Source organism: Streptomyces sp. NPDC086766 (genome assembly GCF_044746005.1).
Classification (GTDB): domain Bacteria; phylum Actinomycetota; class Actinomycetes; order Streptomycetales; family Streptomycetaceae; genus Streptomyces.
In genome coordinates, this window is record NZ_JBIVBI010000020.1 from 1 (window position 1) to 57671 (window position 57671).

A 57671-nucleotide genomic window follows, 5' to 3' on the forward strand; every position below is an offset into this window, starting at 1 on the left:
CGAACGCAAGGCCGAACACTTCCTGGCCTTCACCGCCATCGCCTGCAGCCTCATCTGTTACCGCAGGCTCACCAAATGAGACGACGTCTAAGGGAGCACCCAGGTGACCACCCCTAGCCATCGGCCGTCGCAACGCCCAGCAGGCGCCAAGATGTGGATGCGCGTCTACACCGTCACCCGCAACGGCACCATGACCCCTTCGCGTGCCACCGTGACCGTCCCCCACGGATACGAGCCCGCAGGCGAGTTACTCAGCCCCCGGCTGCCGCCCTGCGCCTGCCCCCTCCACCGCCCGACAGGCCCCGCACAGTGAACGGCAGCCCGGATACGGCTGCCAGCGCGCAGGCGGTGGACGTCGACGGGATGCGGGACAGCATCCGCCGGCTTCTCGGGCCCCATGCCGGGATCCCGGAGACGCAGGAGTTGGCTGTGCTAACCGGCGTGCTGCGCGGCCACATCGAATCGATCACGCCGAGGATCGAGCAGGCTGCCCTGAAACTGCCCGCCGACGACGTGCCCCGGTACTGCGCACTCGCCTGCGTCGGCGAAGCCCGCAGGAAACTCACCACCACCGCCAGCCCCGGCCCGTCCGCAGCGGTGGCCTACGCCCGGAGGCTGGCCCGCTCACTCGCCGCCCTGTGCGACCACTGGGAGACCCTCGCGGGAGTGGTCATGTGCCTGGCCTGCGACCAACCCATCCGCGACAGCGAGGCATCGATGCCGTATGACCACATCAGCCCCTCCGGCGGCACAGCCCTCTCCGGAACCCTCCACACCCGCTGCGCCCACACCATCCGCCGCCACTGACCAGTCGGGCAGAACACCGGGGGGTGCCGTGGTGGCCCTTCGACTCAGGGCCGCAAGCCCCGACCCGCCGTCGCCCCGGCCGCAACGCACCGCCCCCGGCGGCCCCGGGGCGCTGCCTGGCGCTGCCCGGCTGGGACCTGGTCAGGGCTCGCTAGCTGCCCGCCCCAGGCCCCCACCCTGGACAGGTCGAACCTGAGGCGGGCACCCCACCCCCTCTCCATCCACTCCCCCAACCTGACGGGACCCCATCCGATGACCACCGTCCCCACCCGCGCCACGAGTGCCACGAGTGCCACCGCGCGGCTGGTGCCCTACATCACCAGCCGCGAAGGCGAACAGGCCGACCTGCTCGTATCCCTGCGTGGCAGTCTCGGCCCGGAAGGGCAGCTGAGGCTGGGCTACTGGGACGAAGTGCCCAGGGACCGTGACCTGCGCGGGGTGCTGTGGGGACGGTGCTCCCAGCAGATCGGCGTCGACGGGTGGCCTACCGGGCCGCCGCGGTGGCGGATGGTGCACCCCTCCCGCCAGCGCGAATGCATGGAGCAGCTTCGTTGCCAGGTCTGCGCACGGCCGGCCCGCACCCGCCACGGAGTCCTCTTCCTCGCCGGTCCGAATGAAGTGCACTCGGCGGATGCGGTGGTACGCACCGCGCAGCCACCCGTCTGCCCCGCCCATGCCCGGACGGCCGCCGAGCAGTGCCCCCACCTCGCCGGCCGGCCGACCGTGTTCCTCGCGCAGAGCGCACCGCTGTTCGGGGTGATCGGTACGCCGTATCAGTGGGGCGAGAGCGGACTGTGCGCACTCCCAGTCTCCGACGACGCACTGCCTTACGGGCACCCCGGACTGCGCTGGTTCCTCGCATCCCAGATGATCCGCCGCCTCCGCGCCTACAGCGTCCTCACCCTCGACGACCTCCCCAGCCCGTAGACCCGCCGGCGGCCGGCCACCCCCAGGCCGCCCGCACCTCCCCGCGATGCGTCCCCCGGCGTACGGGGAGGAGCGGGCCCCCCGGTGCCGGGCCACCACCCCACCCCACCCCCACCCGGCCCGGCACCGGGACCAGGCCTCCCCACAACCGGCCTTCCGGTACGGGCCCGTTCCCCCTGAACCGCCCACCACACCGGCGCCGACGGCCCAGCCGAGGCCCTTGCCGCGGCGGGCCGCAATTTGAGCCTGCCTGGTCGCCGGGAGCGGGTTTAAGCCCCGGCGACCAGGCAGCACCAACTCCCCGGCCCAGGCACGACCGGAGCGCGATCGGGCAGCGCGGCTTCCGGCCGCCCCTCACCCCGCCTCCGGCCCCGGGCCTCACCTGCTTCCAGAAGAAGGGGAGGCGACGTGCACCAGCTCGTTGCGGCACCGTTTGGAGGGCGTTTGGGCCCGTCCTGCGGTCGGGCAGCGCCTAAAAGCCAGAGCCGCCCATCCCATGGGCAACGGGGCTCCTCAACAGCGTTCCCGGGCGTACGCAGCGGCTGCTGTGGCGCATGTGGCGGAAGAACGGACGCCGGTCAGCGCGAGCGTCGGGGAGCAGGTACCGTCTGTGTCCAGATGCAGGGGACGAGGGGGATACGTGGCATCCCATGTGGTGTCGTATGAGCTCGATGCGGACACGGTAGTCCAGTTCGAGATTGAGCCGACGGACGAATGGCGGCAGGTCAGTACTGACCAGGTAGTGAGCAGGGTTGATGAGGCTGCGCGACCGGCGGTGGAGGCGGCACAGAGGGTGTTGGCGCAGATCGCTTCGCTGCGGCCGGCCGAGGTGGAAGTGACGTTCGGTATCAAGGTCAACGGCACGGCTAACTGGCTGGTGGCCAAGGCTGCGTCGGAGGCGAACTTCGGTGTGAAGCTCATCTGGCGTCCGGGCGCGGGTCGGGACGGGGACGAGGGCGATACGTCGGCATGACGGAGCGGCACCGGCCGGGTGAGCGCCCACTGTCGGATACGTGGGTGACGGCCATTCACCAGGCTGCGGATGCCGCGCGGCCATTGGGTTCGGGGGTTCTCATCGATGCCCGCCGAGTGCTGACTTGCGCTCATGTAGTCCATTCCAGCGGGCAGGTGCGGGGTGATCTCTGGATAGCCTTTCCTAAGGCTGAGGAGCTGATGCACCTGCGGCTGCGGGTCGAGCAGGTCGTGGCGCCTCCGGTTGCGCTACAAGAAGTCCAGGACGTGGCGGTCTTGGTTTTGGAGGAGGAGGTCGCGCTGGAGTATGCGGCGCGGCTACGGCGTCCGGCTGCAGGTGACCTGGTTGACAGCTCGTGGTGGTCGTTCGGCTTTCCTGATGGGGTGTTGGGTAACTCGGCGGCCGGGAGTGTGGGTGAGGCGCTCGGTTATGGGTGGGTGCGGCTGGATACCGAGTCGCGCTATCCGGTTCAACCTGGCTACAGCGGTGCGGCGCTGTGGTCGGCCGATTACGAGGCCGTGGTGGGCTTGGTGGGACAGGCCCGCAGTGGTTCGGGGGATGCCCGGGCGTTGACGCTGAGGGCGATTGACTCGGTGCTGCCGCACGAGAAACTCCGCCTGTTGACCGACTGGTCGGTGGAGGCGGCCGGGGATGCGGCATTGTCCTCGTGGGGGTGGACGCTTGCGGGGGATGCGGAGTCGGGGCGGCATTGGCGCCCGCGTGCGCGGGGGGTGAGTACGGATGCCGAGCGCGGATTCCGCTTTCGTGGCCGCAGCGCCGCGCTCAGCGCGGTGGTCGACTGGATGACCGCACAGGTACCGGACCGACGCCAAGTTCTGCTCGTGACGGGATCTCCCGGGGTGGGCAAGTCCGCAGTGTTGGGCCGCGTGGTGACTACCGCTGATGCGCAGATCGCCGCAGCGTTGCCTGCGGAGGATAGAGCGGTGCGGGCGCCGGTGGGGTCGGTGGCTTGCGCCGTCCACGCCCGCGACAAGACGGCGGTGGAAGTGGCACGTGAGATCGCCACTGCTGCCTCTGCCCCGTTGCCTGAAGTGGCCAAGGGGTTGCCGGACCTGCTGCGTGAGACGTTGGCAGCGGATGCGCGAGGCAGCTTTTGCGTGGTCATCGACGCCTTGGATGAGGCGACCGCACCGGAGCAGGCACGCCAGATCCTGCAAATGGCGATAGCCCTGGCGGAGACGTGCGCGGACTTGGACGTGCGGGTGGTGGTGGGCAGTCGCCGCGTCGACGATGCCGGGGATCTTCTGGCGCCCTTCGAGAGCGCCCTGCACGTCATTGATCTCGACCGGCCGGAGTTCTTTGCCCAGGAGGACCTCGTTGCCTACGCACTGGCGACTTTGCAGCTGGTCGGTGACGAGCGGGCCGACAGCCCCTACAACGACGCGCAGATCGCCACGACCGTGGCGGAGCGCATCGCTGGCATGGCCCAGGGCAACTTCCTCATTGCTGGTCTGGTCGCCCGCTCCCACGGCATGCATGACCGTGACGCCGTTGCGGTGGAGCAGCTGCGATACACCGCCACCGTGGAGGCGGCACTGCGGGACTATCTCTCCCGCCTACCCAGCCTCCAAGGGGTGTCGGCCGAAGATTTGCTGACCGCTTTAGCGTATGCGGAGTCCCCCGGGCTCACCCTCGTGTTGTGGCGGTGGGTGGTACACGCCATGACCGGGCGATGGGTGGATGAGCACCAGCTGTATGGCTTCGCGCGGTCGGCGGCTGCCAACTTCTTGGTCGAATCGAGCGGAGCAACGTCCCTGGCAGGCAGTTTCCGCCTGTTCCATCAGGCCTTGAACGAGGCCCTCCTCAGCCATCGAGCCACGTCAGCGACGTCGGTGCACGATGAGCGGGTCATTGCGCGCGCGTTGATGCGTGCGGCCGGCTCCCAGTGGGCTACTGCACCGAGCTACCTGCTGCGCTCGCTGCCGGGCCATGCGGCGCGCGGCGGCATCATCGACGAACTCCTCAACGACGATGCCTATCCCCTCCACGCCGATTTACGTCGGTTGGTGCCGGCTGCGAAGGCATCCCTGTCGACTACGGGGCGGGCTCGGGCTCGACTGTTGCGCAAGACGCCGCAGGCACTGGAGGCAGGCCCCAGGGAGCGGATCGCGTTGTTCACCGTCACTGAAGCACGGGAGCAGCTGGGACGGTCCTACAGGGACCGGCACGGCCCTGCTCCGTATCGAGCGGTGTGGGCGGTCGGTGCGCCGCATGCGGAGGACATCGTGCTGGAAGGACACACGGCCTGGATCAATGCGCTGTGTCCGGTTCCGGTGGGTGATCGGACGCTGCTAGCCAGCGCCAGCAACGACCACACCATCCGCCTATGGGACGTCGATACCGGAGAGCCCCTGCGCGTACTGGCCGGCCACACCGGGCCCGTCCGGGCGCTGGCCTGCCTCACCGATAGCGACCAAACGCTCCTGGCCAGCGCCGACACCGACCACACCATCCGCCTATGGGACGTCACTACCGGGCACAGTATGCGCGCCTTTGGTGTGCATGCCGCTTATATCAACGCCCTATGTCCGGTTCCGGTGGGTGATCGGACGCTGCTAGCCAGCGCCAGCAACGACCACACCATCCGTCTATGGGACGTCGACGCCGGAGAGCCCCTGCATGTACTGACGGGACATACTGGGCCCGTCCGGGCGCTGGCCTGCCTCACCGATAGCGACCAAACGCTCCTGGCCAGCGCCGGCACCGACCGCACCATCCGCCTGTGGGACCCCGCTTCCGGGCGCGGTGTGCAGATCCTTGACACAGGCACCGCTTGGATTAACGCCCTGTGCCCCGTGGCTGTGGGCCAGCAGACGCTGCTGGCTACTGCGGGCAATGACCAAGTGATCCGCCTGTGGGACCCGCAGAAGGGCTCCATCGTGCACACGATCGCGCAGCACACGGACTGGGTGCGTGCGCTGACCTCGTTTCCTGTGGGTGGGCGCACTCTGGTGGCCAGCGGCGGTCACGACACTGCGGTGCGCTTGTGGGACAGCCGCAGCTGCCAGATTGTGCACGGATTCGACGGCCACACCGACTGGGTCACCAGCATATGCGTGCTTGCAGGGGCGGAACACACCCTGCTGGCCAGCGCGGGCAACGACAGCGCAATCCGCCTGTGGGATGCCCAAGCCGGCCCCCCAATGCCCGCCGTCGACCAGGTGGGAGCGGTCACCGCCGTATGCGCCATCCCCAACGACGCCCATCCCTTGCTGGCCTCGGCAGAAAACAACGATCTCGTACGCGTGCGCGACGTCACCACCGGTGCCGTCGTCACAGTGCTGGAAGACCGGGTGCGCTCAATGTGTGCGCTGGACATAGGCAGCCAGCCCCATCTCGCTACCGGCAGTGACGACTTCCGCATCCGCGTATGGAACCCAGCAAGCGGAAAACTCTTGCGGACCCTGACCGGCCACGACGACACCGTCACAGCGCTGTGCCCCGTGACGGTACTCGGACGCACGCTGCTGGCCAGCGCCAGCAACGACCACACCATCCGGTTGTGGGATCCCGCCACCCAGGGGCGCTATGAGACACAAGTCCCCTGGGAGAGCCCTGTCCTGGCTATGGACACCATCATGGTCAACGGCCAACAGCTCCTGGCCGTCGGTTTGGAGGACGGCAGCATCGGCCTGTGGGATGCCCACCGCCAGCACCGGCGGAACGTGTGGGAGGGGCATGCCGAAGCCGTAACGGCCCTGACTGCCGTACATGCGCAGGGACAGACACTGCTCGCCAGCGCCGGCGACGACCGCACCATCCAGCTGTGGGACCCCCGCACGGGTGAGCCAATCCACCGCTTCAACGGACACACCGACAAGATCACCACCTTGGTCACAGTAACCCTGGGCCAGCGGACCCAGCTCGCCTCAGCCAGCGACGATCGCACCGTGCGCGTATGGGACCCGCAAGGGCAGCGCGCGGTGATGACGGTAGCGGTGCACTCTCCCGCAGGGGCCATCGCGGACTGTGGTGATCTCGTCGTGGTAGGACTCACCGATGGCCTTCTGGCCCTTTCTCTTGAGTGAGGTGCCTGTCGTGCCAGCACGCGTGAGAGCGTGGACCATTCCGAGGCAATGCCGCAGATCCGCGACAACACCGTTGGCCCGCCATGGTGTTATGGAAAGCGGAAGCGGCCTGAGGGCACGTACCCGTAGGGTCGCAGCGCCCAAGGTCCGGCAGGTCCCGCAACGCGAGGCATGGCGCGAATCGGTAGAAACGAGCGGCGGCAGTGCCGACACAGAGTGCCAGGCACAGCGAGCAGTAGCCCACTGGCAGAAACGACGCCAACCGCAGGGGATGCGAAGGGGGCACGGCCGAAGCGCATGACCAAAAACATCGATGCCCTGTATGAGACATTCCGGCTCGTACTGGACCTTTCCCAGCCCGTGGCACGCCTTGAACAGTTCGGTCTTGACCCGGCTGACATTGACGAGCTTCGTTTCCGCCACACCCACCAAAAGGAGGTGGACGCGCAGCTGGCACGGATGCAGGTGCACGCCTTCTCCCCACACACCACCTGGTACGCCGGACCACACGCCACCGACACCTACTGGCCGGCGCTCGTCACCCAGCTGAATCCAGGCACAACCCACAGTTCAGCGTTTGCTGACCTCGATGCTGGCTCCTCGCGTGTCGTAGCCCACCTGTCCCACCCGAAGGAGCCGTCCTTCTCCACACGCGGCATGGTCCTGACCTACCCGCAGTCCGGGACGACGACGAACATCGCGGCAGTGATCGCTAAGGCAGCCGACCGGGGTTACCGGCTATTCATCGTCTTGTCCGGCCTTCACAATGCGCTGCGCCAACAGATCCAGCAGCGGCTGAAACAACAGCTCATTCAGCCTCATCCCTCACGTTGGCTGGAACTGACCACTACCGAGCAGGATTTCCAACCACTGCCGGGAAATCCAGCCAGCATACTAAACGCCCACAGCGCCCCGGTGTTGTGTGTAGTGAAAAAGAACGCAACGGTGTTGCGCAGGCTGGTCGACTGGCTTACTTGCACGTCAGACCTTCTGCACGAATTTCCTGCGCTGGTCATCGATACGGAGGCCAATCAGCCTTCTGTGACGTCAACCAGCATCACCCCGCGTGTCCGCGGCATTCTGCGGACTCTTCCGCGAGTCGCATACGTGGGATACGTCAGCACTCCCCTCAATGGACTCCTGCTTGAGCCGGGCGCTGCAGATCTCTTCCCCAAGGACTTCATCGTCGCTCTGCCGCGGCCTGGCCACTACACGGGCCCCGAGGTCCTCTTCGGTCGCTATGCGCGTGAGGAGGACGACTCAGAACTGGCCGATGACGGCTACGACATGATCCGGTCGATCCCTGAATCGGAGGTACCGCAGCTACGGCCCATGTCCCGGGCGGAAGTGCAGGACTTCGCTCCCCAGCTGCCGGCCAGCTTGTATCAGGCTGTGGAGTACTTCTGGATGGTCGCGGCTGCTCGCACAGTCCGCGGCAGCGGCAGCCCGCAGAACACGATGCTGATCCACACCAGTGTCAACACCACCGTGCACAGTAGCTTCCTGGCCCCTTTGCGAGCGCTGCGCACACGCACGGCCCAGCTGCTGTCGACCCCGTCCTACCTCGCCCACCTGCGTCAGATATGGCAGCAGGAAACGCAGCGGGTCGCGGCCGAAGACTTCGGTGAGGAGACAGTCAGCTTTGACCAACTGCTCGCGCACCTGCCCACGGTGCTGCAGGACTGCCGTATCATCACCGACACCAGCAGCAATGATCACCTCGGCGAATCCGGTCCCCTCACCGCCATCGTGGTAGGCGGCACACCACTAACCCGCGGGGGTTTGGCACTTGAGGGAATGTCGGTGGGGTATTACGTCACTGCCGTCTCCGCTTACGACACCCTGCAACAGATGGAACGATGGTTCGGTATCCGCACCGGCTACGCCGACCTGCCACGGATCTGGATGACCGAAGAACTGGCCGCTTGGTGGAGCGAAATCGTTGATGCCGAGACGGAACTACGACTCCAACTGGAGCGTGCGATCGGGGACGATATCACTCCGCTCAGCCTCGCCACGCGCGTGCGCTCTCATCCCAAGTTGCGCATCATCAAGGCAGCGAAGCAGGGCCAGCCGCTGCCGTCCATCTCCTACGGCGGCCGACGAGTGCAAACCCGCTACTTTCACACCAACGCCGACTGGCTGAACGCCAACCTCGAGGCGGCACGCACCCTCATTACTGCCTCAACCTTCCAAGCTGCCCACATCCAGGCATGCCCCGATCTTGGCCGCTACGTCTTTTTCAACCTGCCTAGCGACCTGATCATCGACTTTCTCGCCACCTACCACTTCCACGAAAAGTCACCCGAAACCGACCCCGGTCTCCTGATCGACTACATCCGCAAGCGCAACGCCAGAGCCCACTCGCTGCGGCAGTGGAACGTAGCCATCCTCGGGAAGCCAGCCGGAACCGGCGACGATACCCTGACCTTCGCCGACCACATCACGGTCGGTCGAATCATCCGCTCCCAACTCAACGTTGCTTCGCCGCAGGCTGACTTCGCCGATATCAAGACGCTGATGGGCCCGCGGGACGCCGCCGTCGACCTTGCCGGCGACACCGGTTACCCCCACCAACAGGCCATAGCAGAGGCGCGACGTGCGCAGCTACCCGACACCGGCCTGCTCGCCCTGTATCCCATCGACAAAACCTCCGCACCCGGACCAGGACGGGCGCAGCGGGCCCCCCTGAACGCCGAAGAACACGTCATCGGCGTCGGCATCATCTTCCCCGAGCCCCTCACTACCGACTCCATCGTTTAGTTGCCCCAGTAGCTGCGCGCCGGTGAACGCGCTTCTGGTCCTAATGCTGGGTGTCAGCCTGATACGGGAGCTCCAGAAGGGGCTACTGCCGTGCGACATCCACGCATGAGCTGATCTGCTGCGATCCCGCGCACCTGCGCACAGCCGGCCCGCACCCGCCACGGCGTTTTTCCCTTTTTTAGCCGACCCGAGGGAAGTGCACTCGGCGGGACGCGGCGGTGCGCACCGCGCAACCACCCCCTGCCCCGCACACGCGCGGACAGCCGCAGAGCAGTGCCCACACCTCAAGGGCCAGCCGATCGTGTTCCTCGCGTGGAATCTCCGCTGCGCTACGAGCCCTGATTGGGGCTGCTCACCGATCTCGCCGACGACGAATATTGAACCAGCATCCAGACCTGGTCCTACACCGCTTATCATCATCTGCTGATCATCATCGCTCGAGGTGACATGGCAGAAATGGGGGACGAGCGGTGTACGTGTCCGAAGTATTGGTGGAGAGGTTCCGGTCGTGCGAGCGGGTACGGATTCCGCTGCGGCCGGAAGTGACCATCCTCGTGGGGGAGAACAACGCGGGCAAGTCCAGCGTGATCGATGTGATGCGTCTGCTCACGGATCCTCTGGACGGACGCCGGGTGCGCTATTTCGAAGAAGCCGACGTCCTCAAGTCCGCTGCCGAACTGGGCTGCCCCAGCCTGCAGATGGAGGTGGCCAGCATCGGCCCACAGCAGAGCGGTGCGTATCTGGAGGCGCTGCTGCCTGAGGGGTCTCCCGAGAGCCGTACCGCGCGATGGCAGGTTTCCTGGACACCACCGCAGACGGGCGGGCGACGCGGGAGCACCGTCTGGGCGCAGGGCGCCGGCCTTCCGGTCACGGGCGAGCCTCCCGCGCGCGGTGGTGTGCGGCATGTCTACCTGCCAGCATTGCGCGACGCGGAGCGGGAGTTGGCCTCGGCCGGCGGGGACCGGGTGCGGATGATCCTTCGCGGGCTGCTGGGGGACGACGAGCAGGTTGATGCCTTCGTGGAACGGATTGGCACCGAACTGAAGAAGGTGGCCGCGGATCCAGACGTGGTCCGAGTCAGCGAGAAGATCAATGAGCCGCTGCGGGACCTGACGGTCGGTGCGCATCCCCAAATGAGTGAACTGGCCCTGGCCGAACCCACGTTCGCGTCGATCGCACGGTCCCTGCGTGTGCTGTTGGGCGATGTCTCCGCGCAGCCGTTTCCGCTGTCGGCGTCGGGGCTGGGCTACGCCAACACCCTGTTCATCGCCACGGTGATGGCGGAGCTAGATGCGGCGGCCGAGGCCGACCTGACCGTGCTGCTGGTCGAGGAGCCCGAGGCACACCTGCATCCGCAACTGCAGACCTTGCTGCTGCGGTATCTGCAGCAGCGGGCGCGGGCCTCGCGACGCCGGCCTGTCGACGACCCGGCTCAGCCGGCCGGGCATCTGCAGGTGGTGGTCACCACCCACTCCCCCATCCTGTCGGCCGCGGCCAGCGTGGAAGACCTGGTAGTCATGGCGCGCTGTCCGGGCGAGCTGTCGGACGGCTGGCAGGCGCGGCCGCTGCCCATCCCTCGGCTGCAGTTGAACCCGGACCGGGTGCGGCATCTGGACCGCTACCTGGACGCCACAAAGAGTGCCCTGCTGTTCTCCTCACGTGCGATCCTGGTGGAGGGCATTTCCGAGCTTCTGCTGCTTCCAGCCCTGGCCGAGCGCGTCCTCGCCGCCGACGAGGACGCCGACGCGCCAGCGAAGCGGGAGGCGTTCGAGGCGGTGGAACGGTTCTTCGGCACCACGCGGGTGATCGTGGACGGTGTCGGGTTCGAGGTCTATCTGCGGGTGCTGCTGGCACCCGTCGACGGCATCTGTCTGGGACGGCGGGTGGCACTGATCACCGACACGGACGTGGCCCCCGGGGAACCGGAACCGGCACGGCTTCAGTCCCTGCGGGAGCTGCCGCGTCGCTGGCATTCTCCCGGCGCACTGCACCTGGCCGCGGCGCCCCGGACGCTGGAGCCTGCCCTGTGGTCGGACGACAACATCACCGCCCTGCGGGCGGCGTTCATCCGCTGCGCGCCGCGCTCGGAAGCGCGCTGGGAGCAGGTCGCCCAGGCGGACAATCCCGCTCTGGCATTCGGGGAGCTGTTCGTCCCGAAGACCAGCCGGACGGTTACCGGAGCGGACGGAGAGCTCGCGAAGGGGACACCGATCTCCAAGGGGGAGTTCGCACAACAGCTCGCCGACGTACTCGCCGATCGAACGGTGCCGTTCACCGTGCCCACCTATCTCGCGAACGCCATCGGCTTCATCACCGCTCCCGACGCCGAGACCCCTGCGGTGGGCACGCCATGACCATTCCGGAGCAGAAGACTGCGGTGCGTGCGGCCGCCGAGACGCAGCAGCAGGACGCCGTGGCCGTAGCTGCACCTGCCTTCGTGCCCGCCTGCCCAGGCGCGGGCAAGACGTATGTGATCACCAGCCGGCATCTGCAGTCGTCCAGGCGGCTGCTGCGCAAGGGCCGGGCCCTGATCTCGTTCACGCGGGTGGCGCGGGATCAGATGGCCCGCCGCTGCCGCCAGGCGGGCCGCGCCGACCTGGTCCAGGCGCCGCACTTCATCGGCACGCTCGACTCGTTCTTGTGGGAGTTCCTGGTCAAGCCGCGGCGAAAGCCCGATCCAGTACCCCGCCTGCTGGAGTCATGGGCGAACATTAAGGCCCTGGTGGAAGGCATGGACCGGGAGATCCCCCTGCACCGCTTCCCCATGACTCTGGACCCCTCGCACAACTCGGCGCACGGGTTGGTTGCCTGGGACAAGCTCGACTACGACACCCGCCAGCTCATCGACGGCAGCTCCTACCACCGCACGGTGTGGGAGGAGAAGATCCTCGCCACCCGCAAGTCGTGGTGCGAGCAGGGGTACTTCACCGGCCACGAAGTGCGGGCAGTGGCCCTGTGGAACCTGCGCAACGCCGAGGTCGCCGCAGGGCTGTTGCCCCCGCTGCGGTCCCGGTTCGCGGAAATCATCGTCGACGAGGCGCAGGATTGCTCCGCCGCCGACCTGGCGATCCTTCAACTGCTGCACGATGCCGGACTGCCGCTGGTCCTCGTCGGTGACCCGGACCAGGCCATCTATGCCTGGCGGGGCGCCGAGCCCCAGGCGCTTGGGGCCTTCGCGGCCCGCCTGTCCCCCACCCCGCACCGCCTGACCGGCAACTGGCGCAGCTCCCCTGTCATCTGCCAACTGGCGGCCACCCTGCGCACGGGGCAGCGCCCTCCGGACACGTCCGTAGTGCGCGACGACGACGTCCCCGTCCTGCTGCTGCCCACCCAGTTCGCCGCTGCTGGCAGCCGCCACCTGCACTCCCCGACCAGCACCGGCATCGTCGACGCCTTCCGGGCGCTGACCGAGGAGTACGCCGTTCCGGCAGAGAACTGCCTGGTGACCGCATACAAGTACGCCACCTTGCCAGGAGTCACCCGAGAGAAGCCCAACACCAACATGATCACCAGCCTGGCCTGGGCCCGCACCGTCGCCCACACCCCGGGCGCCTCCGGCGACGACCTCGCCCGCGCCTGCGCGATCGCCGTGCGTGTCCTATTCGGCTACTGGTACCCGGGCCAAGCTGGCGGCCCCGACCGCATCGTGGCTGCCCACCGCCTCGCGGCCGGCCAGGTCAACCGCACGGCCTTCGCGTTCCTGCACAGCCTGCCCGCGCCCCACAAGGAATGGGGTCCGCAGGTGTGGCAGGCCATGAAGGCCTGGCCTGCTCTGCCCGGGGCCGCTCCGCAGAACGGAAAGGGCCGGCCTGCTGGAAAACCCACCCTGTCCCGCCCCCAACCAGCCACCGGCATGCGCACCAATATCGTCCACCAGCTCAAGGGCGACGAAGCGGACGGCGTCCTGCTGTTGCTGCCCGATGCCGGAAGCGTCCAGCGCTGGGCCACCGCGGACCCGGCCACCGACGAGGTGCTGCGCGTCTGGTACGTCGCCGTCACCCGCGCCCGCCGCCTGGCCGCCGTCGCCGTGCCCGAACAGGAGACCGATGCGCTGGCCCGGCTGCTGGCCAGCCACCAGGTACCGGTCCGCGTCGCATGAGTCCTGGTGCTGTCGGTCCCCTCCCACGGCGGGGACCATGGTGGGATCGTTGTGGTGTCGATCACGCACTGGCGTTTTTCTCCAGGTCAGGAGGGATCGAGTGCGTGAGATACCAAGATCATTGCTGGGCTGATTGCGGGGTGAGCGGGGCGGACTCGGCCCAACGGCCGCGGGGACAACACAGGCCCTGCTCAAGGCGGGGCGTGGCATCCCACCCAGGAGGTGCTGCCGGCGAGAGTGTCGCCCAGCCGGGTCAGCGTGTGACGCTGATGAGAGGTCCGACAACTGCTGATCGTTCTGCTGTCGCTCACCGCGGTGTACGGGAAGAAGCCCGCTCGGCGCCGGGCGGCGGCGGACATGGTCCGCACCCTGTGATTCACCGGCGGCGGGCCCAACGACCAGCCCCCGACCCCCGACCAACGCGCGTGATGGCTGGCACACGGCGCCGGGCAGTCGATCGCCCGGCGCCGTGCTGGTGGCCGACTCCACGGGAAGGTGCCCGCTGTTCAGGCGTCGGGGCCGCCCCACCCGTACTCCGCGACGTACTCGGCGAACGCCTCGTCGTCGAAATCCACGGGCAGCAGCTCTGGCTGAAAGAGGTCGCTGTCCGGGTCGAGGGCTTCGGAGTGCGCCATCAGCTGGACCAGGAAAGTCTGCGCGGCCTCCAGGGCCTGCGGGTCGTCGAGCCACATCCCGAACTCCAGACTGCTCCTGGACCGGTGAGTTGCATTCGCGCTGCCCACCCAGAGCCGTTCCGGGCGGAAGCCGAAGACATCGGCGACGCCGCCCAGGGCATCCTCGTCGTGCCACCACATCTCGCCGAGCAACATGATCTTTGTGTGGAGGAAGGGCACCATGTCCCCCTTGGGCTGGCGGCGGAACCCGATGGTCCGCAGTGGCGGGATCACCGGGCCGGGCATCGGTGAGCCCGGCCCCAGCACCTTGGCGCGGTCGTTCTCCCGCCAGTCCAGGCCGGTCAACTCGGCGAAGGCACTGGCCAGTATTCCGTTGTCGCCGTCGGCAAACGGCTTGAGCTTGCCCAGCTTCTCCAGGTCGCGTTTGCTGCGCCCCTGCTTGGAGACGACCACGCAGGTGTGGGAGAAGCGCGCGAGACAGGCGGCCAGCTCCGGATCGTCGAGCCAGAGAAACGCGCCCAGCGCCACCGGCCCCATGCTCCGGAACCCCGGCGTGCGCCGCTTCTCGTCCAGGAAGCCTTCCATCCCGTCCACCAGCCCCTTCAGCACGTTCCTGCCGAAGTAGCCGTGGTGTCCGTCCTGCCGGACGAACTCCTGGTCGAACGTTGCGGGAAACTCTGGACCGGCCTCGTTCATCGCTTTCCCCTCCCCAAGTGGTCTGGATACTCAACCATGGGGATGACCGGCGGGCCGGAGCGCCTGTCCTACAGCACCTTGACCAGGGCGTTCTCCTCCCAGCCGTCGCCCTCCTCGAAGTAGCCCCTCCATGGCGGCGCTGTTCTCGACCCATCCGCCCTGCTTGGCGATGACCTTCCGGTCGTTGCCGTCGCGCTTGGAGCTGGTGGCCAGCCCGCGGCTCGGGGAGTGCCCGGTCGGCCGGAAGTCCAGCTCGGCCCACCTGCCCAGCCGGGTGATGACGTCGCCGATGGTCTCCGGGTCGAGCCCGCCGCCCATGACGGTGTGCCAGCGGTTATGCAACGGCTTGTAGGCGAAGTCGTCGGGGTCGGTCAGGCCGGCCGACTCCTTCCAGGCCCGCCACGCGCGCACCGGGCAGCTGCTCGGCCGGGAGCCGAACGGCACCTTCACCTTGCGCGGCTTGATCTTCGATACCCAGACGTCGACCTCCGTGCCGTGCTCGGTGACAACGAAGTCGCGCACCCGCAGGAAGGCGACCTCGTGCTCGCGCCCGGCGATGGCGAACGCGGTCAGCCCGATGGAGCGGTCGCGGATGCCCAGCCGGTTGTCCGGCGCGGCGATGACGGCAGCGGGCAGGTGCTCGGCGAGGACCAGGGCGCGGTCGCGGATGCCGGTGAGGTTGTCCGGGCAGGCGGCGCTGATCTTCACCAGGTGCTCGACGAGCAGCGGCGGGGCCTGGCCCCGACCGCGGGTCTCCCCGTTATCCTCCATCTCCTTCACAACTGCTTGAGCCGGTTGCGGGCGAGCCGGGCGACGCCGTCCTCCAGCCGCACGCCATGCTCCGCGCGCGCGGTCACCACGGTGCCGGAGATCCGGCGGTCGATGGTCGACGGCGCGGTGCAGCACGTCCCCTTCCTCCCGCCGGGCTGGGTCCCCAGCCACTCGACGAACATCACCAGCGTGCCCGGGGTGACGGCGAGCTCCGGCACCCCAGAGTCGGCGCAGAACTTCGTCCAGCTCACCCAATCCTGCGCGTAGCTTCGGCGGGTGCTTGACGGGCGGCCGTCAGCGACCGTGCGCACAGCCTGGCGGTCGATGTGGTCGAGCGCGGCCCGGGTCGCGGTGTCGTACTCCTCCGGTCGGGCTGGCGCTGCCGGAGTGACGACCGATTCAACCGTGTTCTGCCCATCTGGCATGAGAAAGCCCTTTTACCGGATTTAAGCACTTTCACGGACCCGAGCATGTATCCGTGGTCCATGGGCTGCCCGGCGGTCCCCTCCGAATTTGGTCCGTGATTTCGCGGGGGAGGACCCCCTCTTTTTTTCACTACTCCGTGCGCTACAACCCCTTAGTACGAGATGGAGTGTTCACTGTGTCCACCGAAGCCGTCCCGACAGCCACCCCGCCCGGGCCCCTCCTCACCGACCGGGCCGCCGAGCAGCGAGCCGCCGACCGGGAACTGTTCGCGCGGCTCAAGGCCGACGAGTTCAGGGAGAGCCCTCACCTCACCATGCTCCGGGATCGGCTCTGGCGGTACGGATGGAACGTGCTACGGGCCTGGATGAAGGACGGCTCGATCATCGCCCGGTGCCGGGAGCGCCACGTCCGCTTCCCGGCGCCGTACACCGAGGTCGAGGAGATCATGCGTCGGGCGGACGTACGCGAGGACATCGCGATCGACTGCCTGGCCAAGGCGATCCCCTTCTACCTGGAGCGCTGCCTGCCCCAGTGGGACCCCGAGGGCGGCAGAAATCTGACCAGTTTCTTCATGCACATCACTCTGCCCTTCTTCCGGAGCGCCTACCGCCAGTGGGCAACCGGCCACCGGCGACGCCTGCGCGAGGTCCTGGGCGAATCGATCGCGGTGTACAACGCCGACTGGGACATGTGGGACCTCATCCCCCCGCCCGGTCCCGAAGAACGGACCGTACTGCGGGAAAGCCTGAGCATCATTCTGGCGAAGGCGTCGATGGAGGAGCGGGCGGTCTGCGAAGCGATGCTCACCAGCGGGGGCACCCAGGAAGAGATCGCGCAGACGCTCGGAACCACACGAAAGACGGTCGAGCGGCGCCTGAGCCGGGTCCGGGGCCGTGCCCGGAAGCTCGCGGCAGCCGGCCTCATCGTTGTCCCCTCGGTCAGCACGGCGGTGACCCGGTGAACGGCCCCCTCGACCTGCGCGTCCTTGTCCTTCTCCTCGTCGGAGCATTTGTCGTATACATCGCGTACCTTCACCCGGCTGCCGGCGCCGCCCTGCTGGTGGGCGTGGGTGTGGTGACACTCCTCTACATGCTGCTGGGACCGGGCAGCGGCGGGCCGCCGTCTGACTGACCCCGCCGCCCCCATATGTAGCGGAGACGGCCCGGGGCCGAGAACCCGCTGGAGACCACAGCGCACCGGACGGCCCGGTGTGGTCCCGCCACCTACCGGCCCAGCGGTACAATGGAGTTGAGCAGTCGCAGGATAATACCGGTGAAAATCCGGAACTTCACAACGGTGAACCTCCCTGGCCGGAGAAGTCCGAGGACCTGCCTGCCCGAACGAACCCGGCACGTCGCCGGGTCCTTCGGCAGGGCACCCGGGACACCACGCATGCTGGCCTGATGCCCAACTCGAAAAGAGTTGGGCATCGTTGCTGTCGGACTCCTGCTTTCCCCGCCGGAAGGTTGGAGCCGCGCCCGCGGACTCCTCGGCCAGGGTCCGAATGGACCCGCGAGCGAGAGACCGACTCTTGACTGTGAACATCGACCCTCTCGGCGGCGTCCTGCTGGTGGGCGCTTGTGTCGTGGGTTACTTCGTCCATAAGCACACGACCCGACAGGACAGCGCGGGCAAGGGTGACATCGTCGGCGCCATCGTGGCTGCCGCCTCGGTGTTGACCGCGCTGGTGCTCATCTTCGGCGGGGACCACACACCTCCTCCGACTTCGGCACCGAACGGGAGCGGGATCGCCCCGTCGGCGCCAGCATCACCGCCCACGGCGGGGCACTGATCGGCGGTGCCTCCTCGTGCCTGTACGCGTGCGTGCATCGGGGGTCCAGAAACTCGGCCGTCTCCCAGGCCGGCCCGCTCCCGTGCGCGACAATCGCGGCGTGCAGACGTCGAAGATTCCCTCGGTCCGCGCGCTCGACCAGTTCCTCGACGGCCTGGGAGCCGGAGCGACCCGTCGGCGTCAGCTGTACATGATGCGCGGGAGCTGGAGCGGGCGCTGGACCGGGGGACGCTGCCGGTCAGGGCCCGGCGCAGCCTGCGGCGGCTCCTGGAGGAAGAGACACTCGCCCCGTACGTCCGGATCGAGGGTCTCCCGCAGCGGTCCGCGACAGCGAGTCGACGACCAAGCACACCCCGCCGGGCAGGCGCATCATTCAACGCCACCACTGGGGGTGGGTGGATGAGGATGCGGGGTGCCCGCTCGCAGGCTCGGGCTGCGGTGTCGTGTGGGCGAGGGCGGGGTGCGTGACCTCGGATCGGGCGGGGTGGCCGCAGGGCAGGCGTTGACTACTACCCCAACCGGTCCACGACTGCTGCCCATTTCTCCCGGACAGAGCCATCGGAGACGGCTTCGACCGCTCACCGCCGCGCCAGCCCAACGCCCCGCCAACGGACTACTGGTAGACCGTAGTGATCGGTGTGGAGACGCTCATGCCACTGTCGGGAGCGGCATAGGAGATGGTCCACAACGCTGTCGTCTTGTTCGGAGAGCCATACAGAGAGCCGCCGTCGTCGCAGCCGTAGTTCTGCCGCTGCCCCGCCAAGCTGGAGGTGCCGCCGCTCATGAAGGAGCAGCGGGCTCCGTTGGCCAGGACCAGGGAGATCGGTTCGATGTCGGGACCGCCGGGCATGTGGTTGTTGTTGCCGGGAAAGCCCTGCGGGACCGAGAGTTCGACCATGCGGTTGGGGGATCCGTCCCAGCACAGTGCACTGGTGTCCTCGGGATTCGCGTCTGGGGAGAAGCACGGGTCGAAGAGCCGGTCGCCGGCGGTGCACCGCCAGGCGTCCGTGCGCATGGTGGATTCGGCGGTCCCGAAGCAGGAGCCGGTGGCACGGCCGGTGATAGTGATGCCGCTCGCCGGGGTGCCGTCCAGGGACCAGGGGCTGAGGGTGACAACTTGCGTCTGCCTCACCTCCACAGACGAGACCGCAGCACTCGGGGCCTGCGACGGGACGGAGGTGGAGGGGCGGCCGGTGGGTGAGCTGGAGGCGGCCGGTTCGACGGTGGGGATGGAGTGGGCCGCGGCCGCCTGCGAGGGGTGGTCGCCGCGTGCTTGGGCATGCCCCGAAACCAGGGCCAGCCAGGTGCCCGTTGCGGACGCGGCGAACACGGCGACCGCGGCGACGGTGATCCAGGCACGCCTGCTGGGACGGCGAGTTATGGGAGTGGGCCAGGGGGCGTCTTCGACGGTCGGGGGGTGCCACTGCTCGGCGAGCAGGTTCGACACTTCGGTGGGCAGGTCGTGGAACGCGCCGAGGACCTGGGTTGCCTGCTCGCCGAGCAGTTCGGCGGTCTGCTCCGCGACGGCGGCGCAGGAGGGCCGGTGGGCCGGGTCTTTAGCGAGGCAAGCCTCCACCACACTGACCAGCTCGTCGGGAACGCCGGCGAGGTCGGGCTCGCCGTTGAGAACACGGAAGGCGACGGCCTCAGCGTTGCCGGTACCGAAGGGGTGGCGTCCGGTGGCCGCGAAGGCGAGCAGCGCCCCCCAGGTGAAGACATCACCGGGCGGTCCGGCGGTCCCGTCCCGGTAGTACTCGGGGCTGAGCCAGCCCGGGGTCCCGGTCAGTACGCCGGTGCGGGTGACCGCAGTGCCGTCGGCGACGTGGGCGATGCCGAAGTCCAGCACCCGCGGCCCGTCCGGGGCCAGGATTACATTCGCGGGCTTCAGGTCGCGGTGGACCACCCCGGCGGCGTGTACAGCCGCCAGTGCTCCGGCGGTGCCTGCGGCGAACAGGTGCAGCTGGATCCCGGCCAGCGGCCCATGCACCGCGGTGTGCTGGGAGAGGGTGGGGCCGGGTACGTAGGCGGTGGCCAGCCACGGGGTCTCCGCCTCGGGATCGGCTTCCAGCAGCGGCACCAGGCACGGGCCCGAAACCCGCCCCAACGCCTGCACCTCGCGGCGGAACCGGGCCCGGAACTGCACATCCGCCGCCTGCGCGGCATGCACGACCTTCACCGCAACCCGCTCACCTCGCTCCCCCACGCCGGCGTACACCGTGCCCATCCCACCCGCACCCAGCACCCCGACCACCCGGTAACGCCCGATCCGCCCCGGATCCGAAGCACAACGACCAGCAACCACCGACACGCCCCCAACCCCCGTCCACACCGCATACGCACGCGATGCGAACCCTAACGACGAACGCCGAACCCGCCAGCCAGCCGGCGCCGACCGGGATCCGCCTGGGCCTCGCCCACCACAACGCCCCAGTGACACAGGAACTGCCGGAACACACTCACGCACGACAGTCTCAACGCGCACGCGGGTGACGGGCCGCAAACCCCCGCCCACGTTGCTGCTGTTCTCCGTCTCGCGGCCCCGATACATGTCCGGAACGTTGTTGGCTCCGCGACGGGCAGGCAGCCGAGTAGAGGTACCGGGCAGCAAACCACCAGGAGGGGTAACAGCCCGATTTTGCAGGCTTGTTACCGACCGTCCCTGATCGTGGGAGCCCACATGTGGCAATCATGCAGAATCAGTCGTGCTCAACCGTTCACGAAACAACATTGTCCGTTCGGTGCGAGACTCCTGCCCAACAGTAGTCACACGAGGCGGGGGTTGCAGCGTGGCGAAGATGCGCAAGGGCTACTACCGGGCAGGGCACTACGTGAAGCCGTCAACGGCATCCAGCCAGTGGAAGAAGCCCTCCATGGGGGTGGTCCTCGTAGCTGTTCTGCTGGCCATCGCCGGATGGAACACTCTGTTCGGCGACAAGTCCGACGCTACGGGGAACACCCCCCAGCCCCACCCGTCGAGCAGCTCAGCCCCCGCCGCGGCTGGTCAGTGACCCCGCCCCCGGCGCGCGAGGGGGAACGCACGCTCCCGCAATGTCCGCTTACCTGGCTCGGCTCGGACCGGTCTGCCAACGGCCGGCTCCGCTGACGCCGTCTCGGTACGCAGGCGCTCCCACACGGCCCGCCACCGCGTCACCTGCTCGTCAGGAACACCACAGGTTGCAAGGTATACGCCGGTTGTCTGCCATCGGGCGGGCAGCGTGTCGCGGTTGAGCAGACGGCTGACCGTACTGGCTGAGATGCGTCCGCCGGAACGGACGCTGACGGCCTGCTGCGTCAGCCCACTGACGACACGGACCTGAGCGAGAGCAGTGACGAACCCGGTGCCGGTGCGGATCGCCCCCGGGTCCGGCCACAACCGCTCCCCCGCACCCCCACCCACGTCGCGTGGGGCGGCCGCAGCCGCTGGGACGGCGGGCAGATATGCGTGGTTGCGTCCGAGCGCGAGCCCGGCCCCGCTGTTACGGTCCCGGGCTTGTGGCACCGGACGTCCACGTGCCTCCAGTGTCACGCGCAGATGCCGGTAGACAGCTCCGAGCTCCAGGAGGGCGGGACCGCCCGGAATGCCTTCGCGCAGCGTTTCCAGCAGCGCGCCGGTGAAAGCCGTGTAGGTGGACCCGACCGGAGCACTGGCCGTGCGGGTCTCGGCTGCGGCGGCCAGCAGGAAGCTGCCCTCGACCACGGCATGATCCGCCAGCCCCGTCTCCCCGCTCATCCGGCCGAGCGCCCGACCGCTGTAACAGCAGTCCAGGATCACCACATGCCGTTCTGCCCGGGAGTCCCTTAGCAGCGCCTGGCGCAGCCAGTTGTACGGCAGGGCTGTCTCGATACAGCCGGCCTCGCTTTGCGGCAGGCCCAAAGAGAGCTCGTCCTGGTCGTCGACCAGTCCGTGACCGGCGAAATACAGGATCAGCGTGTCCGTGGCCTCGCCAGCCGCCCGCCGCACCGCGCCCACCACGGCATGCGCCGTCTCCGGCTCCTCCAGCACGGTCACATGCTGGTCAGGCAGCTGCAGCAACAGCGGTCCACGCAGGAGCGCAGCAAGCGCGTGGAGGTTGTTCGCGACGGCCGGCAACTGCTCGAGATGGTGGTAGCGGCTCGTACCCACCAGGACCGCCCGAGAGGCTCCCGGATCAGGAAGCGCACTCACCGCCCCACCTGTCCATCCCGCTCGGCGGAGCCCAGTGCACGTGTCGCCCGCTCGATTTCTTCCTGCGAACAGTCCGTCAGAGCGATCACCGTGTCCCCGCGGCGGATTTCCACCCGCGGACGCTGCGAGCGGGTCTGCCGCCACGACACCACCGCCAGCACGAACGACGCCGCGCTCCACCCGTTCCCCGTCACGAATTCCAGCACATCCAACGCCGAACCCATCTCCCCCGGCCCCGGCACACTCCCCCGCACCTCAACCCCGACCGACTGGCGGATGTCCGGGTCCGACCGCAACCAGCCCTGCAACGACCGCAGCTCCCCCACAGTGGACCCCACCCGCACCTCGAACTGCACCCGCATTCCTCCCCGTTGGCCGCACCGCCCACCGCGACAACGACACAGACCTATCCCCCACCACCGCAGACCAACCCCACCCGACCCGAAGCCGGCACACCGGTGCAGGACGGGCGGGGGCGTGGTCCAGGCAAAGAAGCTGAGCGAGCCGGGCACCCAACTACGACCTGTCAGACAGCACATGGCGCCACCAGCCCCAACTGCCGGCCCACTCGCGAGCGGGCCCGCAGCGGACCGTCAACGGAAGGATTAGAGCTGACAGCAACTCAACCTCAAGCAGCACAAGCAGGACGGGGCCTCCCGCCGCCTACTTCACGTCGCCGGTGAAGATCGCGCTCTGCGACTCCGCGTCGGGAGACACTTCGTGGCGTACTGCCACCGGCAGCCGGCCAGCGGATGCGACACGGCTTTTTGTGCGCTCTGCTGGTTCGCCTCGAGAGCCATCCTGCCAGGACGGTGATCAACCCTCCTGGTGCGGAGCAGGAAGTCTCTGAGCGGCGAAGGCTATGGCGCTGTGGGGAGCGCTGTTAATCTCCAGGCCGGGGAGAGATGATCAACGAGCACGCGGTGCACCGGGGGGGGTGGGCGGATGGCCAGGTTGGTGTGTCCTTTGTGTGGTCAGCAGGTGGTGGCGACGCGCCAGGGGCTGCCTCGGCATCAGCGGGCGGGCGGCGGGCAGTGCCTGCCGGACGGTCGCACCGGGGTGAGCATCCCCGCCGTCGGCTGCTCCGCCGTGGTGGTCGCCATCGTGGCGGGAGTGATCTTCACCTCGTGGACTGTGTTCGGGGTGTTTTCGCTCATAGCGCTGGCCGTGGTCGTGGTCATGGCCAATACCCCGGCCGCCCGGCTGGCGGCTGCGGACCGGCGTGCCATCGCTGCCGTCGAGCGGGATGCCACCACCAGGGGTGTGGCAAAGCCGCCCGTTCGGGACATCGAACAGGATGCCAAGCAACTGCTGCAGGAACTGCCGCCGCTGGGGTCGACAGTCGAGGATGCGGTTGCTGCCTGCATGAAACGACTCCGCCCCTGGGACCCGCTACCGCTCACGGTGCAGTTCACCAAGCTGGCACGAGCCCACGTCGCCGCCGACGAGCGGATCCTCGCACTGACGGTCCAGGAGGCGGACACTCTTCGCGGGGCCCCGCTGCTGGCCATCATCACCGACAAAGCACTGGTGGTGAAGGACAAGGGCATCGTCTATCGCGATGACGACCCCGAGGTGCACACCGGCGAGCACGGCTATCTCGCCTCCGGCGCGCGCTACTTCACCTTCAGTAACAACCATGTGCTGCGCGTCGCTGTGGAGGCCCGCAGGCTCGCCGCTTCGTCACGCCGCAAGGCCACCGTGCCGGAGAGGCGGCCAACGGAGCGGCTGATCCGTGAAGCCCGGGACGCCGAGCTGATCGCCGTGGAATGGATGCGCTATTTCGGCTTCGACGACGCGGCAGCTACGCCTGTCGGCGCGGACGGTGGTATCGACGTCGTCAGCGCCCGCGCCGTGGCCCAGGTCAAAATGGAAGGCAAGCCCACAGGCCGGCCCATAGTGCAGCAGCTGCACGGCGTTGCCGTCCACGAAGGCAAAACCGGCGTCTTCTTCTCCCTCGCCGGCTACACCCCCCAAGCACGCACTTGGGCCCAGACCAGCGGGACACTCCTGTTCCGCTTCGACTACCAGGGCGCCATCGAGCCGGTCAACGCAGCCGCCCACGAACTGCTGGCCGCAGCCGACACCCGCCTCCCATAGAGGAGCCCCAAGCCCCACCACCCTCCCCGACCCGACCCGCCCGCACAGACCGCACCCCTTCGGCACGGGACATAGCACTCCTGTCGAGAACGGTCGTGTCGCTGGGTAGACCGTTCGAGGACGGTGAACTCATCGGCAAAACCGCCCTGCCAGACGATCTACACCCCAGACTGCCGCCCGCGACCAGTACGGGCAGCCCGAAACGGGGTCACACCACCCCTGCTGACCGGCCACTTCAAGATGGCGCAGCTTCACTGGCCCAACAGACTCCGAGGGTCTGCGAGACCCGCGGAGTCAGTGGTGCACCGTGGCGCGCCTGCCGCCACAACACCACAGCACCAAGCGGTCTGAGACTCACCACAGGGTCGTCTGCGGGAACTGCGAGTCCGAACCAGGCAGACCAGGAACCTTCCACGCCCCACTCCTCCACCGCAATGCCGGCCAGGCGGCCGGGCATTCTGGGAGCCGTGACAGGGTGTGGGGCGTGAGTCCGGAAGATCTGATGTCGCATCTGACGCGGCTTCGGCGCGCGCAGATAGGCCTGCGCAGGGCCCCGCACAAGCCCTTGCTGCTGCTGTGGCTGCTCGCCCGCTTCCACATCTGCGGCACGAGTGCGGTGTCGTATGAGGAGGCCGAAGAGCCGGTCAGCCGGCTCATCAACGACTTCGGGCCCGCCCTCGCCAGCCCGTCCCGGGCCCGCGAACGTGCTGCAATGCCCTTCGTGCATCTCGAGCGCACCCTGTGGGAACTGCACGACAGTGCCGGCAACAAGCTGGGCCCGGATGTGCCCGAGCGTGGTGCCCGGCTCCGCGCGGCAGGCGCCCACGGCAGGTTGCAGTCCGACATAGAGGGGCTGCTGACGGATCCCGCCACGCTGGCCGCAGCCGTGCGGCTGCTGCTGGATCAGCACTTCACGCCCAACCTGCAGCCATCTCTATGTGCTGCCCTCGGCTTGGAGCCGACCCTGCTCGACAGCGCGGCACGCGAGCCGGTCACCCCGGCGCGCCGTGCCCGGCGAGCGGGTTTCGCCGAGGAGGTCTTGCGCGCCTACGCCTACGCGTGCGCGTTCTGCGGGTACGACGGCATGCTCGGCCGCAACCCGGTCGGCCTGGAAGCCGCGCACATCCGCTGGCACAGCCAAGACGGACCCGACGCCCTCACCAACGCGCTCGCCCTGTGCGCCCTGCACCACACCCTTTTCGACCTCGGCGTCCTGGGCCTGACCGACGACCTGCGCATCAGCGTCTCGCGACTGTACGTCGCCCGCAGCCACGCTGGAGGCACCGTTGACGCTCTGCATCAGCACCCCCTCACTGCGCCTCGCCCCGGCCACCCCGCCCCCGGCCGGGAGTACGTCCGCTGGCATCACGACCAGGTGTTCAAGCACGCCGGCACAGCGTGAGCGGGATGCCTTGAGCCCTGCATGTCTTCACCCACCCCCGCGGGGGTCGGCAAGCGCGCCGAGCGCCGAAGGCATCGGAGGCTGCCCTTTGCGCGCTCAGCCCGCTGCGGATGTGGAGGTCGCAGTGCCTCGAGCCAGGCGGGCACCCCTCCTGCGCCCCCGCCCGGCAGGCAGCCGCAGCAGTTGGGGCAGCGGGATGCCGTCTTGAGCCCACTGCCCGAGCCGGTCCCGGTCGACCCAGTAAACCTGGTGCCGATCACCCCAGGTTCTGGCATCGCGCGTGATGCGGCCGTTGGTGACAACGACGGCGATGTCGGCGCGGTGCACGGGACCGGCGGTTCCTTTCACCTGGTACATCACATGGGAGCCGACGCGGGCTGCGACCGTGGTGTGTTTTGCTTGGATCACCATGCGGCCCAGGCGCCGGTGTTGGGCGATGACGTCGGCGCCCTGGTCGCCGGCGCGGCCGACTTGCCGCGCGTGGAAACCGTCTCGGATCAGCAGGTCCCGCAGGGCGTACTCGAACTGCCGATCGTCCATGGCATCGAACTCCTCCAGGGTGATCCGCAGTCGGGCGCGCATCAGCGCCCTCGTCCGCCGCTCACCGGCGGCCTGCGCCATCCGCCACACCCCGTAGCCCACAACGGCAGCCAGGACGGTCACCGTCAACGGCCACGCGCGCAGCGCTACCTGACCCGCCACGGCAGCCGTCCTCAACAGCATCCACCCCACGGCCGCCCCCACCACGGCCGCCGCCAACTGTTCGCCCCGGCCCCGCGGGGCACGCAGTCGGAGCCGCGCGCGGCCCATCAGCGACCTACCGACGCCGAAGGGCGGGGAGTCTGCGGCGTCTGAGGGGTGGCCGCTTCGCCGAGGCCGAACAGCTGGCTCCATAACCACACCCCCGCAATCAACCCGGCGATCATCCAGCCGCTGAGCTTCTTCCCGCCGGGGCGCGGATTGCGTCGGATGTGCCGGCGCACCACGTGATATCCCTCAGGCACCTTCGCCACCATAAACTCCTAGCCGCATCGCGGCGGGCCGCCGACTGCGGCCTGCACACTCGGAATTGATGTAGCAGCGGACACTGACAAAACCGCTGAAGTGATCACAGGTGCGCCCGGAGGAACAGCAGTATCGCGCCGCACGCCCCGCCTTGTGGGCGCGGTGTTCGAATCCACCGGTCGTCGGCCTCTTCACCTGCGCTTATCATCTCCCCGGGACTGAGGCAGTCGGCTGCGCCACCACAGGCAGGTGCAAAGGCCATACGTCGACGCCGCTGAGTCCTCACTCTCCTCGGTCGCCTCAGCAGTATTGGCCCAAAGAGCAGCATGTTCGACGCGCCCTCTGATTGGTCTGGTGAGCGGCAGCCGGACTGCCGCACAGGTGCTGTACACGGACACGCTGGGCCCGCGCAGTAGGTTCACCGTTTCACGGCCTGGTCCTGGGCGGGTTGAGCAGATCGTCACCGGGGCTGAGGGCACCGCCCATCTCAGCCCGCGCGAGGTGCCCGCGTATCTGAGCCAAGACTGCTTGGCGATCCCGGGGGCCGTAAGACGTGGACTTCTGGGTGACGGGGTCAACGACGCGAACTGTGCTGTCGGGGCCGCTGCACAGCAGGGCGCGCGCAAGGGAAGGCAGGCCCAGGCTGAGCGCGTCGCAGCCTTCGGTGCGGATGAGCCGGACGAGGTCGGCCACCACCAGCTCCCAGTCGCCGACCTCGGGCCAATGGGCGCCGCCGCCCAGTTCCTGGGTGAGGGTGGCCAGCGGAACAATTTCGCCCGGTCGTCGGCCGCGGGTCAAGTGCTCGTAGATGCCTATCCCGTCAGGCTGCTTCACGTGGGGATGGAGCAGGCAGGCTGCGGCAACGACAGAGGTGTTGATTTCCCGGGCGGGCAGCGGATAGTACGGCTCATGCGCGAACAGCAGGTACAGGGACATGCCCGCGCTGCGGCGGGCAGCCTGGCCATCGAGCACGCGTGCATGTTCTTCCCGGATTGGTGGGTTCTTCGGCCCGTTCACGGTTGGTTCCTTCCGTAGGTCGGGGCGATGCGGTGGTGCAGGAGGTGCAAGCTGCCGTCGGGGGCGTCTGCGGCGGTGGGCCGGGCAGGCATGCCGGGGCAGTCAAGTCCGGGCAGGCCAGGAAGAGCTCTTCACCTGGCAGCGGTTGAGGAAGCGCCGCAGCCGACGCACGCGGTGCGGTCTCGGTAGGGCAAGGCCGGAGACACGGTGCGGGCGGTGAACGTCCCCCGGCCACGAGACCCTGCGGAGGGCTTGTTCTGCCAGGGCGTGCGTCGGTGAAAGCCGGGGGCGGCGCGGGTAGCGGGAGGCCTGGGCAGCACGTGCCCGCCCCGAAGCGGCCCATGGCGATCCCCGCGCACCATGAACGTCCCGGGCGGCGCTGAGACTGTTGCGGTGACCGGGCAGGCATGGGGTTGGCATGAGGGTGCCTGCTGACACGACGTGCGCGACATCCATGCCGTCAGCTCATCCGGCACCCCCGACCAGGCTGACGTCCATACCGCCCGGCCACGGGTCACGATCGGACAACACGTGTGTTGGGCCGCCGTGGTCGGTCGCATGGTCGGGCCGACCATGAGGTGCCACCCCGACGGGCGTTCCGGTCGGAGATGCGACTTCGGCGGCGGCTTGCTCAGGCGGCTGCGCCACTGGCGCGGGGTCCCAGGGAGCCTGTGCGGCCGGCAGTGCACAGCGAAGGCGCGCTTCGGCCGTGGACTGCGCACGCGGCGGAGTCAGCGCAACCGGCCTGCCCCCCGTAGAAGGGGGTGGTCCGGCCGACCGATCCGGCGGCCTCACGCCTGTGCTGTCCCAGGATCGCCGCGCACGGTTGCGTCTGTGGCAGCCCGTGCCGTCTTCGCCGCTTTCGGCTCCTGGCCCGACCCGTGGTCGGGGCTGGTCGGCCCGACCATGCCTGCGACCGCGGGTTTTGTGCCCCCATCGTGACCATGGTCGGGTCTTCACGGTCGGTGGTCGGGTCGGGGCCTGCGGATTTCCTCAAGGTCAGCAAGTACACCTTCTGACTTGGGAGTTCGACTATGTCTCCTGGCAAACAGGCCGCGGAGAGCAAAGCTGCCCCTGCGATGGCCGCAGGCGCCCGGCTGGAGCGGATGCGGCGGCGCGTGCGCCTGTCGCGCCTGGCTCTGTTCACCGCGATTGCGGCAGGGCCCGTCGCCCTCGGCGTCGCTGTGATGTCCGGCCCCGCCACCGTCGCGGCCACCTCCTCGACCACGCCGGCCGCTGTGCACACCGCGGCCGCCGCGGCCGACCCGTCGGGCTATGCGCAGATGTTCGTCGACGCCTGGCTGCGCAGCGACGCCGACGACCCCACGAGTGCGCAGGCACGGCTTGCGCACTCGCTCGCGCCGGACGTCGATCTGCCCGCTCCGGCCGCCGATGCGCAGCCACGGCTTGAGTCGGTCACCGCAGTGCGCAGTGCGCGGCGCGACAGCGGGGCGTGGGCCGTGACAGTGGCTGCGCAGTACGCCGATGGGCAGGTGCGCTATTACGTCGTCCCCCTGGACGCCGACAGCACCAGTGGCGCGTACACGGTGACCGGCGTGCCCGGCGTGGTGGCCGGCCCGAAGCGGGCCGGGACGGTGAAGTCGGCGTACGCGGTGACCGTGGCCTCCGGCAGCGATCTGTCCTCCGCTATCGGGCAGTTCCTCGCCGCCTACCTGACCGGGGCCGGTGAGGTGGACCGCTATCTCGCGCCCGGGGTGTCGCTGCCGCCGGTCACTCCCGCCCCCTACACCGCGGTCACCGTGCACGGGCTCCAGGCCGTCGAAGAGGCCGCCGCGAGCGGTGCCGCTCCGGGCGACGGCAGCCACGTACACGTGCGCGCCGTCATCGAGGCGCGCGACGAGGAGGGGCGGTGGCCGCTGGCGTACGAGCTGACGCTGACCGCCCGCTCGGGCCGGTGGGACGTCGCCTCCCTCGAAAACGGCACTGCGGGAGAAGGGGGCCGGCCGTGAGGGCGATGCACAGTCTGATGCTCGCCGGGCAGCTCAACGACCTCGGCGACGCGTGGATCACCATGCTCCGGGAGTGGGCGACCAAGGGGCTGCAGGCCGGTCTGGTCTGCCTGGTGGTCATCATCATGGTCCAGAAGTTCAGCCTGAAGGCCGGAATCGGCGCGCTGCTGCTGATGGTCGTCGCGCTCGGGCTGTACAACTCCCGCGAGGACCTGGCGCAGAGGTTCACCGACGAGGTGAACAACCCCGCCCACGGCGCGCCCGCGATCTCCCGCCTCCACCCCGCGGACACCGCCGGCCTCGGGGCCGGCGGGGCCGGTGCGGGGGGTGTGGTGTGAGCGCGGGCCCCTCTTCTGTGCGGGTGGGCCGGTTCTACACGGCCGCGCGCCGTCATCCCTGGGTCCTGGGGAAGGTGGGCGACTGGCGCATCCCGCTGGGCCCCTACACCCCCGCCCAGATCGTTCTCGCCGTCGGCGGCGGCTTCCTGCTGGTCAAGACGATCGGCTGGTGGTCGTGGCTGGGGCCTCTCCCCCTCGCCGCCTGGATCCTGGCGATCTGGACGGTCCGCAGGCCGACCATCGCGGGCCGTGCGGTGCTGCCGGCGGCGCTGGGCTGGATCCTGCTGGCCTGCCAGCCGGTCGGAGGACGCATCGGCGGGCGTGCCGCCCGCGACCGGGCGCCGCGCACCCTGACCGGCGGTTTCACCCTGGAAGCCGCGCCCGCCCCGGCCGGTGGGGCTGCGCCTGCTCCCACCGCCGCAGCCGGACCGGCCGGCGCCGGGCGGTTCTCCGCCGGCCCTGCGCGACATGGCGGCGCGCGCCGCCAGGCGGTGAGCACCGCCGTCACGCCGCCGGAGCCGGGGGCGGGTGTGCGGTGGCCGGCGGCAGACGGGCGAGCGGAGGAGGGGCGATGAGGGTGCCGATCCGTCATATCGCCGGGCATCTGGTGTGGTCGGTGCAGGGCAGTGTGTGGGCCGTCTACCGGCTCCACCCCGGGCCGGACCAGGAGGGCCGCCGGCAGGACACCGTCCAGGGCACCTACGTGCCGGCTGCGGTCCGCGACGAACAACTGGCGAAGACCGCGCATCTCATCCGCTCCCTGTCCGGCTCGCCGCGCCTGTTCGGGCTGTGTGCGCAGACCGATCCGGGCGAGATCGCCCTGCGCATGATCGACGGGATCGAACCTGCCGCCGCAGCCGCCCCCGAGGAGGGGCCGCATCCGTGGGTGGAGAACGTCGAGGCCACCCTGGATCTCCTCGACGGGCAAGAGATGCACCAGCGCACGCTGTGGCTGGCGGTGCCGCTGCAGGCCGAGACGGGCGGCGTGCAGGTGGCGGCGCAGATGGGTGCGGTGTGGGCGGAGCTGGCCGGGCTGCTGGGGATGCGGGCCGGGCCGGTGGCCTGGCGTGAGGTGCGCGCCTGTCGCCAGCGCGCGCTTCGGGTGGAGGCTGCGTTGGCCGGCGGGGTGCCGTTCCGGCCGGCCCGCCCGGCGGAGATCGTCTGGATGGTCCAGCACGCCCTGCACCGCGGTCTGGCGGAGCCGCTGCTGGCCGAGGCCGAGGACAGCGACCTGTACGGCGGGCAGGTGAGGGCGGGGGTGCTGCGCTCCCCCAGCTACGCCGACCTGGGCCAGGTCCGCCTGCAGGAAGGCGGCACCGGACCCGCAGCCGACGACAACCCGGACGAGGTGGGCGGTGCACCCCGCACCGGGCGGCCGGACCATACGGGGTGGTGGCGCGGCAAGGGCTCCTCCCCGCTCGGGCGGCGCTGGCTGCAGGTGGAGTCCGAAAACGGGATGGGCTACCAGGCGCAGCTTGCGCTGGCCGAGTGCCCGCCCGCGGTCCGTCAGGACGCCGCCGACCTGTTCGCCCAGCTCGAAGCCCTGGACTTTCCCGTCGACTACACCGTCGACCTGCACCTGGTCCCCGCAGAGAAGGCCCGCGGGCAGGTGCGGCGCAAGAAGAACGAACTGATCGACCAGGCCGACCAGTACGACGCCCGCCCCACCGGCATGCCCGCCTCCCTGACCGAGGCGGCCCGTGATCTGGGCGAGCTGGACGCCCGTCTGGCACGGACCTCGGTCGAGGTCGAGGTGCAGTCGGTGACCGTCCTGACCGTGTGGGGGCCGACCGCGGACGTCTGCGAGGCCCGCGCCCGCGCGCTGGCCGCACTGCTGTCGGCTGCCGACTACCGCGCCGTGCGCCCCGCCGGCCTGCAACACGCCCTGTTCACCCTCACCCTGCCCGGCACCGCCCGGACGGGTGCGGTGCGGGAGTTCACCCAGCATCAGCTCTCCGAAGACTGGGCCCTGTCCGGAGCTTTCACCGTCAGCGAGGTCGGCGACCCGGCCGGCATGTTCCTCGGCATCGATCTGGACTGCGGCACCACCCGCCCCGTGATGGTCAACGTGGCGGACGCGCCGAAGCAGGACGCGTCCGCTTCCATGGGCATCGTCGGAGACCTCGGCGCCGGCAAGAGCGTGATGCAGAAACTGGTCGCGGAGGCGGTGTGGGCGCGCGGCGGCCGCGCGATCTGCATCGACCGCACGCCCGTGCGGGAGTGGGCCGCCTTCGCCCGTACCGCCGCCAGGGGGCGCTGCCAGATCGTCGACGCCGCCCGGGCCGAGGTCTCCATCGACCCCCTGCGCATCTTCGACGGCTCTCAGGGCCGCCACTATGCCCTGTCCTACCTCACCCTCCAGTTGGGCATCGGCCCCATGAGCACCGGCGGCGAGGTCCTGCACCACGCCGTCGAGCAGGCCGCCGCCGACCGTGCGCCGTCCATGCAGCGCGTGGTGGAGGCCCTGGAGGAGACGGCCGGCTCCGGGGCGGGACGGCGGGCCGACGCGGCCGCCACGCTGGCCGGCCTGATCCGGGTCGTGGCCGGCAATCCCCTTGCGGCCATGGTGTTCGATCCCGCACTGCCGCCACTGCGGCTGGACGCCTCCCACGCCTGCGACCTGATCGTGATCACCACCGCCGGGCTGACCCTGCCCCCGAAGGCCGCCTACGACAAGCCGGAGGTACTGCACCAGCAGCCGCTGGAGGCCCTGATCGGCCGGGCGGTGCTGTACCTGATCGCCGCCTTGGCCCGGCAGACCGCCTTCACCGACCCCGGCCGCTTCACCGCGGTGGTGTTGGACGAGCTGTACTGGCTGACCTCGTCGGCCGAAGGCACCGCCCTGGTCCACGAGATCCTCCACGACGGCCGCAAGCACGGCGCCGGCCTGATCGCCGGCTCCCACGACGCTGCCGAACTCGGCCCGGACCGCGGCCTGATGGCCTACCGGGCCCTGGCCCGCACCACCGACCGCGAACGCGCCCGCCGGGGGCTGGAGTTCGTCGGCCTCGACCCCCACGACGGCGATCTGGTGCGGCTGGTGACCTGCAGCCTGTCCCCTGTCGGCCAGGCGGGCCGGGAGGGCGAGTTCCTGTTGACCGGGCCGCGGCAGAACACCGGCCGTATCAAGGCCGTCATCCCCCGCATCGACCGCATCGCCGCGTCCATCACCACCACCCCCGGTCGGCGCACCGCATCCAGCTCCTCATCCCCGCACCCCACCGTTCAGGCGGGCCGCGCCAAGGACCCCCTCTCATGACCTCCTCCCCCACCCGCCGCCCCCGGCTTCTCGCCGCGGCGGCGCTCCTGGCCACCGTCGCCGCCGTCACGGCCGCCGTCCTCACCCTCACCACCGCAGGCGCAGGCGTGCCGTCAGGGTGGTGGCCCCACACCGGGCACGCCTTCACCCCCCGCCCCGCCGGCCACCACCCCCGGCCGCGCGGCCAGGACGAGCGGTGCGGGCCCATCGTCGGCCCGGCCAAGGCCTACTGCCGGCGCGGCACCGCCCAGCCGGTGACGCGGGATAGCCGGTGGCGGCAGGCGTGGCCCGTGCTGCCGGTGGCCGCAGCGGCCGGGGCCCTGGCCGTCCGGCGCCGCCGCCCCGCCAAGGGGGGCGGGCGCTGATGCGGCGCCCGGACCGCGCAACGCTGCGCCAGGCCGGTGTCACCGCCGCGCTCGCCGCTTTCTTCGTGCTGGTCAACACGCAGGTCGTGTACGCGGCCGGCAGCAGTAGCGGCGAGGCCTCAGGCCTGCTCGCCCCGCTGAATCTGACCTCCTCCGAGGGGGTGCCCATCGACGGGTACGAACTGTCCGCGCAGAGCGGGTCGATCCTCTCGTTCAAGACGCAGGCGCTGGCGTTCGTCCTCTCCGGGCTGTTCACGCTGGTCCGGCTGCTGGTCGGGCTGGCCGGGTGGGTGATCGAGGTGGCCTACCGGTTCCCCCTGCTGAAGGTCCTGGCCCAACCCGCGCAGCACGTCGCCGACGTCTACGACCGCCTGGTCGTCGACACCCTGGGATTGAAGGGGCTGCTCCTGGCGTGGGCGTTCGTGTTCACCGGATTCATGCTGGTCCGCGGCCGGGTGGGCCGCGGACTGGGAGAAATGGCCCTGACGCTGCTGATCGCGGCGCTCGCCGCGTCCGCGTTCGTCCGCCCCGACTACCTCCTGGCCGCCGACGGCCCGCTGGCCCAAGCCCGGCAGGTAGCCGCCACGGTGTCGAAGGAGTCGGTGGACTCCTACGACTGGGGCGGCAAGATCGCCAGTGCCGGTCCGTGCGACGGCATGGCCGGACGGCAGGAGGCCCACTGCCGCACCCAGCAGGGCGAGCAACCGGTGGCCGCCGGTCAGGTGGCCCGCCCGCTGCAGGACTCGCTCACCAACGCGCTGATCGTCAAGCCGTACATGCTGCTGCAGTACGGGCGCATCCTCGACCCCGCCAAGCCGGAGGACCGCAAGGCCTACGCCGTCCACCTGCGATGGGTCACCGGCGGCTATCGGCCCGCCCCGCCCGGCAGCCACAGCACGCCCCACCAGGGCGAGCCCTGCAACAAGATCCACGGCGCGGCGAAGAAGTACTGCATCCGCGGCACCACCGGCCAGCCCCCCGACACCGGCACCGGCCCGGACATCGCGCTGACACCGGGGCAATCATGGGACGACATCAGCAGCGACACCACCACCCCCGAGGGCCGGCAGTTCTCCACGTTCCTGCAGGACCTCCAACGGGCCGGGCCGGTCGGCGCCTCGTGCGCCGCCTACGCCGCCCAGCCCACCTGGTGGCGCGTCGGCGGCGCCGCCCTGCTCCTGATCGCCGCCCTCTACCTCTGCGGCATGCTGCTGTCCAGCGCGATCGTCCTGCTCGGCACCCAGGCCGTCTGCGCCGGCGCCGCGGCCGCGGGCGGGATCACGTTCATCGCGGGCATGCTGCCCGGCCCGGCCCGCCAGTCGGTATGGAAGTGGCTGTCGCTGTGGGGCGTCTCCCTCGTGGCCGTCGTCGCCGTCGCCGCGTTCGTCCCCTTCTTCGGCATCGCGGTGGACGCCACCGTCACCCACGGCCCGGACCTGATGGTCGAACGAATCCTGCTCATCGACGTCCTCGCCATCGCCGGCACGGCTGGACACCGCAGACTCCTCACCGGCATCGCCTCCTTCGGCCGACGCATGGCCCTCCGGATGCGCTACACGAAAATCGGCGGCACCCACCTGCCCGGCGACACCTCCGAACTCGGCGCCGCCCTCGCCCTCAACTCCCCCACCGGGGCCGGCGGCCCGGTCGGGGGCCTGCGCGCCTACAGCAGCGGCCGGTTCGGGGTCCTGGGCACCCGCAGGCGCCTTCTGCGCGCCCTGACCTCCCTGACGGACCCGGCGGGCATGCCCGCCGACACCGGCCGGATCCTCGCCGACGCACACGCCGAAGCCGCGCGCGGCCTGGCACCCCTCACCGCCGCAGCGGCCGGCGCCGGCCTCGGCGCCCGGCTCGCCCTCAAGGGCGGGCACTGGCTGCTGATCGGCCGCCGGCCCGAGACAGAACCGCCGGCCATCGGGCGCGGACAGCCCGGCCACCGCGGCGACGGCAGCAGCGGGCCGGGAGCGATGGACGGCCAGTACAGCGGCGGCCGGGGCCCATCAGACCGCTACCGCAACCAGCGCGGCCAGATCATCGACCGCGACTCCGGCGAGATCCTCCACGACGCCACCAGCGACCGGCCCCTGCCCGCCACCCGCGTACACAACCGTCTGGTGCGCTTGCGCGGCTACCGCATCCTGCACCGAGGCTCCCGTGCCGCCTACGCGGCCACCTACGGGCTGCCCGCCACCCTCCGCCGCGCCCGGACACAGGCCACCGACTTCAGCCAAGACGCCCGCCGGCAGGTGCGGGTATGGGGCCACACGGTACGTGAAGACGGCCGCGTCTGGACGGACACCGCACGCCACATCTCCCGCGTCCTGCGGGAGAACAACGACGACCGGGGCGGCACCGGCCCGTTCCTCCGCCGCCCACCCGACCCCCCTCGGCGCGTCCCCCTTCGGCCCCGAACCCAGCCGCCCGACGGCACAGGCGGCGCCGGTGGCTCGAGCCGCCCCGGTGGCCTCGCTGGTCGCGGCGCCGGCACGTCCGCGCCGCCCGGCAGCCGGCCCTCCCGCCTGCCCGCCCCGGAGGAATCCGCATCGGGGGCAACGGACAGGGGCGCCGCAGGCGGCACGGCTCGGGGGCTTCGCAGGCGAGAGGGCAGGCCGCCGCAGCCTCCTGCCGCCGCCCCCAGCGGCGGCGCGGGCGGTGGTGCACGCGAGCAGGCACGGGCCCGGTTCGAGGAACTGCTGCGCAGGACCGCGCCCGAGGCCGAACAGCCGCCCCGGGACGATGCCCGGCCTCACGAGGACGGTGAGGACGCGTGAGGCCCGCACGCCGCCGCGCCGGACGGTGGGGATGTGCCCTGGCGCTGCTGATGTTCACCGCGGTGTGCTGCACGGCCCCCCTCACCGGGGCGATCAGCGCCCTGGCGGCCTTGAACAATGCACAAGACGACAACGGCATCGCCGAGGGGGGCACGGCGGCGGACATCCCACCGCGCATGCTCACCGCTTACCAGCACGCCGCCCGCACCATCGGCCGGTACGCACCCAAGTGCCGCGGCATGCGCTGGCCCGTCCTCGCCGGGATCGCGCAGGTGGAGTCCCACCACGCAGCCGGCCACCGCATCACCGCAGGCGGCGACATCCGGCCCAAGATCTACGGGGCGCTGCTGGACGGCTCGGGCGCCGGCGGGAACGCCACCGTCTTCCCCGACACCGACGGCGGCCGATGGGACGGCACCGCCCGCGGGGAGCGTGCCGTCGGCCCCTTCCAGTTCATGCCCGCCACCTGGGACAGCATCGGCCAAGACGGCAATGGCGATCAGGTCGCCGACCCGCACAACGCCGACGACGCCGCCCTGAGCGCCGCCGTCTACCTGTGCGGAGGCGGCCGCAACCTGGCCGACCGGGACCAGCTGAAGGCGGCCGTCTTCCAGTACAACCACTCGACGGCGTACGTCGCCGACGTGCTGGGCTGGATCGACCAGTACACCGCGGCCGCCCACGGCCCCCCGAACCTGCAGCGGGTGACGGGGCCCGTCCGCACGGTCATCGAAGCGGCCCTGTCCCAGCGCGGCATCCCCTACTCCTGGGGCGGCGGCACCATCCACGGCGCCGGATACGGCATCTGCTGCTCTCCGAGCGGCAAGAGCGGTGCCGCAGTGCGAGGGTTCGACTGCTCCGGTCTCACCCTCTACGCCTACGCCCAGGCCGGCATCGGTCTGCCGCGCACCGCTGCCGCCCAAGCCGGCGTGGGCCGGCGCATCCCCGCACGCCTGGGCACCGGTGCCCTGCAGCCAGGGGACCTCGTCTTCTACGCCTACGCGCCCGGCCGCGACGCCACGATCTACCACGTCGGCATCTACCTGGGCGGCGGCCAGATGATCGACGCGCCCCGGCCCGGCACCGTCGTCCGCGTGGACGGCGTCGACACCATGCCCGGATATGCGGGAGGAGCCCGACCGCTGTGACTGCCCGGCCCACCTCACCCCACACTCCCCGACCACCGGCGCGGCGGTCGCCGCGGCGGCTGCTCGCCCTCGCCGTCCTCCTAGCCGCCGGCGGGACCAGTCTGCTGGCCGTACCGCAGGACCCAATCCACCAGCCCGAAAAAGCCAACCGGTCGACCCGACCAACGCAGCCGCAGCCGCAGCCGCAGCCAGGCCACACCGGCCATAGGACGCCGCAACCGCCGCCCGCGCCCCGGGCAGCGCACACCACCGGCGCGCCACCGCCCCCGGCCAGACCGCCCACGACGGTGCCGGTGCCGCACGGTGAAGGCCCCGCCGGCGACGAGGCCATCCAGCGAAGCCTGGACACCGCCTGGCCCGCAGACCTTCCCGCCACCGACGAGCGGTGGCTGCTGGCCGCCGGATGTGCGCTGCTGCGCGCGGACGCCACCGGCGTCGGCCGCGACCGGTGGCCGACCGTCTTCGGCGGCCGGCGCCGCGCGGCGGCGCCCGCGTTCAAGCCCTCCGGCCTGCGGATCCAGGCCGCCGTCGCCCGCCAGGACGGCAGCCCGAACCGCGCGGTGGTGCACCTGGTGTGGGCCGCTGTGGACCACGGCGGCACCCCCACCGACGGCCGCGTCACCGACCTGCACTTCACCCGCACCCGCAAAGGAGAACCCCCGTGGATAGCGCGGCCCCTGATCTGACGCAGCCCAGCCAGCACGGGCCGCTCGCGTTACTGCTGCAGGGGGCGGCTCGGCTGCTGGAAGCGGCCGGCTGGCTGTATGGCCACTGGTACCTGCCCACCGCCGCAGCCGGGGCAGTGTGGGCGCTGGGCGAAATGGTCATACGCCGACTGGCGCTGAAGGCGTCCGCGCAGCGGATGGCCCTCGAACTCACCCCCACCCCGCACTTCGACCCCAGCCTGGAGGAGATCTTCCGGCGCGGTGTACAACTGGCCCGCGCCTCCACCTCCATGCCGTGGTGGGCCCCCCGGCGCACGAAGACCGTGCAGATACGGCTGCGCGCGGACGGCTCAAGCCCGCTGCAGTACCGCGTCGAAGGACCAGCCGGCGGCGAACGCCTGCTGTCGATCACCCCTTTCGGCCCCGGTGTCGAGGTGGCCAAGGCGCGGCCGATCACCGACAAGCCGCGCAGCCACCGCATACGGGCGGAGTTCGTCCTACGCGGCCGGCCCACGGCGCCGCTGCGCGAGGTGCCGCTGGAACCAGACCCGCTGCAGCCGCTCATCGACGCCGTCGTGGACGTCCGCGCCGAACTGGGCGATCTCGCAGAAGTTCACCTGGACCTCCAGCGCGCCCCCCAGTGGGCCCTACGCCGGCACCGCGCGCAGCTGCTGCGGCAGGCACGCCAAAGAGAGCAACGCGAGGCCGCGCGAACCGTCCGCTTCCTCGGGCGCGACGCGGCCGGCGACCATGACACGCTCCCCTTCCTGCTGCAGCAGCTGCTGGCCCGCGGCGGTTCAGCCGGCGGACGGCGACTGATCATGCCGCCGGTGCCGCGGCGCGTAGATCCCGAACAGGCACTGGGCAAACTCGCCGAGGGCGACCACCTGGTGCGCGCGCAGCTGCTGGTGATGTGCGCTTCCGACAAGGAGGGCCGCTCCCAGGCCCGTCTGGCGCAACTGCAGGCCGCACTCGATGTGTTCGGCGGCCGCTCACGCTGGGCCATGCGCGGCGTGCGGGTGGGGCCGCTGCGGCTGGGAGCGGACCGCTGGCCCAGCCGTCGCTCCTTCGAGCGGCGCTGGCGACTGGGGTGGTGCCGGCCGCCACGCGCGAACTGGGTGCGCCTGGAGGAGCTGACCGGGCTCCTCAAACCGCCCACCGTGCACTGCCGGCTGCCGCTGCTCGCCGGCGATCTGCCGACCTTCCGCTTCGGCCATCCCGGGCTGCTGCTGCAGGGTATCCACCACACCCCCGACGGCCGGCGACGGCTGGTGGCCACCCATGCGGCAGAGACGCTGTTCGAAGTCGGTGTCGGCAAGGCCGGCGGCGGCAAAACCGAACGCGCCCTCGCCCAGGCGATCGGCTGGGCCCACGCCGGCGGCGGACTGATGTTCATCGACCCCCACCGCGACTCATGGCCCCGCGCCGCGCCCTTCTTGGCCCACGAACCCCTGATGCGGCGCATCGCGCTGATCGACCTCAACGCACACGGCCCCCACCCTCAACTGAGCGCATGGAACCCGCTGGACATGCAGCAGGCCCCGGCCGCCCACGAAGTCGTCGAGGCAGCCACCGACGCCTTCGCCTCCGCCCTGGACTGGGACGACGCCGGCGCGCCGCGGGCCATCACCATCCTCACCTGCTGCCTGACCGTGCTCACGGCCGTCAACGAAGCTGCCTGCGCCGCCCGGCGCCCTCAGGACCAGGCCACCGTCTTCCAAGTGCGGTCCCTACTGGCCGACCCCGCCTTCCGGCACGCCGCCCTGAACACCGTCGCCGACCGCCTCAACCAGGAGACGGCCGGCTGGTGGCAGACAGTCTTCCCCACCCTGACGGCCGACGCCTTCGCCGTCGTCCTCAACCCCCTCGCCCGGCTGGCCGCCCACCCCGTCACCCGCGCCTTCCTCGGCCAGGGCCAAGGCGCCTTCCACAGCCGCACCGCCATGGACGACGGACTCATCGTCTGGCTGTGCCCGGCCGGCACCGGCCCCACCGACCGCCTCATCACCGCGCTCATCGCCCGCGACCTGCTGCGCGCCGTACGCTCCCGCCGCGACACCCCCGAACACCAAAGGCGGCCCTTCCGCCTGTACTTCGACGAACTGATCACCCTCACCGGCGCGGCACCGGACACCATCGCCGCCATGTTCGAAGACTTCCGCAAATACAAGGTCACCGTCCACGGCATGACCCAACTTCTGGCCCGCCTACCCGCGCCCGTGCGGATGTCCCTGCTGCAAAACGCCTCCACCCTCGCCACCACCACAGGCTCCACCGCCGCGATCACCCACGTCACCGCCGAATGGGGCGACCGGTGCGGCCCCGACCAAGTCGCCGCCCTCCACCGGTTCGAGCACTACATATCCCTGACCGTCCACGGCCGCCGCATCGGCCCAGTGAAGATCACCGGCCCGCACCTCGACGACGTCTTCGCCCCCTGCGCCCGCCCCCGCCAGGTGCCCGCCCTGCACGACGCCGCCCACGCCACCGCCCACGCCCGGCCCCTGGCCGACCTAACCCGCCGCGCCGCCGGCCAACACGACCGCGTCCACGGCTTCCTCACCCGCCCCACGCCCGCCGGCAACGCCGCCGCCGAACGCCACCAGCAGAAGGGATACCAATGACCCCCACACACCCCTCCCCCCTCCAACCGGCAGCATCCGGCCCCCGCGTGAGCGAACCGCTTCCCCACCAGATCCTGCTGGCCCTGGCCCAGCACCGCATGGCCACCACCCGCCAACTCCAGACCCTGCTGCGCCCCCACGCCAGCCGGCAGGCCCTCTCCCACCCCCTCAACCAGCTGAGCCGCCACCACCTGGTGCACTACACCGTGCTGCCCCAATCCCACCGCACCCGCGCCTGGTACCTCACTGCGGCCGGAGCCCGCCTCACCCGCGACCACCCCGCCCTGCGCTCACGCCCTCCATATCCGATCACCTCCACCACCGCCGCATCCCTGAAGACCCCCCACACCCTCACCGTCCTGCGCACCCACCTGGCCTTCGTCACCGACGCCCGCCGCCTGGGCCACGAACACGGCCACCTCGACTGGACCCCGGAGGTCTCCCACGCCATCGGCGACGGCCAACGCCTGACCGCCGATGCCCTCATGCACTACACCGTCACCGGCCCCCAACAGCGCCGCAAACTGCGCGCCTTCGTCGAAGTCGACCGCGCCACCATGAGCAGCGAACGCCTCGCCATCAAACTCATCGACTATGCCCGCCTGTGGACCTACCAGCCACCCACCACAGGCCGCCGCCCCACTCCCGCCCCGCCCGCCGGCGGCGGACTGCCCTGGCTGCGCTGGTACCCGATCTTCCCCCGCATCCTGTTCGTCCTCACCGGCGCGGGCAGGCGCACCCTTGAGCACCGCATCGACGACCTGGCCGCCATGACTGCCCAGCACCCCCACGTCAGCGCGCTCGCCCGCGACGTACCCCTGGCAGCAGCCCTCCTCGAAGACCTCGAAGACCACGGCCCCACCCAGCCCATATGGACACCCCTGGCAGGCGGAGCCCCCCGCCCATGGACCGAACTCTGAAGACAAAACAACACATCGACACAGGTTCGAACGGTCGCTGCACGCCTCGGCCGGGCCCGCCCGCTGTCATCACCGGCCCGTCCCAGCCCTCGAAGACAGGCGCCGTCGCAAACCACGTCAACTAGGTCACGATGCTCCAGCGCCGGCCTCTTGCCGTGCCGGCTTCGAGCTGCTGCGCAAGCTTCACTAGCCAGCCCGCTGAACACGACAACCGCCAGCCCGCACTCGACGAGGGAAGCCAAGGAACCGTGGCAGACCCCGGAGAGGAGCCCCACCATCGATTCCGCCTCGGCCCACGGCTGACAGGCGACCAGATCTCAGCATTCCAGTCCGAACGCACCGTCACACTGCCGACGCTCCAACGGCCTACCTCCCACACATTCGGCGGCGCAGGCGGGGGGCGGCTCCGGCAGGTCGGCCGGGGGACGCGCAACCACCGATGTCGGGCACCGCACGGAGCACACCCCCCGGTCCGGGGTTTGTCCGAAGCCGCGGGCCACAGCACCCGCGAAGCCGATGCGAGGCATACCGAGTGAGCCCGGCACGAGACCCCTGCCCCGACCGCTCCCCTGCCCGCCCAGGACACCTCGAACGCTGACCGCAACGACCGGGCTTCCGGCCCACTGCGACATGCTGCATTCCCGCGACCGCTGCGCCGGCTGGCGAGGATTGTCACAGGACGCCCACACACCCCAACCACCCCTTGAAATTTGCTGCCGCGAACATTTAGGTTCGCACTGTAGCGTTCAACAGGGGACGCTTACACAGAAGCCCAAAGACCAAATCGAGGAGTCAGCAGATGCGCAACCATGTTGCCGACATTCGCATAATCGAAGACTTACCCCGGATGGTGCTACCCCCCAGCACACAGACGCTGTCGTGCACGGGAGACGCCTGCGTACTCACCTCCGCCGAAGACTTCACCCCCCAGGACCTGAACCTGATCCGGCGCCAGTTCCCCCACCGGCTCGTCACCCTCGACGGCAACGTGATCACCGTATGGCCGCGCACCAAGGGGGAGCAGTGACGACCCCAGGCGCCCGACCCCTCCGACCCACCGCTCCCCCCGCACCCACCCGGCCAGCAGAGCCCAAGCCCACGCAACATCCCTCCGCTGCCGGCCGGACGGCCCACACCCTCCCCATACTCCTGGCCAGCGCCGTCTTCCTGGCCGGCATGGCCGGCTGCACCTACCAGGAGCACGCGGCCGCGGTCGGAGCCACCCGTACCGCGCCCACCCCATCCACCCCCGCCAAGGCCGCTCAGGGGCCACTGGCCACGCTCAAGGGCCAGCACCGTCTACTGCTCACCCTCACCTCCGCCCGTCGCGATCCGGGCGGATTCCTCACCGTCCACGGCACGCTCACCAACGAGGCGAGCAGGACGACCGTCGTCTCCGCCCAGCTAGAGGGCAACGAGACCGACATCGTCAAAAACGGGCCCTCCCTCGGCGGCGCCACCCTCGTCGACTTCCGCGGCGGGCGGCGCTACTACGTACTCCGCGACACCGACGGGCGCCCCCTGACCACCACCGGCCTGTCCACCCTCGCCCCCCATGAAAGCGCCCCCGTCTACATGCAGTTCCCCGCCCCACCCGCGACAACGACCAAGGTCGACTTCCAACTACCGCAGTTCGACACCGCGACCATCGTCATCACCGGGTGAACCCCATGACCTCCCCCCAACCCCGTGCTCGGCGCGCCGGCGGCCACCTCCTCACCGGCCTCACCGCAGCCCTCCTCCTCGCCCCCGCCTCCACCGCCCACGCCGTACCCGGCCCTTTACCTGCCAACACGCCCCACCCGAAACCGGCCAGCACCACCATCGACGTCAGTGCCCCCGGCCTGCTACTACCGACCGGCCAGACGCTCGCCCCCGTCAAAGTCCTGACCCTTATCCGCCCTCGCCTCAGCCTCAGCCTCAACAAGGCCATGGCCACCAGTTCCGCACCACCCCACCCCCAGCCCTTCGTCCCCCGACCACCGGCCGATCCACAGCCCGGCCGGAGCCACGGCGCCTCCCCGACAGGAACAGGGCACTCCAGCCCCTCCGCCTCCGCGCCACCCTCAATGCACCCCTCCAGCACACCCTCACCCACCGGCCAGACCCCCGCCGCACCACCACGGCACCGCCTCGCGCCGCTGCGGACCGCCGCTGGCTGCGCAGCGCTTCTCGCAGCAGCCCTCATCGCCGTGACGGCCTGGCGCCGCCGGTTGCGCCACCGAACGGGCGCCGACGGCCACACCCCCACCGCACCCGCACAAGGCCAGCCTCAACCCGAGACAGCGGCCGCCACTGGCGACCACGACCCGATCCTCAGGCTGGACACGGCACTACGCACCCTGGCGCAGACCGCAGTGCAGAAGGGCAGAGCACTCCCCAGACTGCGGGCCGCACGTCTTGACGCCCACGCTGTCCAGATCCTCCCCGACACCCCCGGCCACACCCCGCAGCCGCCCTTCACCACCGCAGCCTCCGACTGGTGGCAACTGCCCGCCCGCACCCCACTGCCCGAAACGGAACAGGCCCACGCCACCGCCCCGCCCTACCCGGGCCTTCTCCCCCTCGGCACCACCGACAACGACAGGGACGAGGCGCTGCTCGTCCTCAACCTCGCCCATCACCGGGCACTCCTACTGGACGGAGACCCCGCGTCCATCACCGAGGTGGCGACCGCACTGGCCCTCAAAGCGACGACTAGCCCATGGGCCGACCACCTCGAGCTCATCACCGTCGGCCTGGCAAAAAACCTCCCCACACTGCCGGCGAGCCGACACCACACCCCTGTGCACCACGCCGCCCAGGCCCTGCACCACCTCACCCAACGACTCCTGGAAGACCACCAACAGCCCAGCCCGACCAGCCCGTACCGCCTGCTTCTGGCCGCAACGCCCCTCCAAGACAGCATCGCCAGCCAGCTCGCCCGACTCCTCGCCCAGACCGACGCGGCATCCGCCACGCTCATCGCGCCCGCCGACACAGCAGCCCCGCACTTCCCCCACGCCCCTGTCCTCGACGCCTCCACACCCGGGCCACAGCCCCTGCCCGGCCTGGACGAACGCGTCACCCTCCCGCGTCTCAGCACTGACACCGACCAGGGCTGTTCCACCGCAATCGATTACACCGACCCGGCCGGCCAGCCCGCAGCCGCTCCAGGCGACACAGCCGACAACGTCCGCCATCCCGAACCAGGCCAGGAGCACACCACCCGCCCCGCCATAGCCACCCCCAGCACGACAGGCATCGACGCCTTCCCCGCCCTCAAGGACGCACACCGCCGCACCCACCAGCTGCCACACCCGCAACCGTCCTCAGCGGCGCAAGCAGGCACCGCCCCCACCTACCCGGCCCCAGCCGATGCCCGCCCGGCCGACGACAAGCCCGCCGCCGGACCCTCCACCGCGCAGGACCCGCGGGCACCGGAAATCCGGGTCCTGGGCCCCATCGAAGTCGACGGCCTCGGCCACACCGGCCACGGACCCCGCACCGCCCAACTCGCCGCCCTGCTCTACTTCCGCCCCGACCGCACCGCCGACGCCCTGTGCACCGCCATGGACCCCATCACCCCCTGGACCACGACCACCCTCAACGCCCGAATCCAAGGCCTGCGCCGTGCCCTGGGCAACGATCCGACCGGCAAGCCCTACGTCCCACGCCGCCACACCGGCGACGACCCCTACCGGCTCCACGGCGACGTGCGCTGCGACTGGACCCACTTCCTTCACCTCACCCACGACGCACTGCTCCAAGGACCCTCAGCCCTAACCAGCCTGGAAAAGGCGCTCACCCTGGTACGGGGCCGGCCCTTCGCCCCTCAGCCACCCGTCTGGGCCGAACCCCACCAACAACAGATGATCACAGCCATCGTGGACGTCGCCCACACCATCGCAGCCCACCGCACACCACCAAGCCCCCACCAGGACCTCAACAAAGCCCGCCACGCCATCACCGTCGGACTCGACACCGACGACACCTCCGAACTCCTCTACCGCGACTGGCTCACCATCGAGGCCACGGCAGGCAACCGGCCAGGCCTCCACACCGCCCTCACCCGCCTGCAACACCTCAACCGAACCCTCGACACTCCCCTGGAGAAGGAAACCGAACAACTCATCGCCCACCTCCTGGCACCCCACGCCGGACCCGCCCAACCACCAAGCCGATGACCACCCCCCACCCCACACGCAGCACCCACCCGACACCCACGATCCCGCAAGCCCCCGAACCCCCACCGGCCACAACATCCCTCAGCCGCAGCCAGCGCCTGCTGGCCGCGACGGCCGTCACAGGTGCCCTCGCACTCGCCGGTATCGGCTTCACCGGCTCCTACGCGGCCGTCCGCAACCTCGCCACCCGAAAAGGCTTCGGAACCTTCGCCTACCTCTTCCCCCTCGGCATCGACACCGGCATCTGCATCACACTCGCCCTGGACCTGCTCCTCACTTGGATCCGCATCCCCTTCCCCCTGCTACGCCCCACAGCCTGGCTGCTCACCGCGGCCACGATCGCGTTCAACGCCGCCGCCGCCTGGCCCGACCCAGTCGGTACCGGTATGCACGCCGTCATTCCCATCCTGTTCATCACCTGCGTAGAAGCCGCACGCCACGCCATCGGCCGCATCGCCGACATCACCGCCGACACGCACGGGCAAGGCATTCGCCCCACCCGGTGGTTGCTCTCCCCCGTGCCGACCTTCCTGCTCTGGCGCCGGATGAAACTCTGGGAACTGCGCTCCTACCACCAAGCAATCCAAACGGAACAGGAACGCCTCCTCTACCAGGCCCGCCTACGCACCCACTACGGCCGCACCTGGCGCAGAACAGCGCCAGCCACGTCCCTCACGCCCCTCAAACTCGCCCGCTACGGCATACCCCTCAGCCACACCGTGCCAGCGGGCCTCACAGCAGCAGGACTCGAACCGACCCTCGTCCCGCCCGCGCACGAAACCCACACCACCACCAGCCACAGCGCTCCCACGAGGGCGGCACACGCACCCAACCGCGCCGCGAACACCCCCCGTACAGACCGCGACCAGACACCGGCAGCCACCGCCGACCCCAGCACCAACACCAGCGCCCCGAACACCCCACAGCCCAAGCCCTTGACGCCACCGGACCGCCTGCCCCACGCCCTCCAACAACCCCCCAACCAACGCCCCGCAGTCGGCCTGCAACACGACCAACAACTCGCGCACCACGACCACCCAGCGCAAAGGGACAAACAACCTCCCCCACAGCAGTCCAACTTTTCCAGGCTTCCAGACCTCGCTCACACCATCAGCAGTCCCACTGGCGCGGCCCCTGCGAACCGCCGTCGACCCGGGCCAGCCGAAGACACCCCACCCCACGTAACCCAGGACAAGCCGAACCACTACGCCGCCGGCAAGGCCAGCCACAGCAGCCACCAGGCCACAGCCCCAACCGCCGCGGGCTCCCCCCAGCCAACCCGTCACGCCCATCCCCGCCCCAGCCTGCCCGACACCCCACACACACCTGCGAAGAGACCACCCCGACAAGCACGGCAGACGACGGTGGACCGCTACTACCAGGGCTGGCACGACTTCCTTCAACAAAACAGCCGCGAACCTACCGCAGCCGAACTCGCCACCCACCTCACCCATCAAAAGACACTCGGCAGGAACGGGCGGCCACCCAAACCCAAAACACTCGCCCGCTACTTACTCAACTTCCGCATCTACACGGTCTGGGCCACACACCGAGCGCACGCCACAGCCCCCGACCCGCGCCTGGTCCTTCAAGACCTCGCCGACCACGGCATCACCAGCCAGTACAACAGACCTATAGAAGCGACCGACCTCAACCGACACCAGCACGACTACGAACGACGCTGGCATGCACTCAACGACTCCTGATGCGGAGGCGGCCTCCCACTACGCGCTCGATGACCGCCAGCGATGCGACCCCAGCGCGATCCCCAGGTCGTATCGGCCAGAACGGGGGGCGCCCGGGAGTCTGTCCATCGAGCGGCCCTGTCTCACACTCGGTGGTGACGGAGCGTGCCCCTATCCGAGGAGGATGCGGTGGCGAAGAAGGGTGAAGCCTGCGCGTCCGTGCATCTGACGCGCGATCCGCTTGGTCTTGGTGTTGACGCCCTCGGTGGGACCGTTGCTGTACGGAAGCGTGAGCGCGGCGGTCACGGCGTCGCGGTCTCGTTCCAGGCCCCGGGTGAAGGCGTGCAGATGGGGCAGATCGGCTGCGCGCGGACCTGGACGATCCAGCGCAAGAGCCCGTCGGCGTTTCCTGCGCACGGCGTCAGGAGCTGAGCGAAGTTTTGGATGGTGGCATCCAGTTGGGTCATCTCGGAGCATGCTGCGGTGAGCCGGGCCAGGAGGTCGTGGTGCTCGGTCTTGAGGTGGTCGGGCCTGGTGAGGATCATCCGGGAGAGTCGGCGCGGGGAGATGTGGCTGCGGTCGGCGTCCGCGCGGCCCTGGCTGATGTATTGGTGCAGGAGGTTGAGGCAGCCGGTGAAGCCGAGGGTTTTGATCTCTTCGAAGAGGTGGTGGACGGGGACGGCGGGGTCCTCGGCCCGGCGTTTGCGCAGGTGCTCGCGGTAGGGGTCGACGAGGCCGGCACGGTACTTGGGGACGCGGAGCATCCGCTCGGGCCGGTCGGCGCGCGCGTAGCGCAACCACCACTGCCGTACCCCAATCGGCGAGTGTGAGCAAGCCTGGCGGCCGACGCTCAGGCGCCACCAGGAGCCGATCGGCGGTGCCGTCGCAACTGCTGCGTGAGGAGGCGGAGGGCGGAGTTGGACACGTCGACACTCGACGGGTAAACAAGCACGTGAAGCCTCTGGTGGAGACGGTTCTTTTGGTCGAAAACCCATCTACCAGGGGCTTTACCGCGTTGTCAGCCCAACCGCCATGCGCGCGCGTCAAGTTGGAAAGGACTCACTGTGAGCAGCACACGCTTACGACCCAGAGTGCTCATCGTCGGTGCCGGTCTGGCCGGCACTGCCACGGCGATCCGTCTGCTCTGCTTTGCGCGCCGGCCGTTGGAGATCATCCTGCTCGAACGGCACCCCAACTACCGTTCTGCGGGCGTCGCTTACCACCAGGACGGCAATCCCTGGGGACATGTGTTCAACATCCAGGCCGGCCGGATGTCGGTTTTCCGGGAGGACGTCCTCGACTTCATCCGCTGGGCCAATCACGAAGCCGACCGCACGCACTGGCCGGCGCCCTGGGCCGAGTTCAAGTTCGTGGAGCAGGGCCCGGCACCCCGGCGCATCTTCCAGCACTATCTGATCGACCGGCTGGCCAAGGCCAGCAGAGAAGCCTGTCCCGGTGTCGTGCTCGTCGAAGCGGACGGCGAGGCGATCGACTTGGAGCTGAGCTCTTCGGGAGTCGAGGTGACAGTGCGGCAGTGGTCCGCGCCGCGAGGGAGTGGCCTGCCGGCCCGGCAGGGCTCGGAACCAACCGTGATCCTCGCCGATCACGTGATTCTCGCGACCGGGCTCGAGCTTCGAGAGCCGCCCTTTGCCGCTGAGGCACTCGCGCACCCCGCCTTCGTCCGCAACCCGTACTCGGAGGCAGGCGTCCGCAAGCTCAGTGCGCTTTCCCCGGAGGCGACCGTTGCGATCGTCGGCTCCGCGCTCAGCGCGTACGACTCGGCGGGCCTGCTGCTGCGCCAGGGCCACCTCGGGCCGATCTACCTACTCTCGAGGACCGGGACGATCTTTCGGACGTATCCCCGCGGTCACGAGCACGGGGTGGTGCATCTGGCCTGTCCGAGGTCATTGCTGGAGCCGTACCGGGATCGCGAGGAGTTCCTGGCCCGGGTCCGCACGGAGTGGGAGGCGGCGTGTGCAACGGTCGGACGGGAGCACCCGGACATTGACCCGGCCGTGGTCGCGGAGCGGGTGGCAAAGGCCTGGGAGCCGTATCTGCCCGAAGCCATCGCACGGATTCCCTCCGCCGAACTGCGTTCCCTGCTGGATGACTTCAGTACCGCGCTGGCCTCCTTCCGGGTCGGCGCCGTGGAGCACACGATGGCGATCATCGAGCAGGCAATGCGCCCGGACGACGGACGGGTGCAGTTGATCGTCGGCAAGGTGGAGAGGATCACGCCGGCGGGCTCCGGGAAGCTGACTCTTCGGGTCGGGACCTCGGACGGTGAACGCGCCCTTGCTGCCGATCTGGTGGTGTCCAATTTCAGCCGGGAATGGGACTACAGGAGGGCCGGCCAGCCGCTCTGGAGGAATCTCCTGCGGAGGGGAACCGCGGTGCCCCATGAGCGCACCGGACGCGGCCTGGAGGTCGACGACCGCGGGACGCTCCTGGACCTCCACGGAAGGCGTGTCCGGCCGATCTCAACGGTCGGCCCCCTGCGCGAGGGCGACGAGATGGTGCGCAACGGGCGCATGGGAGCGTTCACTTTCAATCTCGCCGCCATCAAGAACCAGTCAATTGTGGTTGCTTCGCATGTGATCGAAGTTTTGGAGTCAAAAGAGGATTTGACTCAATTTCATGATCGATTCCAGCACTGTGTGCGCAATATGAAGGAAGCAGTCCGGGCTCAATTCGAGGATGCTGTGAACCTAGAGGTGAGGAGGCTGGTCGCGAAATCACGCAAAGAGCGGGAACTGCTGGCCACGCGGCTGGCCGTCCGCATCCGAGCCATGGATGAACCTCCCGCCCTTTCCTCGGGCGCGTTTCGGCACGACGGACTGACCAGGGCCCTCGTCCGCTGGACCGCGGTCGGCCGGCTCACCGACGTCAGCGTGACGCCGCGGCAGCTACGCAGGCAGTTCGGGATTGCGAACACCGACGATCTGGAGGGCTAGTTGAACGGGCACCGGATTCAGGGATCCCTCTTGACCAGCGGTACGCAACGTGTCCTACGAGGTGTCTGTAACCGCACGAGAGATCCGCTCGAGGGATCGATCCTGGTCGCGCCATCCCTTGAAGCGGGTCTGTATGAAGCGATCGTGGCAGCGCGGGCAGTCGTCTGCGGTTCAGGGGGGCTGACCGGCCACATGCAGTCCATCTGCCGCGGCAGGGGGATACCCGTGCTCCGCGTGGACAAGGCCGATCTCGCCGAACTGGTCGGCGAAGTGACGCTGGATCTCGACAGCCAATCGATTGTCGTCGGGCGCCGGGTGAATGCCTGGAGCCCGTCACCGGAAGATCTCGGTTCAGCCTGTGCCGTCATCGCCGACCTGCAGGACATCCGCACGCTCAACGCGTGCGGGCCCGACGCGGAGCGCGTCGACTCCTTCTTCATCCGGGAGGAGTTCCTTTGCCTGGCGGCAGGGCTGCGACCGCTCGACGCCCTGGCGGGCGGCCCGGACGACATCAAGGTCTACGCCCGGGCCGTCGCGGACCGGCTGTGCACCTTCGTCGAGGCACTCCTGCCCGGCCAACGGCTCGTGTTGAGGCTTCTCGACCTCCGCTCCGACCACGCCGCGGAGGTCACCGAGCTGGTCACGGTCGCGGTCGAACCGAATCCCGAGCTGGGTCTGCACGGCGCGCGTTGGCTGCGTCGATCCGACGCGTACCGCGATGCGCTCCACGCTGTGCTGGGCTTCCTGCGCGACCGTCTCGGCGACGCTGCGGGCCGGGTATGCCTCTCCGCTCCCTTCCTCACAGACGATGAGGAGTTTGTCCAGCTCAGAAAGCACCTGGAGTTGCCGGACGGCATCCGTCTGTCCGCGTTCATCGAAACGCCCGCAGCCGTACACGCCACGACGGCGATCTGCGCCGCGGGCGCCAGTGAGTTGTTCATCGGGGTGAAGGACCTGGTGCAGTTCTATCTCGCGGCCGACCGGAGCAACCATCTGGTGGCCGATACCTATCGGACCCGGCACCCGGCCGTCATGGACGCGCTTGGGCAGGTGGTGGACTCCGCACGTGCTGCGGGCACCCCTGTCAGGGTGTTCTCGCTGGGCCTGGACCTGGCCTACTACCTGGAGCATCTGCCGACCCCCGACGGCTACATGATGTGCACGGCAGAACTTCAGCAGATCCTCCTTCGGACGAACCCCTGACAGCCCGGGCTCAACATCTCTCCCGCCATCAGCAGCCGCTCGTCCCTCTGGGTGTCCGATCAGGCCGGCCGCGCCTTGCTCACGGATGGATGAGCGCGGTGCGGCATTGCTGACGCGGTGATGAATCCGACGTGCGCGGGCGGTCAGTTGCTCGTCAGGCGCAGTGGTCGGGAGCGGGTCGCTGGCTGACCGATTCTGCCCGGTGATCGTGTGCGGGCACGGGACTACTCGTGTCCGAGAGCATCCAATGCGGCCAGGATGTCTGCGGGTTCGGCACGCGTGGTGTAGTCGGCGCTGACGAAGGACCAGCGGATGATTCCAGCCTGGTCGATGACGTAGGCGGCAGGCATCGGGAGCGTACGCGGACGACCGCCATTGACGCGCTGGAGGTCGAAGCCGAGCTTGTCGTAGACAGCGGCGAGTTCATCGGGGAGATCGAAGGCGAGACCGTACTGTTTGGCGGTGCCGGAGCCGATGTCGCTGAGGACCTCGAAGGCGAGGGAGTGCTTTTCGGTGAGCGTGAGTGACTCGTCGGGAATCTGAGGCGAGACGGCGACCATTCGAGCTCCGCGCGCGGCGATGTCGGCGTGACGCCGCTGAAGAGCGCGCAGAGTGATATTGCAGTACGGGCACCAGGCGCCACGGTAGAAGGTCAACACGAGCGGGCTGCGGGAGAGCACATCAGCCAGCGCCACGTGCCGGCCGGTGGCGGACGGTAGCTGGAACTGTGGAGCCTGATCGCCGGCTCGCAAGGCGCGATCGGCCTGTCCGGAGGCCTCGAGTGCTTGCCCGGCCTTGCGCATGATCTCCCGTACATCCGCCGGGATTTGCTGTTGGCGGGCCTCGTAGAAGGCGCGCAGCTCTGCGTTGAGGGTGGTCATGGTCTCTGGGGCCTTTCCGGTCGGCATGCACCTAACTTGGAATGACCGTTTCAACATAGTGAGGGAGGCTGTCCGGCGCCAGAGGGTGTCGGGTATATCTTGGAACTGACGTTTCGAGATGACGGGTAGAGCATGCCGGACATCAAACACTTCGCCCCGGACACCGCCCTCGAGACCGTGCTGCGGCTGTTCTGGCGCCAGGGCTTTGCCGCGACCGCCATCCAGGACATCGTCACCGCGACCGGTCTCAACCGCTCCAGCCTGTACGCCACCTTCGGCGGCAAGCAGGAGCTCTACCGCGCCGCACTGGTGCGCTACCTGGATCAGCGTTCCCGGCCGGCGTTTCGCCGCCTTGCCGAAGACGATCGGGGCCTGCCGGCCGTCGCCGAGTTCTTCCAAGGGCTCGTCGAGGCGCGGTGCGCCGGCGAATTCGCCCGCTGGGGATGTCTCATCTCCAACGCGCACGCCGGAGCCGAGACCGGCGACCCAGAGGTCCGCGCCCTCCTGGACCGGCATCACGTGGAGCTGCGGGACGCTCTGCAGACGGCACTCGTCACGGCACACGACCAGGGACAACTCGCTGCCGAGATAGACCTGCGTTCGAGTGCCGAGCTGCTGGCCCTGCTCGCCTACGGCGTGAACCTGCGCTCCCGAGCCGGAGCAGACGCCGGCGCGCTCGGTGCGACGGTGAAGGCCACCTTGCAAACCCTCGACGGCCGTCCTCCTGTGTGACCACTGGCCTGCTCGTTCGCACAGCTGAAGGTGAGCAGCCTGACTCGGGCCTTGGACGAGACCTTCGAGCCGCGGTCTCACATCGGGAGGTCAGGGGGAGCAGCGCCGAGCGGTCAGCCCGCCGCCCGTCGCGTACTTCATGACCACGCCATACCGCAGGGCCCGCCTGCGCTGCTGCCCTCAGCCGCCGTCCACCCAGGCGGCGTGGAAGCCGTGCGGCACGGGGACCGGCAGCGGCACCACGGCAGCAGGGCGGTCCGTGAAGTCGGCGGTGTCGAGGACCGTCAACTCGCCCCGTCCGGACCGGCCGTCGGTGACCATGCTCAGCAGCCAGCCGTCGCCTTCGGGGGCACGGGGCTCGCGCGGGACGAAGACCGCCTCGCCGGTCGTGCAGCCGGGGGGCAGCTCGTGGGTGTCGGTCCGTCCGGTGGCCAGGTCGTGGCGGAGCAGCGCCGGGCCGCCCAGCAGTTCCCGCCCGGAGGGGTCGAGGGCCGTGGCGAAGACGTAGCGGTGCCGGGTGCCGCGCACCCGGTCGTCGATGACCGGGGACTCCTGGACGAGGCCGGAGAGCTGTTCCTCGACGACCGTCCCGCCTGCTGTGTCCACGGTCCAGCGGACCAGCGCGGGGGGTGTCTCGCCGGGGCCGTTCGGGTCGCGGTCGAAGACACGCGGATGGCTGATCACGTCGAGGACGATGTGGCGGCCGGACTCGTAGGCGTTGACGGGGTGGAAGACGAAGCACGGTGACAGTTCGACCCAGAGGATGTCGTCGGGGCCGCCGTCGCGTGGGAGCAGTCCCAGGCGGGCGCCGTGGCCGTCGTTCCAGACGTAGGGGATGCGTGAGCCCGCCGCCGCGGCGGCCGGGCTGAAGACCACGGGGAGGTCGTAGATGAGCGCGTAGCGCTCCGTCAGGGAGAACGCGTGCATCATCACTGGCCGCTTCAACGGCACGGGGACCGAGCGGCGCACCCGGCCGTGCACGTCGATGACGAGGTAGGTGGCGTAGGGCGGTTCGCAGGACATGGTGACCGCGTGGAGTTCGCCGGTGAGGGGGTCGTGCTGCGGGTGTGCGGCGAATCCGCCGCGCAGCGTGCCGTCGAAGTCGATGCGGGCGACGGTGTCGAGGGCGGCGTCGATCTGGAGGGGGCGTGGGCCGCCGTCGCCGAGGGCCAGGGTGCGGCCCGCGTGGCGGATGATGTTGCCGTTGGCGTTGTCGTTCGGGCCGTATCGGGGGCCGGGAGCGGGTAGTTCGCCGAGGATGCGTGCTGCGCGGTCGGTGCGCAGCCAGCGGTTGCGGTACCACTCGGCGCGGCCGCCCCGCAGCCGGACGCCGTGCACCATGCCGTCGCCGGCGAAGAGGTGCTCGTCGTGGGGTCGTTGGAGCGGGCTGGGGCCGATGGTGAGGAAGGTGCCGTCCAGTTCTGCGGGGAGCGTGCCGTGGACGGGGGGCGCGGAGACGAGCACCTCGCGCGTGACGTGGGGAATGGCGGAGTGGTTGGCCGATTCGGCTTTCGATGCGATCATCATTCCGCCCTACATAACGTATCGTCGTTACGTAACGTCGTTTTTTATAGGGTGGAGGACAACCGAAGGGACGTCAAGGGTGAGTCCACGCCAGGCAAATCCCAGACTCAGGGCCGATCTCGTGGAGGCCGCCGCGCGACTGCTGGCGCAAGAGGGGCCGCAGGCGCTGACGACACGTCGGCTCGCCTCGGCGGTGGGCGCCTCGACCACCGCCGTCTACACCCACTTCGGCGGTATGGACGACCTGGTGCGGGCGATGGTCCACGAAGGGTTCGCCCGGCTCGACCGGCGGATGAGCGAGGTCACTCCCAGCGGTGACGCGGTGGCCGACATCGCGGCGCTGGGGCTCGCCTACCACAGCAACGCCCTGGAGCACCGGCACCTGTACGGGGTGATGTTCGGTGGCGTGGGGTTCGGCGGGTTCAGCCTCACCGAGGAGGACCGTCAGCACGGCCGCTACACCCTCGAACCGGTGACCCGGGCGGTGGCGGCGGCCATGGCGGCGGGCCGCTTCCATGAGGGCGATGCCCGGCTGGTGGCCCATCAGATGTGGATCGCGCTGCACGGGCTGGTCACTCTGGAGCTGGGTGGCTTCCTCGTCCCGCCCTACGACGCGGCGCGCTGCTTCGCCGCCCAGGTGCACGGGCTGCTGGTGGGGGCGGGGGACGATCCGTCGGCGGCCCGGCGCTCACTGGAATGCCTCGGCCTGCCCGTGGGGGCCGGCTGATCCCAGGGGCGCGTCGCGCACACGTCGCCGGCGGCGCCCGTACGGGCTCTCGGCAGCAGCGTTCGGCCAGGGCGGCGACGAGCGGGGCGGTATGCCGCACCAGGGGGCGCACGCCGAGGACCACCGAGCGCGGAATCAGGACCGGGTGGACTTCCCTCCCGGTCTGCCGCAGGACCGGGAAAGAAAAGTGCCGCTGGGCCGCGGTCGCCGCGAACGGCTACCGCGGCCCAGCGGGTATCTCCCCGCGCCGCTCAGACGGCGGAGGGGGCCAGGCGGTGGAAACCGCCCCGGTAGAACAGCAGAGAGTCGGCGCCCGGCCCGCGGTCCGCGTCGAGCACGGCGCCGAGCAGGATCGAGTGGTCCCCGCCGTCGTACACGGCTTCCAGCCCGCACTCCAGCCAGGCCAGAGCGCCCGACAGGATCGGGGCGCCGGTACGGCGGCCCGGCCGGGTGTCCACCGCTTCGAACTCCCGGGCGCCGCGCGGTCGCCCGCGGTCGGCGAACCGGCGTGCGATCGGCTCCTGCTCCGCGGACAGGACGGAGACCGCGAACGCCTTCTCCTCCAGCACCACGTCGTGCAGCGCCGCCGTGCGCAGCACGCATACCAGTACCAGCGGCGGGTCCAGCGAGACGGAGGTGAACGAGTTCGCCGTCATGCCCCTCGGCAGCTCGCGGCCGGCGGTCAGGACGGTGATACCGGTGGCGAAGGACCCGAGCACGCCGCGCAGTGCGAAGCGGTCGTGCTCCAGCAGTGCGGGCGCCCTGTCCGGGGCGGGCAGGCCGTCCGTGCGGGTCTCGGTCATGCCCTCACCCCCTGCCCGTCGCCGTTGCGAGCGGCCCGCGGGGAGCGGAGCCGGGCGCTGGGAGCGCGTACGGCTCCAGCGCGCGGCGCAGCGCGTCGGGCACCCGGGTCGGCCGCGTGTCGGTGTTGGGTCCGCGCATACAGGCCACTCGCTGGCGGCCCCGGGCGACCAGGTCCCCAGCGACAGGCGCTGCGTCACCACCGCCTTCTGCGCCGCGCAGCCGCACGTAGTCGAAGGTGAACCCGATCTGGGTCTGCGTCAGGTCCTCCAGCCGCATCCGGATCGACAGCTGGTCGAACGCGGTGATCTCGGCGAAGAAGTCGCAGCCCACCGAGAGGGTGAACAGCTTCAGGTCGTCGCGGATGTCGTCGAGGACCTCGGGAGCCCTGTCGCGCAGGAACATCTCCCGGCACCGGCCTTGCCAGCGAACGTAGTTGACGTAGTAGACGTTGCCCACGAGGTTGGTCTCCTCGAAGCCGACCAGGTGGCGCAGTTCGTAATACGGGCGTTCGTCGCCCATCGGTGCCTCACCCCTCCCTCTCTGTCAGCACGGCGAACACCGCCGTTTCCGGCGCGGTGCGCAGTACGGCCGGGACGGTGGCGATACCGGCCGCGCCGCACCGCAGTACCACCCACCGGTCCGGAGCCCCGGCGCCGTCGTCCACCGTCAGTTCGATGTGCGCACGGCCGCTCTTGCGCAGGCACTCGACCGCGCCCCACACCCGACCCGCGGCGAGCGAGAGCTCCTCGCGGTGCTCGGCCGCGATCAGCCGGGCCAGCGCGAGCCCGCCGGCGCCCAGCAGGCCCTCCCACTCGTCCGTGCTGCGCTCCTCGACGTGCTGTACGTCGCACGCGACCGGCCGCTCCCCCGCCACGGCGAGGGTCACCCCGGCGCCGTGCGAGGCGGAGACCTGCGGGCCGCCGTCCACCTCGGGGCGCCCGTCGGGGCGATGACGCAGCGTCACGGGATGTCCGAGGGCCTGGCCGAGGGCGTGGGCGGTGCGACCGCGACGGCCGTCCGGGGTGCCGTGGCTGCCGTCGCCGTCCGGGTGGACGGCGATCCGCACCGGCGCGGCCAGCACCGCTTCGGCGCGTCGCTCCAGGTAGGGGCCGAGCAGCGCAGGCTCCCAGGGGCCGGAGCCGTCCAACTTGCGGACGGCACGCAGGGTCAGGCCCGTCCAGCGCTCGACGAACGCGCCGTGCTCGTCACGGACGTCGAGGTCGTAGACGTAGGTGTCACCGTCCCGGGAGCGCTCGACGGCGTGCAGGACGACACCGCCGGCGCCGGCCGCCGCGGCCGGGTCGGCCA

The 57671-nt window shown here is 69.9% G+C and carries 42 protein-coding genes and 1 pseudogene (1 of these 43 running past the window's edge); 28 read left to right on the forward strand and 15 right to left on the reverse strand.

Annotated features, from left to right (window positions below):
- Window positions 1-363: 363 nt before the first annotated feature.
- The 7 genes from ACIPM1_RS28700 (at window position 364) to ACIPM1_RS28730 (ending at window position 13618) form a co-directional block, all read left to right on the forward strand.
- On the forward strand, window positions 364-807 hold the full coding sequence (locus ACIPM1_RS28700) for a DUF6415 family natural product biosynthesis protein (protein ID WP_402439602.1): 444 nt from the start codon (window positions 364-366) through the stop codon (window positions 805-807).
- Window positions 808-1059: 252 nt separating this feature from the next.
- Window positions 1060-1734, forward strand: a complete 675-nt coding sequence (locus tag ACIPM1_RS28705) for a hypothetical protein (RefSeq protein ID WP_402439458.1) — start codon at window positions 1060-1062, stop codon at window positions 1732-1734.
- 640 nt (window positions 1735-2374) lie between these two features.
- Window positions 2375-2707, forward strand: a complete 333-nt coding sequence (locus ACIPM1_RS28710) for a CU044_2847 family protein (RefSeq protein WP_402439460.1) — start codon at window positions 2375-2377, stop codon at window positions 2705-2707.
- Window positions 2704-6756 carry a trypsin-like peptidase domain-containing protein gene (locus ACIPM1_RS28715; RefSeq protein WP_402439462.1) on the forward strand — a complete coding sequence of 1351 codons (4053 nt, stop codon included), beginning with the start codon at window positions 2704-2706 and terminating at the stop codon, window positions 6754-6756. The genes ACIPM1_RS28710 and ACIPM1_RS28715 overlap by 4 nt, the downstream gene beginning before the upstream one ends.
- 297 nt (window positions 6757-7053) lie before the next feature.
- Window positions 7054-9519 carry a Z1 domain-containing protein gene (locus tag ACIPM1_RS28720; protein ID WP_402439464.1) on the forward strand — a complete coding sequence of 822 codons (2466 nt, stop codon included), beginning with the start codon at window positions 7054-7056 and terminating at the stop codon, window positions 9517-9519.
- A gap of 470 nt (window positions 9520-9989) precedes the next feature.
- Entirely contained in the window at window positions 9990-11873 is a 1884-nt protein-coding gene (locus ACIPM1_RS28725) for an ATP-dependent nuclease (RefSeq protein WP_402439465.1), read from the forward strand.
- Window positions 11870-13618, forward strand: a complete 1749-nt coding sequence (locus ACIPM1_RS28730; RefSeq protein WP_402439467.1) for a UvrD-helicase domain-containing protein — start codon at window positions 11870-11872, stop codon at window positions 13616-13618. Before ACIPM1_RS28725 ends, ACIPM1_RS28730 begins: the two co-directional genes overlap by 4 nt.
- A gap of 506 nt (window positions 13619-14124) precedes the next feature.
- On the opposite strand, the gene ACIPM1_RS28735 is transcribed toward ACIPM1_RS28730, so the two are convergent.
- The 3 genes from ACIPM1_RS28735 to ACIPM1_RS28745 are packed head-to-tail and all read right to left on the reverse strand — an operon-like array spanning window position 14125 to window position 16145.
- On the reverse strand, window positions 14125-14949 hold the full coding sequence (locus ACIPM1_RS28735) for a hypothetical protein (RefSeq protein WP_402439469.1): 825 nt from the start codon (window positions 14947-14949) through the stop codon (window positions 14125-14127).
- Between the two features lie 30 nt (window positions 14950-14979).
- A complete protein-coding gene (locus ACIPM1_RS28740; RefSeq protein ID WP_402439470.1) occupies window positions 14980-15720 on the reverse strand; it encodes a hypothetical protein in 741 nt (246 codons plus the stop codon).
- A 5-nt stretch (window positions 15721-15725) separates the two neighbouring features.
- On the reverse strand, window positions 15726-16145 hold the full coding sequence (locus tag ACIPM1_RS28745; RefSeq protein WP_402439472.1) for a hypothetical protein: 420 nt from the start codon (window positions 16143-16145) through the stop codon (window positions 15726-15728).
- 137 nt (window positions 16146-16282) lie between these two features.
- On the opposite strand from ACIPM1_RS28745, the gene ACIPM1_RS28750 reads away from it, so the two are divergent.
- Entirely contained in the window at window positions 16283-17107 is an 825-nt protein-coding gene (locus ACIPM1_RS28750; RefSeq protein ID WP_402439474.1) for an RNA polymerase sigma factor, read from the forward strand.
- Between the two features lie 1444 nt (window positions 17108-18551).
- Here ACIPM1_RS28750 and ACIPM1_RS28755 read toward each other — a convergent pair.
- From ACIPM1_RS28755 to ACIPM1_RS28765, 3 genes are all read right to left on the reverse strand, one after another.
- The gene (locus ACIPM1_RS28755) at window positions 18552-20486 is read right to left on the reverse strand and encodes a serine/threonine protein kinase (RefSeq protein ID WP_402439475.1); all 1935 of its coding nucleotides are present in this window, start codon (window positions 20484-20486) and stop codon (window positions 18552-18554) included.
- Window positions 20487-20939: 453 nt separating this feature from the next.
- Window positions 20940-22103: a caspase domain-containing protein gene (locus ACIPM1_RS28760; RefSeq protein ID WP_402439477.1), complete on the reverse strand. Its 1164-nt coding sequence runs from the start codon at window positions 22101-22103 to the stop codon at window positions 20940-20942.
- Window positions 22100-22465, reverse strand: coding sequence for a hypothetical protein (locus tag ACIPM1_RS28765; protein ID WP_402439479.1), 366 nt, complete (start codon window positions 22463-22465; stop codon window positions 22100-22102). Before ACIPM1_RS28765 ends, ACIPM1_RS28760 begins: the two co-directional genes overlap by 4 nt.
- A gap of 583 nt (window positions 22466-23048) precedes the next feature.
- Between ACIPM1_RS28765 and ACIPM1_RS28770 the strand changes: the two genes are divergently transcribed.
- Both ACIPM1_RS28770 and ACIPM1_RS28775 read left to right on the forward strand, forming a co-directional pair.
- A complete protein-coding gene (locus ACIPM1_RS28770) occupies window positions 23049-24203 on the forward strand; it encodes a restriction endonuclease (RefSeq protein WP_402439481.1) in 1155 nt (384 codons plus the stop codon).
- Between the two features lie 484 nt (window positions 24204-24687).
- Entirely contained in the window at window positions 24688-25605 is a 918-nt protein-coding gene (locus ACIPM1_RS28775) for a phosphorothioated DNA-binding restriction endonuclease (protein WP_402439483.1), read from the forward strand.
- Between the two features lie 96 nt (window positions 25606-25701).
- Here the strand turns inward: ACIPM1_RS28775 and ACIPM1_RS28780 are convergent, their stop codons facing one another.
- The 3 genes from ACIPM1_RS28780 to ACIPM1_RS28790 all read right to left on the reverse strand — a co-directional run bounded on the left by ACIPM1_RS28780 (window position 25702) and on the right by ACIPM1_RS28790 (window position 27627).
- Window positions 25702-26415 carry a restriction endonuclease gene (locus ACIPM1_RS28780; RefSeq protein WP_402439485.1) on the reverse strand — a complete coding sequence of 238 codons (714 nt, stop codon included), beginning with the start codon at window positions 26413-26415 and terminating at the stop codon, window positions 25702-25704.
- Window positions 26415-26621 (reverse strand): hypothetical protein, encoded by a 207-nt coding sequence (locus ACIPM1_RS28785; RefSeq protein ID WP_402439486.1) that lies wholly within the window; start codon window positions 26619-26621, stop codon window positions 26415-26417. The genes ACIPM1_RS28780 and ACIPM1_RS28785 overlap by 1 nt, the downstream gene beginning before the upstream one ends.
- A 415-nt stretch (window positions 26622-27036) precedes the next feature.
- Window positions 27037-27627 carry a hypothetical protein gene (locus ACIPM1_RS28790; RefSeq protein WP_402439488.1) on the reverse strand — a complete coding sequence of 197 codons (591 nt, stop codon included), beginning with the start codon at window positions 27625-27627 and terminating at the stop codon, window positions 27037-27039.
- Between the two features lie 1079 nt (window positions 27628-28706).
- On the opposite strand from ACIPM1_RS28790, the gene ACIPM1_RS28795 reads away from it, so the two are divergent.
- From ACIPM1_RS28795 to ACIPM1_RS28860, 14 genes are all read left to right on the forward strand, one after another.
- Window positions 28707-29597 carry a conjugal transfer protein gene (locus ACIPM1_RS28795; protein ID WP_402439490.1) on the forward strand — a complete coding sequence of 297 codons (891 nt, stop codon included), beginning with the start codon at window positions 28707-28709 and terminating at the stop codon, window positions 29595-29597.
- Between the two features lie 5 nt (window positions 29598-29602).
- The gene (locus ACIPM1_RS28800) at window positions 29603-29935 is read left to right on the forward strand and encodes a hypothetical protein (RefSeq protein WP_402439603.1); all 333 of its coding nucleotides are present in this window, start codon (window positions 29603-29605) and stop codon (window positions 29933-29935) included.
- A gap of 17 nt (window positions 29936-29952) precedes the next feature.
- Complete coding sequence (locus ACIPM1_RS28805; protein WP_402439605.1) at window positions 29953-30510, forward strand: hypothetical protein; 558 nt, start codon at window positions 29953-29955, stop codon at window positions 30508-30510.
- The gene (locus ACIPM1_RS28810; RefSeq protein ID WP_402439492.1) at window positions 30507-33194 is read left to right on the forward strand and encodes an ATP-binding protein; all 2688 of its coding nucleotides are present in this window, start codon (window positions 30507-30509) and stop codon (window positions 33192-33194) included. The genes ACIPM1_RS28805 and ACIPM1_RS28810 overlap by 4 nt, the downstream gene beginning before the upstream one ends.
- On the forward strand, window positions 33191-33559 hold the full coding sequence (locus ACIPM1_RS28815; protein WP_402439494.1) for a hypothetical protein: 369 nt from the start codon (window positions 33191-33193) through the stop codon (window positions 33557-33559). The genes ACIPM1_RS28810 and ACIPM1_RS28815 overlap by 4 nt, the downstream gene beginning before the upstream one ends.
- Window positions 33559-36330, forward strand: a complete 2772-nt coding sequence (locus tag ACIPM1_RS28820; RefSeq protein WP_402439496.1) for a hypothetical protein — start codon at window positions 33559-33561, stop codon at window positions 36328-36330. Before ACIPM1_RS28815 ends, ACIPM1_RS28820 begins: the two co-directional genes overlap by 1 nt.
- Window positions 36327-37478, forward strand: coding sequence for a C40 family peptidase (locus tag ACIPM1_RS28825; RefSeq protein ID WP_402439497.1), 1152 nt, complete (start codon window positions 36327-36329; stop codon window positions 37476-37478). Before ACIPM1_RS28820 ends, ACIPM1_RS28825 begins: the two co-directional genes overlap by 4 nt.
- Window positions 37479-37771: 293 nt before the next feature.
- On the forward strand, window positions 37772-38164 hold the full coding sequence (locus ACIPM1_RS28830; protein WP_402439499.1) for a hypothetical protein: 393 nt from the start codon (window positions 37772-37774) through the stop codon (window positions 38162-38164).
- On the forward strand, window positions 38140-40767 hold the full coding sequence (locus tag ACIPM1_RS28835; protein ID WP_402439500.1) for an ATP/GTP-binding protein: 2628 nt from the start codon (window positions 38140-38142) through the stop codon (window positions 40765-40767). The genes ACIPM1_RS28830 and ACIPM1_RS28835 overlap by 25 nt, the downstream gene beginning before the upstream one ends.
- The gene (locus tag ACIPM1_RS28840) at window positions 40764-41687 is read left to right on the forward strand and encodes a replication-relaxation family protein (RefSeq protein ID WP_402439502.1); all 924 of its coding nucleotides are present in this window, start codon (window positions 40764-40766) and stop codon (window positions 41685-41687) included. The genes ACIPM1_RS28835 and ACIPM1_RS28840 overlap by 4 nt, the downstream gene beginning before the upstream one ends.
- Window positions 41688-42534: 847 nt before the next feature.
- Complete coding sequence (locus ACIPM1_RS28845; RefSeq protein WP_402439504.1) at window positions 42535-42714, forward strand: hypothetical protein; 180 nt, start codon at window positions 42535-42537, stop codon at window positions 42712-42714.
- A 149-nt stretch (window positions 42715-42863) separates the two neighbouring features.
- Complete coding sequence (locus tag ACIPM1_RS28850; RefSeq protein WP_402439506.1) at window positions 42864-43352, forward strand: hypothetical protein; 489 nt, start codon at window positions 42864-42866, stop codon at window positions 43350-43352.
- A 692-nt stretch (window positions 43353-44044) separates the two neighbouring features.
- The gene (locus ACIPM1_RS28855) at window positions 44045-45853 is read left to right on the forward strand and encodes a hypothetical protein (protein WP_402439508.1); all 1809 of its coding nucleotides are present in this window, start codon (window positions 44045-44047) and stop codon (window positions 45851-45853) included.
- The gene (locus ACIPM1_RS28860; protein WP_402439509.1) at window positions 45850-47559 is read left to right on the forward strand and encodes a DUF2637 domain-containing protein; all 1710 of its coding nucleotides are present in this window, start codon (window positions 45850-45852) and stop codon (window positions 47557-47559) included. The genes ACIPM1_RS28855 and ACIPM1_RS28860 overlap by 4 nt, the downstream gene beginning before the upstream one ends.
- Before the next feature lie 150 nt (window positions 47560-47709).
- On the opposite strand, the pseudogene ACIPM1_RS28865 reads toward ACIPM1_RS28860, so the two are convergent.
- Window positions 47710-48332 (reverse strand): annotated as a pseudogene (locus tag ACIPM1_RS28865) (transposase); the annotation flags it as partial.
- Between the two features lie 270 nt (window positions 48333-48602).
- Between ACIPM1_RS28865 and ACIPM1_RS28870 the strand changes: the two are divergent.
- Both ACIPM1_RS28870 and ACIPM1_RS28875 read left to right on the forward strand, forming a co-directional pair.
- A complete protein-coding gene (locus ACIPM1_RS28870; protein ID WP_402439511.1) occupies window positions 48603-50492 on the forward strand; it encodes an FAD/NAD(P)-binding protein in 1890 nt (629 codons plus the stop codon).
- Window positions 50493-51695: a putative PEP-binding protein gene (locus tag ACIPM1_RS28875; protein WP_402439513.1), complete on the forward strand. Its 1203-nt coding sequence runs from the start codon at window positions 50493-50495 to the stop codon at window positions 51693-51695.
- Between the two features lie 224 nt (window positions 51696-51919).
- Here ACIPM1_RS28875 and ACIPM1_RS28880 read toward each other — a convergent pair whose 3' ends face one another.
- Window positions 51920-52576 (reverse strand): peroxiredoxin-like family protein, encoded by a 657-nt coding sequence (locus tag ACIPM1_RS28880; protein WP_402439515.1) that lies wholly within the window; start codon window positions 52574-52576, stop codon window positions 51920-51922.
- A 132-nt stretch (window positions 52577-52708) separates the two neighbouring features.
- Between ACIPM1_RS28880 and ACIPM1_RS28885 the strand changes: the two genes are divergently transcribed.
- Entirely contained in the window at window positions 52709-53308 is a 600-nt protein-coding gene (locus ACIPM1_RS28885; protein WP_402439516.1) for a TetR/AcrR family transcriptional regulator, read from the forward strand.
- Between the two features lie 180 nt (window positions 53309-53488).
- Here ACIPM1_RS28885 and ACIPM1_RS28890 read toward each other — a convergent pair whose 3' ends face one another.
- Window positions 53489-54832, reverse strand: coding sequence for a carotenoid oxygenase family protein (locus ACIPM1_RS28890; protein ID WP_402439517.1), 1344 nt, complete (start codon window positions 54830-54832; stop codon window positions 53489-53491).
- A gap of 79 nt (window positions 54833-54911) precedes the next feature.
- On the opposite strand from ACIPM1_RS28890, the gene ACIPM1_RS28895 reads away from it, so the two are divergent.
- A complete protein-coding gene (locus ACIPM1_RS28895; RefSeq protein ID WP_402439519.1) occupies window positions 54912-55559 on the forward strand; it encodes a TetR/AcrR family transcriptional regulator in 648 nt (215 codons plus the stop codon).
- A 251-nt stretch (window positions 55560-55810) separates the two neighbouring features.
- Here ACIPM1_RS28895 and ACIPM1_RS28900 read toward each other — a convergent pair whose 3' ends face one another.
- The 3 genes in view from ACIPM1_RS28900 to ACIPM1_RS28910 are tightly spaced (at most 7 nt apart) and all read right to left on the reverse strand, a layout consistent with a single transcriptional unit that may run on beyond the window.
- Window positions 55811-56362: a flavin reductase family protein gene (locus ACIPM1_RS28900; protein WP_402439521.1), complete on the reverse strand. Its 552-nt coding sequence runs from the start codon at window positions 56360-56362 to the stop codon at window positions 55811-55813.
- A gap of 4 nt (window positions 56363-56366) precedes the next feature.
- Window positions 56367-56882, reverse strand: a complete 516-nt coding sequence (locus ACIPM1_RS28905) for an acyl-CoA thioesterase (protein ID WP_402439522.1) — start codon at window positions 56880-56882, stop codon at window positions 56367-56369.
- A 7-nt stretch (window positions 56883-56889) separates the two neighbouring features.
- Window positions 56890-57671, reverse strand: partial view of a type I polyketide synthase gene (locus ACIPM1_RS28910; RefSeq protein WP_402439524.1) — the 3' end only. Its footprint extends 5107 nt past the window's final position; 782 of the gene's 5889 nt are visible here — the last part of the coding sequence; its start codon lies off the right edge, out of view; the stop codon is at window positions 56890-56892.

Bases quoted from the DNA above. Each gene is read 5' to 3' on its own strand.
- ACIPM1_RS28700 (WP_402439602.1), top strand. From the start codon at position 364: ATGCGGGACAGCATCCGCCGGCTTCTCGGGCCCCATGCCGGGATCCCG.
- ACIPM1_RS28705 (WP_402439458.1), top strand. From the start codon at position 1,060: ATGACCACCGTCCCCACCCGCGCCACGAGTGCCACGAGTGCCACCGCG.
- ACIPM1_RS28715 (WP_402439462.1), top strand. From the start codon at position 2,704: ATGACGGAGCGGCACCGGCCGGGTGAGCGCCCACTGTCGGATACGTGG.
- ACIPM1_RS28720 (WP_402439464.1), top strand. From the start codon at position 7,054: ATGACCAAAAACATCGATGCCCTGTATGAGACATTCCGGCTCGTACTG.
- ACIPM1_RS28730 (WP_402439467.1), top strand. From the start codon at position 11,870: ATGACCATTCCGGAGCAGAAGACTGCGGTGCGTGCGGCCGCCGAGACG.
- ACIPM1_RS28735 (WP_402439469.1), bottom strand. From the start codon at position 14,949: ATGAACGAGGCCGGTCCAGAGTTTCCCGCAACGTTCGACCAGGAGTTC.
- ACIPM1_RS28740 (WP_402439470.1), bottom strand. From the start codon at position 15,720: ATGGAGGATAACGGGGAGACCCGCGGTCGGGGCCAGGCCCCGCCGCTG.
- ACIPM1_RS28745 (WP_402439472.1), bottom strand. From the start codon at position 16,145: ATGCCAGATGGGCAGAACACGGTTGAATCGGTCGTCACTCCGGCAGCG.
- ACIPM1_RS28755 (WP_402439475.1), bottom strand. From the start codon at position 20,486: ATGTATCGGGGCCGCGAGACGGAGAACAGCAGCAACGTGGGCGGGGGT.
- ACIPM1_RS28765 (WP_402439479.1), bottom strand. From the start codon at position 22,465: ATGCGGGTGCAGTTCGAGGTGCGGGTGGGGTCCACTGTGGGGGAGCTG.
- ACIPM1_RS28770 (WP_402439481.1), top strand. From the start codon at position 23,049: ATGGCCAGGTTGGTGTGTCCTTTGTGTGGTCAGCAGGTGGTGGCGACG.
- ACIPM1_RS28780 (WP_402439485.1), bottom strand. From the start codon at position 26,415: ATGGGCCGCGCGCGGCTCCGACTGCGTGCCCCGCGGGGCCGGGGCGAA.
- ACIPM1_RS28785 (WP_402439486.1), bottom strand. From the start codon at position 26,621: ATGGTGGCGAAGGTGCCTGAGGGATATCACGTGGTGCGCCGGCACATC.
- ACIPM1_RS28795 (WP_402439490.1), top strand. From the start codon at position 28,707: ATGGCCGCAGGCGCCCGGCTGGAGCGGATGCGGCGGCGCGTGCGCCTG.
- ACIPM1_RS28800 (WP_402439603.1), top strand. From the start codon at position 29,603: ATGCACAGTCTGATGCTCGCCGGGCAGCTCAACGACCTCGGCGACGCG.
- ACIPM1_RS28810 (WP_402439492.1), top strand. From the start codon at position 30,507: ATGAGGGTGCCGATCCGTCATATCGCCGGGCATCTGGTGTGGTCGGTG.
- ACIPM1_RS28815 (WP_402439494.1), top strand. From the start codon at position 33,191: ATGACCTCCTCCCCCACCCGCCGCCCCCGGCTTCTCGCCGCGGCGGCG.
- ACIPM1_RS28820 (WP_402439496.1), top strand. From the start codon at position 33,559: ATGCGGCGCCCGGACCGCGCAACGCTGCGCCAGGCCGGTGTCACCGCC.
- ACIPM1_RS28840 (WP_402439502.1), top strand. From the start codon at position 40,764: ATGACCCCCACACACCCCTCCCCCCTCCAACCGGCAGCATCCGGCCCC.
- ACIPM1_RS28845 (WP_402439504.1), top strand. From the start codon at position 42,535: ATGGTGCTACCCCCCAGCACACAGACGCTGTCGTGCACGGGAGACGCC.
- ACIPM1_RS28850 (WP_402439506.1), top strand. From the start codon at position 42,864: ATGGCCGGCTGCACCTACCAGGAGCACGCGGCCGCGGTCGGAGCCACC.
- ACIPM1_RS28860 (WP_402439509.1), top strand. From the start codon at position 45,850: ATGACCACCCCCCACCCCACACGCAGCACCCACCCGACACCCACGATC.
- ACIPM1_RS28880 (WP_402439515.1), bottom strand. From the start codon at position 52,576: ATGACCACCCTCAACGCAGAGCTGCGCGCCTTCTACGAGGCCCGCCAA.
- ACIPM1_RS28885 (WP_402439516.1), top strand. From the start codon at position 52,709: ATGCCGGACATCAAACACTTCGCCCCGGACACCGCCCTCGAGACCGTG.
- ACIPM1_RS28890 (WP_402439517.1), bottom strand. From the start codon at position 54,832: ATGATCGCATCGAAAGCCGAATCGGCCAACCACTCCGCCATTCCCCAC.
- ACIPM1_RS28900 (WP_402439521.1), bottom strand. From the start codon at position 56,362: ATGACCGAGACCCGCACGGACGGCCTGCCCGCCCCGGACAGGGCGCCC.
- ACIPM1_RS28905 (WP_402439522.1), bottom strand. From the start codon at position 56,882: ATGGGCGACGAACGCCCGTATTACGAACTGCGCCACCTGGTCGGCTTC.